Source organism: Pseudomonas lini, assembly GCF_030812475.1.
In the GTDB taxonomy this organism is placed as follows: Bacteria; Pseudomonadota; Gammaproteobacteria; order Pseudomonadales; family Pseudomonadaceae; genus Aquipseudomonas; species Aquipseudomonas lini_A.
In genome coordinates this window covers 1-55977 of sequence record NZ_JAUSSR010000023.1, presented here as the reverse complement: position 1 = coordinate 55977, position 55977 = coordinate 1, and the positions used below count along the sequence as shown (strand labels likewise).

Sequence of the window (55977 nt, the reverse complement as noted above, 5' to 3'; positions counted from 1 at the left end):
GAGCTGGCTTGCCAGCGAAAGCGGTCTGTCAGCCAACAACTCTGCTGCATGTGACGCCGCCTTCGCCGGCAAGCCGGCTCCTACAGGGGACCGGTATGTGGCCACGAAATCGGCGGACGCCACCGATCCCTGTAGGAGCCGCCACTTCGCTCAAGCTTGATGCAAGTCAAGGAGCATTGAGCGTCAAGCCCGGACACTGTGATTCGCAGCCCGTCACGGAGACCCGTCATGCTCGATTTCTTTCACGACCCAGGCGAGATCGCCCGGTGCGATCAGGGCGTACTCGACCCCAACTGCCATGCCGACACGCAAAAGTTTCATGCGGGCATCGGTTCGCTGGACCTGTTGCGGGCCTTGCGTGTCAGTCGCCAGAAGCGCCGTCCGCTGGCCCTGAACGTGCAGTTGCCGTCCAGGCTCAAGCCGTCGTTCCGTTCCCCCCGTGAGATCGCATGCGAGCAGGGCGGTATCGAGCAGTATCTTCAGCGCCTGGAAAAGGAAATCGACCTGGTCGGATGCCACGTGGGGGCCGGGCAGCGGGTCGAGCAGTTTCATCTGGGCGGCGCGACCCCTACCATTGTTCATCTACAGCGGCTGATGGCGCATCTGCGTGGCCGGTTCAATCTTCTCGAACATGGGTGCGGCGACTACAGCGTCGAGGTGGATCTGCACCATACCGACTGGTCGACCATGGGCGCGTTGCGCGACCAGGGCTTCAACCACGTCAGCATCGGCGTTCCGGATATCGACAGCGACAGTGACATGTCGGTGGCCTGCTACCAGAACCCGGCACCGATTCACTCACTGATCGATGCTGCGCGCACCTTCGACTTTCGCTCCATCAACGTCGACCTGGGGTTCGGTCATGCCTGGCAGACCCCGGACAGCTTTGCACAGAAACTGGCGACCGTTATCGAGCTGGAACCCGACAGGCTGATGGTGTTCGACTATGCCCGGCCCCCTCGACGTTATCGGCCGATGCCCGGCGTCAGGGGCAGGGCGTTCTGCAGTCAGGAGGATAAAGGCGCGATGCGCCAGAACTGTTTCGACCAATTGACTGGCGCGGGTTATCACTACATCGGCCTTGGGCAATTCGTGCGGCCCGACGATGACCTGGCAATCGCCCAGGAGCGAGGCCGGCTACGGCGCACCTGCGACGGTTTCAGCCGTCACGGCTATTGCGATCATCTCGGGTTAGGCTTGGGGGCCATCAGTCAGATCGACGATCTGTATACGCAAAACGCCGACGCTGTCGACCTGTATCGGCTGCATCTGGACAGCGGGCAGTTGCCGACCTCCCGGGGCTGGCGCGTGGAGGCGGGGGATCAGATCAGGCATCGGGTCATGGAGCGGCTGGCCTGTGACCTGGAGCTGGATATCCGCGCCATCGAGCGCCGTTACGGCCTGATCTTCTCCAGGTATTTTTCCGCTATTTGGCCTTTGCTCGAGCAATTGAGTCATGATGGGTTGATCGAGTTGTCGGACCGTTTCATCAGCATTCTCCCCGCCGGTCGGCAGGACGTGGATGCCATCTGCAACCTGTTTGAAAAGGGGTCAAGCGCAGCATGGCATTGACCCACCTGCGAGTAGATTGATCATGAAGCCTGCATTCGATTTCAATCGAGCCCTGGTCGAGAAGTATGACCGCCCTGGGCCGCGCTACACCTCGTACCCCACCGCGCCACAGTTTCACCAGGCGTTTGCCGTGGACGACTATCAAACTGCTGCGCGGGCCAGCAATCAGCTGGCGGTGCCCAAACCGTTGTCGGTGTACATCCACATCCCGTTCTGCAAAAGCCTGTGTTATTACTGCGCCTGCAACAAGATCATCACCCAGAAAACCCATCGTGCCGTCGAGTACCTGACGTACCTCAAGCGTGAAATCGCGATGCAGGCCGCCTTGTTCGATGGCAGCCGCAAACTCACGCAGCTGCACCTGGGCGGCGGTACGCCGACCTACCTGACCAGCGAACAGCTGGCGGACCTGATGGACTGCCTGCACCAGGCGTTCAACCTGGACGATAGCGACGACCATGAGTTTTCCATCGAGGTCGATCCGCGCACCATCAGTACCGAACAGATCCAGTCGCTGCGCCAGCTGGGCTTCAATCGCCTGAGTTTTGGCGTGCAGGACTTCGACCCCGACGTGCAGGCGGCGGTCAATCGTACCCAGAGCGAAGAGCAGATTTATGCACTGGTCGCCGCCGCTCGCGCGGCGCGATTCAAATCGGTCAGCGTCGATCTGATCTATGGGCTGCCGTTGCAGACCGTGGCCAGTTTCGATGTGACCCTGGGCAAGATCATTGCCCTGCGTCCGGACCGGATCGCCGCCTACAGCTATGCCCACCTGCCGCAGATGGTGCGTGCGCAACGCTTGATCCGGCAGGAAGACATGCCGCCGCCGGAGCGCAAGCTGGAGCTGCTCGAGCTGACCATTCGCCGGCTGACCGCGGCCGGTTACGTCTATATCGGCATGGATCACTTCGCCTTGCCCGACGACGAACTGGCCTTGGCCCGCGTCAATGGCACCCTGCAACGCAACTTCCAAGGGTACTCGACCCATGCCGACTGCGACCTGATCGGCCTCGGGGTGTCGTCGATCGGCAAGGTCGGCGACAGTTACAGCCAGAGCGTCAAGGAGCTTTCACAGTACTACGCCCGAATCGATCAGGGTCTGTTGCCGGTGCATCGGGGATACCGCTTGAACGCCGACGACTTGCTGCGTCGCGAGGTAATCAGCGACCTGATGTGTCACGGCCGGATCGATTTCGGCAAGTTCGAGTCGCGCCATGGCATCCGTTTTACCGAGTATTTTGCCGAAGCGCTGGCGCAGCTGGACGAGCATGTGCGCGATGGACTGCTGGAGATTCAAAACGATGCCCTGGTGTTGTTGCCACAGGGGCACTTGATGATGCGCAGTGCCGCGATGGCGTTTGACGCCTATCTGGGCGGCGAGCAGAAAGGCCAGTTTTCCCGTACGGTCTGAGGTGTCTGGAGCAGGCCCCGGGACGGATTTTTCTCAAGTTGATCTCAATCAAGGGCAGGGGGCGCCACGCTCCCTAACATGACCGAAAGCCCTCTTGATTTCGGCCAGACCATGACCCTCCATCAGCCATCGATCCATCGCCACCTGCGCAGCCTGCGCGAGTGGCGCGTCGGGCTGATGCTCGCCCTGATGCTTGTACTGTCGGCAGCCACCCTCGGCGCGGTGCAGGCCAGGGAATACGGCGACATCGAGCAGCAGCGTATAGAAAAGACCTTGCCCCAGACCGACTCGGTGTCCGCCCCTGAAGGCCAGTTCAAGGTGCGTACACTGTCAACGGCCGGCAAAATCACCGGTTACGTGTTCCAAAGCCTGGACGTGGTCGATATTCCGGCCTACTCGGGCAAGCCGATCAATACCCAGGTGATCCTCGATCCGTCGGGGGTGATCAAGGATGCGTATGTCCTCGAGCACCACGAACCGATCCTGCTGATCGGGATTCCCGAAGCGAAACTCCACGCCTTCAGCGCCAAGTACAAGGACATCAAGGTCAGCCAGCGGGTGGTCGTCGGTCACTCCAGCGACCCGAACGCCGTCACCGTGGATGCCATAGCCGGCGCGACCGTCACGGCGATGGTGGTCAACGAGGTGATCATGCGCGCTGCCCACGAGGTGGCCGTATCGCTCAAACTGGTCGAGGACCAGACCGGCCAGGCGCAGAAACCCGCCACCGTACGCCAGGACTTCTACGAGCCCGCCAGCTGGGACCAACTGACCGGCAACGGCGCGATCCGCCGCCTGAACCTGACCCGCGGCCAGGTCGACGCGGCCTTCAAGGGCACCGAAGCCGAAGGCATCAACAATGCCAGTGCCGAAGACGTCGATGACACCTTCATCGAACTCTACGTCGCCGACCTGAACCCGCCGACCATTGGCCGCAATCTGTTGGGCGACAACCAGTACCGTTTCCTCATGCAGGAACTCAAGCCAGGCGAGCAGGCCATCGCCGTGCTGGGCCGTGGGTTGTTCTCCTACAAGGGGTCGGGTTATGTGCGCGGCGGGATCTTCGACCGGGTGCAATTGCGCCAGTTCGGCAATGTCATCAGCTTCCGCGACATGGACCATCAGCGGCTCTCCGACGTCTTCGCCAAGGGCATCCCCGAGTTCGATGAGATGTCGATTTTCATTGTGCGTGAACCAGCCCGGTTCGATCCGGGAGCCGCCTGGACCCTGGAACTGCTGGTGCGCCGCCAGACCGGTCCGGTCAGTGGCACCTTCAGCAGCTTCGAACTGCCTTACCAGATGCCCGAGCCTTACCTGGAACGGCCATTGCCCAGCGCCGAAGAATTGGCGGCCATCGAGGAAGCCGGGCGGCCGATGTGGGTGACCATCTGGTATCAGAAGCAGTTCCAGATCATGGTTCTCGGCGCGGCGTTGCTGTTGCTCACGACGATTCTGTTCCTGCAGGACACCTTCACCCGCCGGCCGCATTTTCTGCATTGGCTGCGCCGCGGTTACCTGGTGTTTACCGTAGTGTTCATCGGCTGGTACGCCCTGGGGCAGCTGTCGGTGGTCAACGTGCTGACCTTCGTCCATGCCCTGTTCGAGAATTTCCGCTGGGAGCTGTTTCTCACCGATCCGCTGATCTTCATGCTCTGGGTGTTCACCGCCGCGAGCATTCTGTTGTGGGGCCGTGGCGTGTTCTGCGGCTGGCTGTGTCCGTTCGGCGCCTTGCAGGAATTGATCAACGAAGCCGCGCGCAAGCTGAAGATTCCCCAATATGAACTGCCGTTCGCGGTCCATGAGCGGCTGTGGGCGATCAAGTACATCATCCTGCTGGCGCTGTTCGGCGTCTCCCTGGAGTCGATGACCACGGCCGAGCTGTTCGCTGAAGTGGAACCCTTCAAGACCGCCATCACCCTCAGGTTCGACCGTCAGTGGTGGTTCGTGCTCTACGCGGTGGCGCTGCTGGTCATCAACATCTTCACCCGCAAGGTCTATTGCCGCTACATCTGCCCCTTGGGCGCGGCGCTGGCGATCCCCACCAAACTGCGGCTGTTCGACTGGCTCAAGCGCCGCAAGGAGTGCGGCGACCCTTGCCAACTGTGCGCCAAGGAATGCGAGATCCAGGCAATCCATCCCGATGGCCGGATCAATGCCAACGAGTGCCACTACTGCCTCGATTGCCAGATGACCTACCACAACGAAAACAAATGCCCCCCGCTGATCAATAAGCGCAAGAAACAGCGCGGCAAGGCCGCACCGGTGAGCGCGCAACTCATACCTGTCGTGGAAGTGACGGCTGAACCCGGCGAGCACACGTCCCCAGTGACTGTTTTTATTCCTTCAAGGAGCACCTCATGAACGACACAGAAACCAAAGAACCCGCGCAACCGACCGGCCTGAGCCGGCGTGGTTTCCTCGGCACCAGCGCGGTGACCGGTGCGGTGCTGGCCGGTGCCTCGGCCATTGGCGGCGCGGTATTCACCCGTGAATCCTTTGCCGCGGCGGCCAAGGAGTCGAAATCAAAGATCCACGTAGGGCCGGGGGATCTGGACGATTACTACGGTTTCTGGAGTGGCGGTCATCAGGGTGAAGTGCGGATCATGGGCATTCCGTCGATGCGCGAGCTGTTGCGCATCCCGGTGTTCAACGTCGATTCCGCCACGGGCTGGGGTCTGACCAACGAAAGCAAGCGGATCATGGGCGACAGCGCCCACTTCCAGAATGGCGACTGCCACCACCCGCACTTGTCGATGACCGACGGCAAGTACGATGGCAAGTACCTGTTCATCAATGACAAGGCCAACAGCCGGGTCGCGCGCATCCGCCTGGATATCATGAAGTGCGACAAGATGCTCACCGTGCCGAATGTGCAGGCCGTGCACGGTCTGCGCCTGCAGAAAATGCCCCATACACAGTACGTGTTCGCCAATGCCGAGTTCGTGATTCCGCATCCCAATGACGGCAGTACTTTCGACCTGCAGGACAAGAACAGCTACACGATGTTCAACGCCATCGATGCAGAGAAAATGGAGATGGCGTTCCAGGTCATCGTCGACGGCAACCTGGATAACACCGATGCCGACTATACCGGCAAGTACGCGGCGTCGACCTGCTACAACTCGGAGAAGGCCTACGACCTGGGCGGCATGATGCGCAACGAGCGCGACTGGGTGGTGGTGTTCAACATCCAGCGCATCGAAGCGGCGATCAAGGCCGGCAAGTTCATCACCCTGGGCGATGCGAAAGTGCCGGTGGTCGATGGTCGCAAAACCGAAGGCAAGGACAGCGAATTTACCCGCTATATCCCGGTGCCGAAGAACCCGCATGGCATCAATATGACGCCCGATGGCAAGTACTTCATTGCCGCCGGCAAGCTTTCGCCGACCTGCACCATCATCGCCACCGCCAAGCTCGACGATCTGTTCAACGACAAGTTCAAGGACCCGCGCGAGGTGGTGGTCGGCGAACCTGAACTGGGTCTGGGCCCGCTGCACACTACCTACGATGGCCGCGGCAACGCCTACACCACCCTGTTCATCGACAGCCAGGTGGTGAAGTGGAACGTGGAAGAAGCCGTTCGCGCCTACACCGGCGAGAAGGTCAACTACATCAAGCAGAAGCTCGATGTGCAGTACCAGCCGGGTCACAACCATGCCTCGCTGACCGAGACCAGCGAGGCCGACGGCAAATGGCTGATGGTCCTGAGCAAATTCTCCAAGGACCGCTTCCTGCCGACCGGCCCGCTGCACCCGGAAAACGATCAGTTGATCGATATCTCCGGCGACGAGATGAAACTGGTGCACGACGGCCCGGCGTTCGCCGAACCTCACGATTGCATCATGGCCCGGCGCGACCAGATCAAGACCAAGAAGATCTGGGACCGCAACGATCCGTTTTTCGCCGAAACCGTGGCCATCGCCGCCAAGGACGGGATCAAGCTGGAGACCGACAACAAGGTCATCCGCGACGGCAAGAAAGTCCGGGTCTACATGACCTCGATGGCCCCGGCCTACGGTCTGCCGGAGTTCACCGTCAAGCAGGGTGACGAGGTCACGGTGACCATCACCAACATCGACCAGATCGAAGACGTGACCCACGGTTTCGTCATGACCAACCACGGCGTAAGCATGGAGATTAGCCCGCAGCAGACGTCGTCCATCACTTTCACCGCCGACAAGGCCGGCCTGCATTGGTACTACTGCAGCTGGTTCTGCCACGCGCTGCACATGGAAATGGTCGGTCGCATGCTGGTCGAGAAGGCCTGACAGTTGCCCAACGATAGGAGCGGGCCAATGACCGGTTTCAAGCAAATCCCGATGAAGGTCATTGCCCTGGCGCTGCTGTCGCTGGGCACCAGCGCGCTGGCGGCGGTGCAACCCATCACCAGATTGCCGTTGAAGGTCGACGCCGAGCAACGCTGGCACCTGCCGGCGGGGGAGTACCGCGGTTCGTTCAGCGTCGATCAATCGATGCAGATTGTCTGTGAGCCGGGCGCGGTGTTCCAGGGCGAGGGGCAGGGCAACGGCTTGATCATCAGCGCCCCGGATGTCTCGATCGAGGGCTGTACTTTTCTCGACTGGGGGCACGACCTCACGGCCATGAACGCGGGGCTGTTCATCCAGCCCAAGGCCCGTGGCGCCGTGATCAAGGGCAATCGCCTGCAAGGCCGGGGCTTCGGTATCTGGGTCGATGGCACGGCGGATGTGAGCCTGGTCGACAACCGCATCCAGGGTGATCCGGCGATGCGCTCCCAGGATCGCGGCAACGGCATCCATCTGTATGCGGTGCACGGGGCCAGCGTCATCGGCAACCAGGTCCGCGACACCCGCGATGGCATCTATATCGATACCTCCAACGGCAATCTGCTGCAGGGCAATACCCTGGAAGACCTGCGCTATGGCGTGCACTACATGTTCGCCAACGATAACCGACTGATCGGCAACACCACCCGGCGCACCCGCACCGGCTACGCGCTGATGCAAAGCCGCAAGCTGACGGTGATCGGCAATCGCTCCGAGCAGGATCAGAACTACGGCATCCTGATGAACTACATCACCTATTCAACCCTGCGCGACAACATCGTCACCGACGTGCGCGACGGGTCGACCGGCGACAGCATGATCAGCGGCGCCGAGGGCAAGGCGTTGTTCATCTACAACTCGCTGTTCAACAGCATCGAACACAATCGCTTCGAACACAGCGCCGTGGGCATTCACCTCACCGCCGGTTCCGAAGACAACCGCATCGCCGACAACGCCTTTGTCGGCAACCAGCGCCAGGTCAAGTACGTGGCCACCCGCCTGCAGGAATGGTCGGCGCAGGGTCGAGGCAATTTCTGGAGCGATTACCTGGGCTGGGACCGCAACAACGACGGCCTGGGCGATATCGCCTACGAACCCAATGACAACGTCGACCGCCTGCTGTGGCTGTACCCGCAAGTGCGGTTGCTGATGAACAGCCCGGGTATCGAGTTGCTGCGCTGGGTGCAACGGGCCTTTCCGGTGATGAAGTCGCCGGGTGTGCAGGACAGCCATCCGTTGATGAAGTCACCGATTCAAACCCTGACCCAGGAGCCTGCCGCATGAACGTCATCGACATCGAAGGAGTCAGCCAGCGCTATGGGCACAGCACCGTGCTGCATCAGTTGAGCCTGAGCCTGGCCGAAGGGGAAGTGCTGGGCTTGTTCGGCCACAACGGCGCGGGCAAGACCACCTGCATGAAGCTGGTGCTGGGATTGCTCCAGGCCAGCGATGGGCAGGTGAGGGTGTTCGGCCGGTTGCCCAGTGATCCCCATGTTCGACGCCTGCTGGGCTATTTGCCGGAGAACGTGACCTTTTATCCGCAGCTCAGCGGCCTGGAGACCTTGCGGCATTTCGCCCGACTCAAAGGCGCAGCGTTCACCCAGGTGGACGGGCTGCTCGAGGAAGTCGGTCTGGCGGGCGTGGCGCATCGGCGGGTCAAGACTTACTCCAAGGGTATGCGTCAACGCCTGGGGCTGGCGCAAGCCTTGCTCGGCGAGCCGCGCTTGTTATTGCTCGACGAGCCCACCGTCGGCCTCGATCCGATCGCCACCCGGGACCTGTACCGATTGCTCGATCGCCTGCGCAGCCAGGGCACCAGCGTCATTCTGTGTTCCCACGTGTTGCCCGGGGTCGAGGCGCATATCAACCGCGCGGCGATCCTGACCCAGGGTCGTCTGCTGGCCCTGGGCAGTCTGCACAGCCTGCGGGAGGAAGCCGGGCTGCCGACGCTGATTCGCGCCCGCGGGCTCAAGCACGCCGGACCTTTGCAGCAACGTTGGAACAATGCCGGGCATGTCACCCAGCGCTGGGGCACGGAAGGTCTCGAAGTGGCCGCGCTCAATGGCAGCAAGCTCGGCCTGTTGCGCCAATTGCTCAATGACGATGAACCGGCTGACGTGGAGATCGACCCGCCGTCGCTGGAAGATATCTACCGCTTCTACATGGGCCGGGCCGCTGCATCAGCAATTGGGGAGGCGGTATGAACCCGATCTGGAACATGGCTCGCAAGGAGTTCAACGACGGTCTGCGCAACCGCTGGCTGTTGGCGATCAGCCTGTTGTTCGCGGTGCTGGCGACCGGCATTGCCTGGTTGGGCGCCGCGGCGTCCGGGCAAGTGGGCTTTACCTCGGTGCCCGCCACCATCGCCAGCCTGGCCAGCCTGGCAACCTTTCTGATGCCGCTGATTGCCTTGCTGCTGGCCTATGACGCCATCGTCGGCGAGGACGAGAGCGGCACCTTGCTGCTGTTACTGACGTATCCGCTGGGGCGCGGGCATATCCTGCTCGGCAAGTTCGTCGGACACGGGTTGATCCTGGCGCTGGCGACGCTGATCGGCTTCGGCTGCGCGATGCTGGCGATTGCGCTACTGGTGGAAGAGGTCGAACTGAGCCTGCTGCTCTGGGCATTTGGCCGTTTCATGCTGTCGTCGACCTTGCTGGGCTGGGGTTTTCTCGGTCTGGCCTATGGGCTGAGCAGTGTGTCTGCAGAGAAATCCACTGCTGCCGGGCTCGCGCTGGGGGTGTGGTTTTTCTTCGTGCTGGTGTTCGACCTGGCATTGCTGGCGCTGCTGGTGCTCAGCGAAGGGCAGTTCAATCCGAAGATCCTGCCCTGGTTGCTGCTGCTCAATCCCGCTGACATCTATCGCCTGATCAACCTCTCCGGTTTCGACCCCGGCGCCAATACCGCCGGGGTGCTGACCCTTGGCAGCGATTTGCCGATGCCGGGCGCGATGCTCTGGCTGTGTCTGTTGCTGTGGGTAGCTGCGCCGCTGGCCGCGGCCTGGCTGCTGTTCCGCCGGCGGGCGAGTTGATTTTCACTTTGAAATTCTGGAGTAGTTGACGATGAGAGCGTTTTATCTGACGACGGTACGTGCCATGGCGGGCCTGATGGTCTGTCTGCTGCTGGCGGCCTGTGACATGCCCGCGCAAGCGTCCTTGAATGATGCCGCTGTAGCCTTTCATCCCAGTGATGAATGCCATGTCTGCGGGATGATCATCAATGGCTTCCCCGGGCCCAAGGGTGAAGTGGTCGAACCCGGTGGGGTCAGGAAATTCTGCTCCACAGCGGAAATGATCGGCTGGTGGTTGCAACCGGAAAACCAGCATCGCGCTGCCCGGTTGTATGTCCATGACATGGGCCGCAGTCCGTGGAACGCGCCGGATGACGCCCATCTGATTGATGCCAGAGACGCTTTTTACGTGGCTGGCACCTCGCTCAAAGGCGCGATGGGCGTGGTGCTGGCGTCTTTCTCCAGCCGCCAGGCTGCCGACAAGTTGGTGGCGGAACAGGGCGGGCGTGTGCTGCGCTTCAGCGAGATCGATCAGGCGCTGCTGCAGCAACAGTCCGCACAGGCGCACTCGAGCCATTGACCCCCGCTGCATCGCCTGGTTTCCCTCGCAAAAATCTGATCGCCGTCAAGTCGAAATTGCTGCGCTTGTTCAAATATAGAAGCTGGCTACGTCCCCAGTGCTTGGCATCAGCGATGCCCAGGAGAACATGATGCAAACCGAGTTTCAGGATCGTCTGGCGGTGATCACCGGCGCCAGTTCCGGGATTGGCCTGGCGTTATGCGCCACGCTGTTGTCCCGTGGCGCCAAGGTGCTGGCGATGTCGCGTACCGCCGGTGAATTGCCAGCCTTGAAAGAGGTATACGGTGAGCGACTGCAATGGTGCGCCGGGGACGTCACCTGCCAGGACGACCTGCAGCAGTTGGCCCGCCGCGCCGCGGTACTGGGTCCGGTGGCCTGGCTGGTGCCCTGCGCGGGTATTGCGCAAATGGCCGACAGCCTGGACATGCCGGCCTTCCAGCGTCAGTGGGCGGTCAACGGTGCCGGGGCGTTGAACACCCTGGCGGCGTTACGCGGTGAACTGACGAGCCCGGCTTCGGTGGTGTTTGTCGGCAGTTTCCTCACCGGCTCGAGCTTTCCCGGCCTGGCGGCCTACATTGCCGGTAAGGCCGCACTGGCGGCGCAGGCGCGCACCCTGGCGGTGGAGTTCGCGCGGTATGACGTGCGCATCAACCTGGTCTCCCCGGGACCGACGGCGACTTCGATGTGGGACCACCTGGGCTTGAGTGAAAGGGAGCTCGACGACGTCGCCGACACCCTCGCCAAACGCCTGCTGCCCGGGCATTTTCTCGATGCGTCGGCGGTGGCCAATGTGATTATTTTCCAGCTGTCGCAAGGCGCCCGGGGTGTCTATGGCCAGGACTGGAAGGTCGACAATGGCTACACCTTGAGCTGAGGATCACCAGGATCGCAGCCTGCGCCCACACCGGATCCTTGCCAAGCTCCGGATTTATATACGCCCCGATCCCCTGTAGGAGCTGGCTTGCCAGCGAAGGCGTCCTTTCAGCCAACAATGATGTCGACTGGAAGGGCCCCTTCGCCGGCAAGCCAGCTCCTACAGGTAATCGGGTGTACACGAACAGTATGCTCGACTCCAAACCCTGTAGGAGCTGGCTCAATGCGAAGTCCCTTCCGCAAACTCAATCTTGTTACCCACGTTGTACTTGCCCGACGGCTTGTTCATCGGGATGCGTTTGATCTCGGCGAGGGTGTTGCTGTCGTACACGATCAGCGCGCCGTCGGTGGCCCAGATGCTCAACAGCAGGTAGCGGCCATCGCGGGTGAACTCGACGTGGGCGGCGGTCTTGCCGGGCATCGGGCGCAGGGTGTGGGCGACTTCCAGGGTCTGTTTGTCGATCAGGTGGATCGCATCGTTATCGGGACCGAAGAACACATCGCTCCAGGCGTACCGTGAATTGACATGGCTGCGCATGAAGAACCCCGGCCCCAGGGTCGGAATTTCCTTGATCAGGCGCCAGGTCTTGAAATCGATGACCGAGATCAGGCCCTTGCTGATGTTCGGCGTGGCGAACACCCATTCGCCGTTGCGTTTCCAGTAGGTCCCCGACCCCAGGTGTGGCATCCCCGGCAGCGGTATGTCGGTGACCACCTTGCCGCTGTCGAGGTCGATCACCTGACCGCCCCTGGCCTTGCGCGAAGTGGCCAGCAGCTGCTTGTAGTCCGGCGAAAAGGAAAAGTCGTCCAGCACATCCCCGGCCTGGATCCGTCGCGGCACGAAGTCCGGGGTGCCGGCCCAGGACAGTTCCCAGACTTCCTTCACGTCCTTGAGCGCCACGATGAAGCTGTCGCGGGGCGGGGCTGAGTAGACCGCACTGACCCGCGACGCGGTTCCGTCCAGGCCGGTCGCCGGAATGGTTTTGACCAATGACAGATCACGGGCATCGAGCACCACCAGGTTGCCGGGCAGATAATTGCCGACCAGCACCCAGCGGCCATCCTTGCTCACCGCGAGGTTGCGGGTATTGAGCCCGGCGCGGACTTCGGCGATCAGCTTCAGGTTGTGCAGGTCGTACAGGCTGACCCAGCCATCGCGCGAGGCCACGTAGACGAAACGTCCGTCCGGCGAGAATTTCGGCCCGCCATGCACCGCAAAGTGCGAAGCAAAGCGCGCCAGCACCTCGAAACGATCGCCGTCGAGGATGCTGATGTGGTGATCCCCAGCCTCTACCACCACAAACAGGTTCAGGGGATCGGCACCATGCTGGGCCGTGCCCGGCAACTTGCCGGCATCGGCCAGCATCGAATGACTGCCGCGGATGTCATCGTTACTCCAGGTCGGTGGAGTGGCGGGCGGTTGCTGCAGGTAGTCCGCCAACCCGTCGATCTGCGCGGGCGTGAACACCTTGGCATACCCGGTCATCTGGCTCGCCGGGCGACCGTCGCGGATCACCCTGCGGATTTCGTCGGGCTTGATCCGGCTCAGGCTTTCCGGGAGCAACGCCGGGCCTGCTGCGCCGAACCGGTTGGCCCCATGGCAACTCCGGCAATGTTCCCGGTAGTCGTTCGCGGCCTGTTCAACTGGCGCAATCGTAGCGCCGGCATGGACCGCACCGAGCCATAACAACGGGGCCAGCGCCAGGCGTCTCATGCCACCACCTTGCTGCGGCGTGGCTGCGCTTGAGCGGGGTAGAAGCGCGCCGGGAAATCCATCTGTTGCGTGGCGAACAGATCAACCACTTCGCCAATCACCGTCAATGTCGGAATGCCCGGCGGACACTCCAGCGCCAGGCTCGGCAGCTGCCGCAGCACACCCCGGACGACATGCTGGTCGGGACGGGTGCCATTGCAGATCAGCGCCGCCGGTGTATCGGCCGCCAGCCCGGCTTCGATCAGTCGTTCGGCGATGACCCCCAGGTTCGACAGGCCCATGTAGAACACCAGGGTCTGGCTACCGTCGGCGAGGCTGCTCCACGGCAGCGACAAGTCGCCGTCACGTTGCAAATGGCCGGTAATGAACCGACAGGAGTTGACCAGATCGCGGTGGGTCAGCGGGATGCCCGCGTAAGCGCTGCAGCCGGACGCGGCGGTTATCCCAGGGACCACCTGGCAGTCGATGCCGCGTTGCAACAGGTACTCCAGCTCCTCGGCGCCGCGACCGAAGATGAACGGGTCGCCGCCCTTGAGCCGGACCACGCGCTGCCCTTGATCGGCGAGGTCTACCAGCAGTTGGTTGATCTGTTCCTGGGGCAGGCTGTGGCAGCCGCTGGCCTTGCCGACGTAATGCCGGGCGCAGGCGAGGGGGATCAGGGTCAGCAATTCGGGGCTGATCAGCCGGTCGTACACCACGGCGTCGGCCTGCATCAACAGGCTCCAGGCGCGCAGGGTCAGCAGGCGTGGATCACCGGGGCCGGCGCCGACCAGGGCAACTTCGCCTGGCCTGAACGAGGACTCGAGTGTGGGTGGCAGGGCAATTGATGGAGGCATGGGACGTCCTTGGTGCTTCATCAGGTTGGCCGGCCCCAGCCTGTATCAGCGGGTGTGCCGGACGGGCGAATCAGTGGGTGACGCAAGGGATGAGCGTTGGCGGCGGTACACCGATTTCTTCATCGCTGAGATGGCAACCGGGGTCCTGGCCCCAGAGATCGCCCTCGGCCCAGGCGCGGGTGCGGGTATTGCCGTTGCAGATGGGCAGCCAGCGGCAATGGGCGCAGCGGCCGCCCACCACCCGGGGATGTTTACGCAGTCTCAATAGCAAGGCATCCGGCCGCTCCAGCCACAAGGTGCGGAACGGCGTGCGCCGCACATTGCCCACCGAGTGCTGCCACCAATAGGTGTCCGGGTGCACTTCGCCGGTGTTGTCGATATTGGCGATGCCGCTGCCGGAGGCATTGCCGCCCCAGGCGCGAAGCATGTTTTCCAGGCGCGGGTAATGCTCGGGCAGACGCAGGGCTGCCCATTGCAACAGGAGGATGGCGTCGGCATCGTTGTTGCCGCTGACAAAGTCGCTGTCGCGGCCTTGCTGGATATCTTCCCAGGCAGTTTCGAAGATCAGCGTCATCGCCTCGCGGCTCATCTGTTGTTGCGCATCGAGCTGGCGACTGCGTTTGCCGCGGCCGCTGTAGTTGAGGTGCGACAGATAGAACTTCTGCACGTCGTACTCGCGCATCAACGCCAGCAGCGCGGGTAATTGCTGATGGTTCTCCTGGGTCAGGGTGGTGCGCAGCCCGACGCGAATCCCCTGTTCGCGACAGAGGCGGATCGCCTGCATGGAGCTGGCGAAGCTGCCCTTGAGTTGGCGGAAGGCATCATGGGTGGCTTCCAGGCCATCGATGCTGATCCCGACATAGTCGAAGCTCGCGGCGCTGATCTGTGCGATGTTCTGCTGATCGATCAGCGTGCCGTTGGTGGACAGGGCGACGAAGAAACCCTTGCCCCTGGCATAGGTGCTGAGCACGAACAGATCGTCACGCAACAACGGCTCGCCGCCGGATAGAATCAGCACCTTCACCCCGGCGTCCTGCAAGTCATCGATTACGGCCAGCGCGGCGGCAGTGTCCAGTTCGTCGCGAAAGACACTGTCAGCCGAGGTGGCGTAGCAGTGCTTGCAGGTCAGGTTGCAACGCCTGAGCAGGTTCCAGATCACCACCGGCGGGCGGTTGCTGCCCGGAGGGCTGGTCCGGGGCACGGGGGCCTGGCCGGCCAGCGCGCGCAGGTATTGGCTGATCCTCAACATGCTTCTCTCCTTGAGTCAGGGCGTGTTCAGCGTGGCGTTGGCGGCAGGCGCAAACCGGTTTTCTTCAGGATGCGGCTGCTCACCAGCATGTCGTCGGCGGCACAGGCGTCGCCCAGCAGGTAGCGCAGGTGTTCGCGGTAGCTGTCGATTTCTTCACTGCTGCGCCCGTGGACCATGGCGAACAGGTTGTAGCGCCACGTGCTGCGGCGTGGTCGGCGATAGCAGTGGCTGACAAAAGGTTGCTCGCCGATCAGCGCACCGAGACGCGGCATATCGGTGTCGCGTATATCCCAGACCGTCATGCCGTTGTGGCGATAGCCCAGTCGGTAGTGATTGGGCACGGCAGCAATCCGCCGAATCGCGCCCTCGGTTTGCAAGCGCTTGAGCAAATCCAGGGTGGCTTCTATGTTCAGTCCCAACTGTTCGGCGAGCCAGGCCCATGGATCTTCCAGCAAAGGCAGACCGGCCTGGGTCAACACGATCAGACGCTGGATGAGGGTGTCTTCAGGCCGGGAAATACAGACCGACATGGTAGGTCTCCTCTTTGGGCAAATTGAGCAGCGGCAGGCCGGTCAGGGTTTCGATGCGCTTCAGCGTCTGGGCGATGGCGTGTTCGGTCGCGCAGCCGAGCACGAACCACATGTTCCAGCGGTGTTCGCGCCGATAGTTGTGCGCCACTTCAGGCAGGGCATGCAGTTGCTCGGCGACCGCGTCGAAACGCTCTTCCGGCACCGCCAGCGCGGCGAGGGTGAAGGCGCCACCCATGCGCTCTATGTCGAACATCGGGCCGAATCGGGTGAGCACGCCGTCCTCGAGCAATTCATGCAGGCGATCGAGCAGTTCGTGGCTGCTGCTGTCCAGTTCGGCGGCCAGGACCTGCCAGGGATGGCGGACCAGCGGCAGGCCCAGTTGCAATCGGTTGATCAGCCGACGATCGAGATCATCCATGCAGGGATGCTCCTGTTGGCGAAAGGGCATAGCGTCCACCGCATTGTTTGAAGGCGTGGCTGCTGAACAGCAATTGGTGGGGCAGGTCGCTCAGCAGTTGTGCTTGCAGCAACGCTTGAACCTGCGCCTCGACCTGGTCCCGTTGCCGCCCGTGGATCATGCAGAACAGGTTGTAGCGCCACTGCGGCAAACGCCGAGGCCGTTGATAGCAAAGGTTGATCCCGGAAGCCCGGCCCAGGCGCTGGCCGACTTCATCGATCAGCGCGTCCGGAACATCCAGCACCAGCATGGCGTTGGCGGTAAAGCCCAGGGCGCGGTGGTTGAGCACCAGGCCCACCCGACGGAACAGCCCTTGCGCCTGCCACCGGTGCATTTGCACGAGCACCTGGTGCTCGTTGCCCTTGATCCGTTCGGCGAGGACCTGATAGGGCCGCGCTACCCGCGGCAACCCGGCTTCCAGGTGCCGACGCAGGGCCAGTGCCTGTTTGGCGCTCAACCCGGGCATCATGGGGTGTCTCCCAGGGCGAAGCCGAGGTCGATGCGAAACGCGGTCACCATCGGCAGGTCCAGCGGCATCAGGCCGGTGTCGCGCTCGAGTTCCTTGAGCACCCGGTCGAGGTGTGGGCGATCAGGGCCGGTCAGTACAAACCACAGGTTGTAGAAATGCTCCCGGGCGTAGTTGTGATTGACCTCCGGGTATTGGCTCACGCGTTCGGCGACCTGTTGCAGGCGTTCGGCGGGCACGGCGAGGGCGGCGAGGGTGCTGGCCCCGGCGCGGCTGTGTTCGAACACCGGGCCGATCCGTGACAGGCTGCCGGCCTGATCCATTTCTTGCAGGCAAGCCAGTATTTGCGACTCGCGGCATCCGAGGATCCGCGCCATTTCCTTGTAAGGTTCCGGGCACAGCGGCATGCCGTGCTGGAAGCGGTCGATCAGTTGGCGGCTGAGCAGGTCCAGGTTCATTTCAATACCCCATTTTTTGCGCGCGGCTGCTGAAGAAGATGCCGCTCGGCGCGGTGGCCGGCAGGCTGCCCAGCAGCGTCAGCCGGTACGGATCCCAGACCTGAACCTGACCGCCGTCGCGCAGCGACAGCCACAGTTGGTCGCCACGGGCGGTGAATTCCATATGCAACACGGCCGGTCCCGGTCGAAGGTCGGCGATCACGGAATGGGTTTCGCTGTCGATGACCTGGACCCGATCGTTGTCCGGGTAGGCGAAGTTGACCCATAGCTGGCGACCGTCCGGCCGCGACGTGACAAACACCGGTTGGCCGGCGACCGGGATGACCGCCGTCTGCTTCCAGGTGCGCGAGTCCATCACCAGCACCTGGTGATGGCCAACGGCGGGCACGAAAGCCTGGTTGTCGGCGACGGCCCAGCCTTCCAGGTGCGGCATCTTGTAGACGGGCAGTTTCACTTGTCCGCGTCCGTAATCGCCGAGCACCCGCTGCACCCCGCGCTCCGGATGCCAGAGGTCGAGTTGCGCCATGCCGTCCTCGCCGAACAGCCCGGCCATGTAGTAGCGCCCATCCGGGGTGATAAGGGCGTCGTAGGGCTGCTGGCCAATGTCGGTGAAGCGGCTGATCCGGGGCGTATTGCCCTGGCTGAAGTCGGCAGTCCAGATTTCGCCGGTATCGAACAGGCTGAACACAAAGCGTTGTCCCGGGGCGTCGACCAGGCCGACCACCCGTGAGCGTTTGCTGCCATCGGCCAGGAGCGTGGCCGGAATGTCGGCCACCAGCTGCAGCGTGGCGGCATCGAACACCTTGACCCCGCCGGGCACGTAGTTGGACACCGCGATCAACTTGCCGTCCTGACTGATGGCGCCGCCGATGCTGTTACCGCCCTGAATGATTCGATGCTCGATGCGCCGGGTCAGCAGATCGATTTTGCTCAAGCCACCGTCGCGGCCGAATACATAGGCGTAGCGCTGGTCGCGGGAGAACACCACCGAGGCATGGGACAGGTCACCGAAACCCTCGAGTCGGGCCAGGGCGGTGCGGGTGTCGCTTTCGATGATTTGCACGCTGCCCGTGGCGCGCTCCACCACCACGCCCAGATCGCCGGTGCCACGCAACGGTGGCTGGACGCAAGCGGACAACAGCAGCCCGGTCGCCGCTGACAACAGGAGTGATCGGATCATGGTGCGGGGTATCCCTGGAGAAGAAGATCGACCAGCCACCGGATGTCGTCCGGGCTGAGCAATGGGGTCCAACCGGGCATGGCGGTGCCCGGCCGGCCGTGGCTGACGGTGGCTACCAAGCTTTCCCTGGACTTGCCGGCCAGTGCCGCGCGGGTCAGTTCGGGGCCCAGCCCGCCGGTCATGTGCAGCCCATGGCAGGCGCCACAGTCCTGGCTCAACAGGTGTTCGAGTTGCGCCTGACGCTTGGGGTCCGGTATCGCAACCGCGGTGGTGCAAATGAGGAGGAGGGTCGTCACCATCACAGCGTGTCGATAGACCTTCATGACGCCCTCCAGGCGGTTATTTGAGCGTCAGTACCCAGGTCGCGAGAATTTTCGCTTCTTCATCCGTCACGGGGTTGGCGGGCATAGGCATCGGCCCCCAGTTGCCTGATGTGCCGTTCTTGATGTGGCCGGCCAGTGTGTCCGCGGCCCCGGCCACGCCCGCATTCTTGGCCGCGACATCCTTGAGCGCGGGGCCCACCAGCTTGGTGTCGATGGTATGGCAGGCGGCGCAGGGTTTGCTCTTGAACAACGCCGGGCCGTCATCGGCAGCCATGGCCGGCTGCACGCACAGCGCAGCGGTCAGGGCGAACAGTGAAAACAGTGTATTTTTCATGGTGGTTCCTTACATTGATGGAGCTCAATAGATGTCGTGTTGGGTGTTGTAGACGTTGAACTTCCCGGTGGGCGTGATCAGTCGTTTGTCCTTGATGACTGCTTTGAGCTTCAGTGTTTTGTCGTCGATCACCACCAGCGCCGATTCGTCGGCCTGGCCGCTCCACACGGAGAACCAGACTTCATCGCCGGCCTTGTTGTATTCCGGTTGCACCACCCGCATGGCGCCTTGCTTGATGCCTGCGTATTCGGCGATCGGCAGCACGGTGTAGCCAGCGTCGAGCCTGTCGAGGTTGAACACCGCCACCGACTGACTCAGCTTGGTGTCCGGGTTGAGAGTGGTGTCGACGTACAGGTGACGGGACTTGGGGTGGGTCTTGATGAACAGCGAACCGCCACCCTGGCCCTTGAGCGAGGCGACCTGTTTCCAGGCGTATTGCGGGTGTTTGGTCGGGTCGGTGCCGATCAGCGAGATGCCGTCGTCACCGAGGTGGCTGGTGGCCCAGACCGGTCCGTAGGTCGGGTGGTTGAAGTTGGCGCCGCGGCCCGGGTGCGGGGTTTTGCCGACGTCCACCAGCGCGGTCAGCTTGCGCTCTTTGGAGTCGATCACGGCGACCTTGTTCGAGTTGTTGGCGGCGGTCATGAAGTAACGGTGCGTGCTGTCCCAACCGCCGTCATGCAGGAAGGGCGCGGCATCGATGTAGGTGACGGTGAGGTTCTTGATGTCCTGGTAATTGACCAGCATGACCTTGCCGGTTTCCTTGACGTTGACGATGAACTCCGGCCATTCGTGGGAGGCGATGATCGCCGCGACCCGGGGTTCCGGGTGATAGTCCTGCTTGTCGACGGTCATGCCACGGGTCGAGACGATCTGTTTGGGCTCCAGGGTTTCGCCATCCATGATGGTGAACTGTGGCGGCCAGTAGGAGCCGGCGACCGTGTATTTGTCTTCGTAGCCCTTGAACTTGGAGGTCTCGACCGAGCGCGCCTCGATGCCCACCTTGACTTCGGCGACCTTGGTCGGCTCCAGCGGCCACAGGTCGATCATGTCGATCCGCGCGTCGCGGCCGATCACCAGCAGGTAGCGACCCGAGGCGGAGATGCGCGAGATGTGCACCGCATAACCGGTCTCGATCAACTTGACGATTTTCTTGTTGTCGCCATCAATCAGCGCGATCTTGCCGTCATCGCGCAAGGTCACCGAAAACAGGTTGGGCAGGTTGAGTTTGCTCAGTTGCTTCTTGGGACGGTCCTCGGGTTTGACCAGCACCTTCCAGGTCTTGAGCGTCTCGGCCATGCCCCATTCCGGCGGCGTCGGCGGCGTGTGCTGGATGAACTTGGCCATGACCGTGATCTGATCCTTGGTCAGCGCGTTGGACGTCCCCCAGTTCGGCATGCCCGCCGGTGACCCGTAGGTGATCAAGGCCTCCAGAAACGGTTGGCCGCGGTTCTGGGTGATGTCCGGTGTCAGTGGTTTGCCCGTGGCCCCTTTGCGCAGGACACCGTGGCAGCCGGCGCAACGCTGGAAATAGATTTCCTTGGACGCGTCGAATTCGGCCTGGCTCATGTCCGGCGCGCCGGCGGTCTTGACCATGGGCGGGTTGGCCGCGGCGGCGGGCTCTTCGGCGCTGGCGGCATGACTCACCGCCAGGGCCAGTGACGAACACAATGTGGCGAGGGTCAGGGCAAACGTTCTTCTGTTGCTGATCAGCATTCCATTTCTCCTCAGGCAAGACCTTTGCGATGTGCTGAAACGGCAGCGCAGAACGCAGGTTCTTAGTGCGCTGCAAGGCTATGCCCAAGGCGCCAATGCTCGCTTGACGGCGATCAAGTTTGCCGGCCAGGCCCCTTGCCAGGTTGTCGCAGGGGCCCGTAGCGTGTGGCTTGAATCCGCTTTTGGAGCAGGCAGCCCATGGACCGAGTCCCGTCTAGCGCACACCCGATCGAACCCTTTTATCAACCGCTGAATAATGAGGAGGCGCTGTTCGAGCAAGCCTGGCATCACGGCATGCCGGTGCTGATCAAGGGGCCGACGGGGTGCGGCAAGACCCGCTTCGTCCAGCACATGGCCCATCGGTTGAAGCTGCCGCTGTACACCGTGGCCTGCCACGACGACCTGAGCGCCGCCGACCTGATCGGCCGCCATTTGATCGGTGCCCAGGGCACCTGGTGGCAGGACGGCCCGTTGACCCGCGCGGTGCGTGAAGGCGGCATTTGCTACCTGGACGAAGTGGTCGAGGCGCGCCAGGACACTGTGGTCGTCCTGCATCCCCTGGCAGACGATCGGCGCGAACTGTTCCTGGAACGCACCGGCGAAGTGCTCAAGGCTCCGCCTTCTTTCATGCTGGTGGTGTCGTACAACCCCGGATACCAGAACCTGCTCAAAGGCATGAAACCCAGTACCCGACAACGCTTCGTGGCGATGCGCTTCGGCTACCCGCCGGTGGCCGATGAAGAGCGCATCGTCGCCAGGGAGGCCCAGGTGGACAACGCGCTGGCGGCGCAAGTGGTCAGGCTGGGGCAGGCCCTGCGTCGGCTCGACCAGCACGACCTGGAGGAAGTCGCCTCGACCCGCCTGCTGATTTTCACCGCGCGCATGATCGGCGCCGGCATGAGCCCGCGGGAAGCGTGCATGGCCTGCCTGGCCGAACCGCTGAGCGATGATCCCCTGACCGTCGCGGCGCTCATGGATGTGGTCGATGTCCACTTCGGCTGAGTTCACAGCGGTTAAGCGGGGCCACTTGCCGGGCGATCTGGCGATGTGGTTTTTCATCCTGGCCGAGCTGTCGGTATTCGCCATCCTGATCCTGGCGTTCGCCGTGACCCAGGCCCTCAAGCCGCAGATGTTCAGCGACAGCCGGCTGTTGCTCGACACCTCTACTGGCCTGGCGATGACCCTGAGCCTGCTGACCGGTGGGCTGTTCGCCGCGCTGGCCCAGGAACAGGTCAGGCGCTCACGGCCTCGCCGTGGCGCGGTCTACCTGCTGGCAGCGCTGCTCGCCGCCAGTGTCTATGTGCTGTTGAAGCTCGCCGAGTACCACCACTTGCTGGACTTGGGGCTGGGCATGGAGCACAACACCTTTTTCACCCTCTACTGGATCCTCACCGGGTTCCACTTTCTCCATGTCGTGCTCGGCATGGTCATTCTCGGCTGGCTGGCCGAGCGCTGCCGTCGCAGTTTGTACGACGCCGAGAACCGCAGCGGCTTTGAGTCCGGGGTGTTGTATTGGCACATGGTCGATCTGATCTGGGTCGTGCTGTTTCCGCTGGTCTACGTGCTGAGTTGACGAGGTGAACATGTCTGTTTCCAGGGATTTGCTCGTCTGCTGGGCGGCGTTGGCCGCGTTGAGCGTGTGCACCGTGCTGCTGGGGCGTGCCGAGGATACCCGGCTGTTGACGATCGCCATCCTGCTGGTGGCCGTCGGCAAGGCCTGGCTGATCGCCGACGGCTTCATGGAAATGCGTCACGCCCCGCGGCTGTGGCGCCGGTTGATGCTGAGCTGGGCGGTGGTCCTGGCGGCGGTGATCGGGCTGACACTGGTGTCGTTGCGCTGAAGAAATACATCTCCAATGTGGGAGCGAGACCGGCTTGCCGGCGAAGGGGCCGTCACATTAAACATCCATGTTGACTGACACACCGCTTTCGCGAGCAGGCTCGCTCCCACATTGGATCTCCATCAGGCATACGATCTATACCCGACCAAAACCATCTGCCTTTCTTGATCGTCATCAAGCAGCTTTCAACCCTTTGCTTCCTATCATGGACACGCCAAGCAAAGAGGAAGCGACCATGTCAGAGACCTTCACCAAAGGCATGGCCAGGAACATCTATTTCGGGGGAAGCGTGTTCTTCTTCCTGATATTCCTGGCCTTGACCTATCACACGGAACAGACCTTTCCAGAGCGCAGCAACGAGGCGCTATTAACCGAATCAGTGGAACGCGGCAAGTTGGTCTGGGAGCAAAACAATTGCATCGGCTGCCACACGCTGCTGGGCGAGGGCGCCTATTTCGCGCCGGAGCTGGGCAACGTGTTCAAGCGGCGTGGCGGCGAGGCGGGTTTCAAACCCTTCCTGCATGCCTGGATGAAAATGCAGCCACTGGGCGTACCCGGCCGACGCGCGATGCCGCAGTTCAAGTTGAGTGACCAGGAGGTGGATGACATCGCCGAGTTCCTCAAGTGGACCTCGAACATCAACACCAATGGCTGGCCGCCAAACAAGGAGGGCTAAGCGATGAGCATTGCTAATCCGCATCTGAAATTCGCCTCGCAAGCCGTGGCCAAACCTTACTTCGTGTTTGCCCTGATGCTGTTTCTCGGTCAGATACTGTTCGGCTTGATCATGGGCCTGCAATACGTGGTAGGGGACTTTCTGTTCCCGATCATCCCGTTCAACGTGGCGCGGATGGTTCACACCAACCTGCTGATCGTCTGGATATTGTTCGGCTTCATGGGGGCTGCCTACTACCTGATTCCGGAAGAGGCCGACCGCGAACTGCACAGTCCGAAACTGGCGATCATTCTGTTCTGGGTATTCGCCGCTGCTGGCGTGCTGACGATCCTCGGCTATCTGCTGGTGCCTTATGCCGGCCTGGCCAAACTGACCCACAATGAGCTGCTGCCGACCATGGGCCGGGAGTTCCTTGAGCAGCCGACCATCGCCAAGATGGGGATTGTGGTGGTGTGCCTGGGCTTCCTCTACAACATCGGCATGACCCTGCTCAAAGGTCGCAAGACCACCGTCAGCATGGTGATGATGACCGGGCTGATCGGGCTCGCGGTGTTCTTCCTGTTCTCCTTCTACAACCCCGGCAACCTGGCCCGCGACAAGTTCTACTGGTGGTGGGTGGTGCATCTTTGGGTTGAAGGCGTGTGGGAACTGATCATGGGGTCGATGCTGGCCTTCGTACTGATCAAGATCACCGGCGTGGACCGCGAGGTCGTGGAGAAATGGCTGTACGTGATCATCGCCATGGCGCTGATAACGGGGATCATCGGTACCGGTCACCACTTCTTCTGGATCGGTGCACCCGAGGTCTGGCTGTGGGTCGGCTCGATCTTCTCCGCGCTCGAACCGCTGCCGTTCCTGGCGATGGTGGTATTCGCCTTCACCATGGTCAAGAACCGGCGTCGGGACCACCCGAACCGCGCGGCCACGCTGTGGGCCAAGGGCACCACGGTCACCGCGTTCTTCGGCGCTGGCGTCTGGGGCTTCCTGCATACCCTGGCACCGGTCAACTTCTACACCCATGGTTCGCAGTTGACGGCCGCTCACGGTCACCTGGCCTTCTACGGTGCCTACGCGATGATCGTGATGACCTTGATCAGCTACGCCATGCCGAAACTGCGCGGACTGGGCGAGGCAGCGGACGAGCGTTCGCAGCAACTGGAGATCTGGGGCTTCTGGTTGATGACCCTGTCGATGGTGATGATCACGCTGTTGCTCACCGCCGCCGGTGCCGTGCAGATCTACCTGCAACGCTGGCCGGTCGATGGGGTGGCGTTGCCGTTCATGGCCACCGTCGATCATCTGCAAGTGCTGTTCTGGGCCCGTCTGGGCGCCGGTCTCGGGTTCTTCGCAGGGCTGGTCTGCTACCTGTTCAGCTTCAAGCGGCGTGTGCCTTTGACGATCGCCGATGCGAGCGCCTGCGCCGTGCGCTCGTGAGTCGGGAAACACGCTAGAGGAGGGCGGCCCGGCTGGTACAGCGGGCCGTTTTACATTGGAGTCCAGAGGAAAAAACCATGGCCTTTACCGTCGAACTGGAAGAGTGGGTCGGCAGTGTCTGGCATCGCTTCATCACCCGGCGCGCCAGCCCGGACTTCCCCGATGCACGGGTCGAACTGGCCAGCCAGCAACGTCCGCTGGCACTGTTGTTTCGTGCCATGGGCGGTGCCAATGGCATCGGCGTCGAAGCCGCCAGCGACCGCGAACTGTTGCTGCGGCGTAACGTGCTGCAGCAGATCGCTGGTACCTGCAAGCAGGTGCCGCTGGCGTGGTGCGACGCGGCTAACCTGCGGCTGCCTTCGAGCCTCGCGGTGTTTCCCGAAGCGGCACTGAACGAGGAGCTCTATCGCTGGCTCGCCTTGCTGGCGGCGCAGTCCGGCCCCATGCGCCACTGGGGACAAGACAATCAGCGCTGGACGCAACAGCTGTTGCGGCGTTATCCCGCATTGCGGGTGCGTTACAAGCGTCTGGTGGACGCCCATTTGTTACTGCGCCCGGATCCGGCGACGCTGAACCCTGGCGAGGCCGCGCTGGAACGGGCGTTATGCCAGGCGTTGCGCGAGCCCGGCAGTGTCGGACACTTTCCCCGCAGCGAACGGGCGGCCTGGCCGCTGCCGCTGTGGCTGTACCCGCCGCAAAACCTCGCCAGCCCCCAGGCTGCCGACCTCGGTGACGAGTCGGAAGAATCACTGACGACCCCTCCCGGTGAGCACAAAGGCGCAAGCAAACGCGCCAAACGCATCGATGAAGGCACCCGCGACGGCGGGTTGTTGATCGTGCGCCTGGAGAATTTGTTCAGCTGGACCGAACACGTGGACCTCGATCGCTGGTCGGACGACAGCGAAAACCCGGACGCCGCCAGGGTCGCCGAAGATCTGGATGAGTTGAGCCTGTCGCGCACCCGTCTGCGCAAGGGCGGCGGCCTCAAGTTGCACCTGGATTTGCCGCCGGCGGATGTCGACGACATTCCCTTGGGTGAGGGCATCAAGTTGCCGGAATGGGACTATCGCAAACAGCAGATGCAGGACGCCTTCGTCAACCTGCAAATGATGGTGCCCCGCGACTGTGAGGCGCAGCCACTGCCGCCACGGCTCAAGGCTTCGGCGCATCGTTTGCGGCGTCAGTTCGAGCATCTGCGCAATGACCGCCAGTGGTTACGCCAACAACCCCAGGGCTCGGAACTGGACATGCAAGCCTGGCTGGATTTCCACGTCGAGCGCGAGCATGGCCAGTGTGCCGAACGCGGACTGTTCATGGAGCAACGCCAGACTCGCCGCGACCTGGCGTGCCTGTTGCTGGCCGACGTCTCGATGTCGACCGACGCGCACCTGAACGATGAGCATCGGGTGATCGATGTGATCCGCGACAGCCTGCTGCTGTTCGGCGAAACCCTGTCGGTGCTGGGTGATGATTTTGCCCTGTACGGGTTTTCCTCGCTGCGCCGCCACCAGGTGCGGATGCAGGAACTCAAGTCCTTCACCCAGCGTTACGGCGACAACACCCGCGGCCGCATCCAGGGGCTCAAGCCGGGTTACTACACGCGCATGGGCGCGGCCATACGTCAGGCCACGCAACTGCTGGGCAAGAGCAAGCGCCGCAGCAAACTGTTGTTGCTGCTGACCGATGGCAAACCGAATGATCTGGATTTATACGAGGGTCGCTACGGTGTCGAGGATACCCGCGAGGCGGTGCTGGAAGCGCGGCGTCAGGGTTTGACGCCGTTCTGTATCACGATTGATCGCGAAGCCGGGGATTACCTGCCCTACATGTTCGGCGCCAATGGCTTTACCTTGATTCGCCAACCGGAACAGTTACCCCTGCGCTTGCCGCAGTTGTACCGCCAGCTCACCCAGCCTTGAGCCCCGGCTTGAGCAACGCGGCATCAGCCGGTGCTGCGTGGCAGCCAGAAAAACATCGTCACGCAGAAAATCGTCAGGCCCACGCAAAACCACATGAACCGGCGCTGCCGGCGTTCCGCGGCGCGTCCGGCCAGTGCCGGCAGGGGCATGCCGCATTGGCGGCATTCGGATTCTCCAGAGGGGTTGGCGTGTTGGCAATACAGGCAGACGGGCATGTCACTCACTCGAACTGTTCCAGGCGCAGGCGGTCGAGAATGGCGATCTGGCGGCCGTCCTGGGTGATGATGTTTTCATCGATCAGGCGGCGGATGATCCGCGAAAAGGTTTCCGGCTGGATCGACAAATGCCCGGCAATCAACTGCTTGGCCATCGGCAATTCGAACTGGCTGTTGACGGTTTGCTGGCGCACCAGCTGCGTCAGCAGGTAACGCACCACCCGGTGGGTGGCGTTTTTCAGCGACAGGGTTTCGATTTCGTTGACCCGTTGATGCAGACGCACACACAGCTTGCCCAGCAGCGCAAATGTCAGTCGGCTGTTGCTTTGCAGCAGGCGCATGTAGGTGTTGTTGGATAACCGGTACAGCTGGGTGGGGCAGATCGCTTCGGCCGAGGCGACATAATTCGGGGTGTCCATCAGCATCATTGCCTCGGCAAAGGTTTGCCGATCGCCGATGACCTCGAACACCTTCTCCTGACCATCGGGCGTCAGGCGGTAGATCTTCACCGCCCCGGCGATCACGAAGTAAAACGAGTCTGCCGGCTCACCCTGACGAAACAGCGGTTCGCCCTTGTCGATGCTCAGCAAGTGGCTGGTACTCATCAATTCATCCAGCTGTTCTTCGTTCAACGGCTCGAACAGATGATGACTGCGCAGAATCTGGTGATGGACGCGGTGAAGCACCATGGGAATTCATCCTGAGAAATGAAGAGGAGGGCAATCAAGTCAGACGAGGCCAAGGGATACGCCGCTGGCCAGCGCCAGGACCGAGGTCAACACCACAAACCAGGCCAAGGGCTGGATGACTTTTTTCATGACGACTCCTGGGGGAGGTTTCTTTGATTTGCAAAGGCTTGAGCAAGACGCGGGCCATACGCGCAAGCCCTTGTTTATTGAGGCGGCTGAGGAGCAGGGTCAAAAAGACCCTAAGCTATAGGGTAATTAACACCATTTGATGGTCATTTTTACCCTGGTTCTAATCACTGCTTTGGTCAATGGGCCCGGCTTGGCAAGGATCGGTGCGGGGGGCACGCCCCTTGCACACTTGATCTGCGACAACTGCAATGAATCGGCGATACCCGATGATTGCAGCCTGATTGACCTCGGCGCGCACAGGTCGGCGCCAGGTGGGCAACAAGGCAGAGGAGAGACTTTATGCAGGTGCTTGACCGCCGCAAAGCGATGGCCATCGCGCCGTTGTTACGACTGGCTTTTCGGCCATTTTTCCTCGCTGGCTGCCTGTTGGCCGTGCTCGCCATTCCGCTGTGGCTGGCCGCTTTCAGCGGCTCGATCGCCGACTGGCAGCCGGCTGGGGGGTGGCTGGGCTGGCATCGACATGAACTGCTGTTCGGTTTCGGCCTGGCGATTATCGCCGGCTTTCTGCTGACGGCCGTGCAGACCTGGACCGGTCGCCCCGGCATCAGCGGCGCACCGTTGGCGGCGCTGGCGCTGTTGTGGTTGTCGGGGCGCGTGGCGTGGCTGGGCAACGCACCGTGGCCGCTGCTGGCGGTGCTGGAGTTGGCATTTCCGCTGGCGGTGGCCGGGCTCATGGGGTTCACCCTGTGGAAGGTCCGGCAGAAACGTAACTACCCGATTGCGGTGGTGCTGCTGTTATTGGCGGCGGCCGATGGCTTGTCCCTGTACGGCCTGCTCGAAGGTCATGAAGGCTGGCAGCGCCAAGGCGTGCTGACCGGTCTTTGGCTGGTGGCAGCGATGATGGGCTTGATCGGCGGGCGTGTGATTCCGTTCTTCATTCAGCGCGGCCTCGGCAAGGTTGAAGGGGTTACCCCTTGGCCGTGGCTGGATTGGCTGCTGCTGATCGGTTCGCCCCTCGTGGCGTTGTTATATGCCGCTGGACCTGCGCTTGAGCCCACTCTGTGGGTGGGTCTGTTGTTTGCGGCGTTGGCCGCCGGGCATCTGGTGCGGCTGGTGCGCTGGCATGATCGCGCACTCTGGCGCGTGCCGTTGCTGTGGTCGTTGTACCTGGCTTATGCCTGGTTGGCGGTGGCCTGTCTGGGGATGGCGCTGTGGCATTTTGGCGTACCGATCAATGCGAGCCTGGCGGTGCATTGCCTGACCATCGGCGCCATGGGCGGCCTGGTGCTGGCGATGATCGCACGGGTCAGTCTCGGGCACACCGGCCGGCCGCTTGATCCGCCGTCGGGCATGACCCTGGCGTTTATCCTGCTCAACCTGGCGTGTCTGAGTCGGGTGGTATTGGTCCTGTTCCTGCCATTGCCCGCGTTGTGGCTGGCCGGCCTGTGCTGGGCACTGGCGTTCGGGCTGTACGCCTGGCGCTATGGGCCGATGCTGTTGCGGGGCCGGGTCGATGGGCATCCGGGATGAGCCCGCACACGAATGGAGGCGGCCGCTGATGTATCCCTTTTTACTTGTCACGCATTTGCTGGCAGCCATCGCCTTCATCGGCACGCTGTTTTTCGAGGTAGTGATCTGGCATCGAGCCCGGGAGCAGTTGACCGAGACCGCGCAATCGACGGCGGACCAGGCGATTGCGGTGCGCTCGCGCAAGGTGCTGCACGGCGTGGTGGTGCTGTTGTATGGCGCCGGTATTGCGCTGGCCTGGCAGCATCGCGGTGTGTTGAGCCAGCCACTGGCCAGCAGTTTTGGCACCTTGCTGAGCCTGAAGATCGTGTTGGCCCTGAGCATCATCGGGCATTACCTGTTGCTGGCGTACTGGCTGAAAAGCGGGCGGCTGACTGCTAGCCGCGCGAGCCGGATTCGCCGCAGCATTCTCGGGCACATGGTGATGATCGTGATCCTGGCCAAGGCGATGTTCTATTGGCACGGCTGATCACGTTGGAAGACGTGTGGGTCAGTTCATACTGTAGGAGCGAGCTTGCTCGCGATGGTCGTCAACGATAACGCGTGTTTACTGGTTAAACGCGGCGCTCTTTAGTCCATCGCGAGCAAGCTCGCTCCTACAGGGGACGGTATTCCAATGTGGGAGCGAGCTTGCTCGCGAAGGTGGCGTTACGGGTTGACGATCAATGACGGGGTTTGAGGGCGTTGATGAACAGCACGTTGTTTTCCAGATGGATGTGTTGCATCAGGTCGTCCTTGAACTCCAGCAGCCCGCGATAGAGTGCGCGCCAGGTGTTGCAGGCATCGGCCGGTGGAATGATGTGGTTGGTCAAAAGCAGCACCTGATCTAGCGCCTGGCCATGTTGATCATGTTCGAAGCGCAGCACCTGGATCGGCGGCGCAGCCTGAAGGCCGATGCCTTGTTGCAGCATCGGGAACAGCACTTGCTCTTCCTTGAGCATGTGGCCTTCGAGTTCCTGTTGCATGTCGGTGAGCAAATCGGCCAGGCCATTGGGGCAGCTGCTGCGGGCGCCATGCACTTGCTCGACGCGGCGAGCCAGGCGGATCAGTTCCGGCAGTTGCTCGCGGTGACGGGCGTGGTAGCGCGCCAGGAGATGGGCGATCAATGCCTGCGACGGTTCGTTGCGCCAGTCGTGCTGGGTCTCGCCGGCGTCTTGCAGGTCGTGCAGGGCATCGGCGATCAGCAGCGGATCGAGATCCTTGCCGAGTGCGGCTTCGCGCAGGCTTTTATGCCCGCCGCAACAGAAGTCCAGTTTGAAGCTGTGAAAGATCCGGGTGGCGCCGGGAATGTCGCAGGCCAGTTGGCCGAGGCTTTGTTCGAGCAGGGTCTGGCTCATCAGGGGTTCCTTGTGTGGATTTCAACGGTTCCCCAGGCTCATTGCACCCGGCATGCCACAGTCAACTGATTGAAAAGCATCGATGTTTTTTTAATTGTGGTGATCGTCACCCTGACGCTTTAGGGTGATTCCAACCAAAGAGGGTACTTACTACCATGTTGCGTGAAAGCCTGGCGGCCGACCTGATTGTCGAGTTGCCCAATGCCGTGCGGTTGCAACGACTGGTCCAGACCCTGCGCGAATACTTCAACAGTGGCGCGGTGGGATTGCTGCGCCTGGATGACGACAGCCTCCGGCCGGTGGCGACCGTGGGGCTGGTGCATGAAGCCCTGGGGCGGCGCTTCGTCATTGCCCAGCACCCGCGGCTGGCGGCGATCATGGCGTCCCGCGAGCCGGTCTGGTTCGAGCCCGACAGTCGCCTGCCGGATCCTTACGACGGCTTGCTCGACGGCCACGTCGGCGAACCCTTGCCGGTGCATGACTGCATGGGCGTGAGCCTGTACGTGGAAGGGCGGATCTGGGGCGCGATCACCCTCGATGCACTGCACGCCGGAACCTTCGACAGCCAGGCCCGGGAGGAGCTCAAGCGCTGCACCCTGCAGATCGAGGCCGCCGTGCGGGTGACCCGGCTCGAGCAGGAAAACCGCAGCTTGCGTTTGTCCCGCAGCGATTCCCTGGACCTGCGCATGCCCGTCGAGGAGGGCGAGATCCTTGGCCAGAGCGAGGTCTTGCATCAGCTGCTCAATGAGTTGGATGTGCTGGCCGACTCCGAACTGCCGGTGTTGCTGTTGGGCGAGACCGGCGTCGGCAAAGAGCTGTTCGCCCGTCGCTTGCACCGGCTTTCACGGCGCAGCCACAAGCCGCTGATCCAGGTCAACTGCGCTGCCTTGCCGGAATCGCTGGCGGAGAGTGAATTGTTCGGTCATGTCAAAGGCGCCTTTTCCGGCGCCACCAGTGACCGCGCCGGACGCTTCGATGCGGCCAACGGCGGCACGCTGTTTCTCGATGAAGTCGGTGAGTTGCCTTTGGCGGTGCAGGCGAAGCTTTTGCGTACTTTACAAAATGGCGAGATCCAGCGCCTGGGCGCCGACAAGCCATTGCACGTCGATGTGCGCATCATTGCCGCCACCAACCGGCACCTGCCGGACAGCATTCGCGACGGCCTGTTCCGGGCCGACCTGTATCACCGGCTCTCGGTGTACCCGGTACCGATTCCGCCCCTGCGCGAGCGGGGCAACGATGTGTTGATGCTGGCCGGGCATTTCCTTGAGCTCAACCGGGCGCGGCTCGGCCTGCGCGGCTTGCGGCTGTCGCCGCCTGCCGAGCGCGCGCTGCTGGCGTACACCTGGCCAGGCAACGTACGGGAACTGGAGCATGTGATCAGTCGCGCCGCATTGAAGCAGCTGAGTCGAGGCAGCAGTCGCACCTTGATCATGACGCTGGAACCGGAAATTCTCGATCTCGACAGTGCGATGGGGGCGCCGGGGGTGGTGGTCGAGCCGCTTGAGGAATTGATAGCCGATGCGCCGTTCCAGCCCCTGGGAGAAGCCGTCGACGATTACCAACGCAAGAAAATCCTCCAGGCCCTGGCCCTGTCCGGGGAAAACTGGGCCAGTGCCGCGCGGATCCTGGAAGTCGATCCGAGCAATCTGCATAAACTGGCGCGGCGCCTGCGGCTCAAGTAATCAACAGTGTTGATGGCGGTCAAGGAGGTTTTGCGCGGTGCCTCGCACACTGCGCAGAACCCTTCGGAGATCGATGTCATGCCCCTGTCCCTGGCTCAACTGCGTCGTAACTACACCCTTAATGGCCTGCAAGACGAAGCGGCGCCGCAGGATCCGCTGGCGATGTTCCGGCAATGGCTGCAACAGGCCCGCGACACCGAGTGCGCGCCGGTCGAGGCCAATAGCATGGTGCTGGCGACGGTAGACAGCGACGGGCGACCGCACTGCCGGGTGCTGCTGCTCAAGGGGCTTTGCGATGACGGCTTCACTTTTTTCGGCAATTACCAGAGCGACAAAGGGCAGCAGCTCGCCGCAAACCCCCATGCCGCGATGACGTTTTTCTGGCCGGGACTGGAACGGCAGGTGCGCATCGAAGGCCAGGTGTCCAGGCTCGACCCGCAGCTCTCTGACGCCTACTTCGATTCCCGCCCGGTGGCCAGCCGCCTCGGCGCCTGGGCTTCACCGCAAAGTCGACCGCTTGCCAGTCGTGCAGCGCTTGAATCCCTGCTGGCGCACACCATCAAACGCTTCGTCGGCCACAGCGTCCGGCGTCCTGAACATTGGGGCGGCTACTGCCTGCATCCGGACCGGCTGGAGTTCTGGCAGGGCCATGCCGATCGGTTGCATGACCGGCTCGATTACCGGTTGCGCGACGGCGTGTGGCAGCGGACTCGCCTGGCGCCCTGATCAGATCGTCCAGCAATGGAGAACTCTGTGGGAGCGAGCTTGCTCGCGATAGCGGTGGATCAGTCAACATCAATGTTGCCTGACATACCGCTATCGCGAGCAAGCTCGCTCCCACAGGTTTTGTGTGCCCGACACAATCTTCTTATCTCCCTGTCGAGGTACCTCCAACGAGGAATAGGCCCGCTCGCCATTCCGGTTCAGGCTTCGGGCCATACCCTCAGCTTACGGGAAGACCTGGACATGGCCCATCTGGCGCAACGCACATTCGAACCCCTGAACATCGCCGTGCTGACCATCAGCGATACGCGCACCTTCGAGACCGACACCTCGGGACAGACCCTGACCGATTTGCTGCAGACCGCCGGCCACGTGTTGATCGATCGCGACTTGGTCAAGGACGACATTTATCAGATCCGCGCCAAGGTCTCCCACTGGATCGCCGACCCCCGGGTGCAAGTGATTCTGATGACCGGCGGTACCGGTTTCACCGCCCGCGACAACACGCCGCAAGCGGTGCTGCCGTTGCTGGACAAACACGTGGAAGGCTTCGGTGAACTGTTCCGTCAGGTGTCTCTGGCGGAGATCGGCATGTCCAGCCTGCAGTCCCGGGCGCTGGCCGGGATGAGCAACGGTGTGCTGGTGTGCTGTGTGCCGGGTTCTCCGGGGGCTTGTCGCACCGCCTGGAACCAGATCCTGCTCGAACAGCTGGACAGCCGCACCGGCCCGTGCAATTTCGCCCCGCATTTGAAACCGCAGGCGCAGCGACTCATTGACGCCTGCGAGACACGCCCATGAGCGCCCGGGTGTGCGACCTGGGCAGCCTGATGCCGGTGGACGAGGCCATCCGCCGTCTGCTGGATCAGGTAGCGCCGCCGCCCCCGGCGCAGATGATCGATCTGGACCAGGCCCTGGGCCGGGTGCTGGCGCGGGATATTCATTCCCCGGTGAACCTGCCGGCCTGGGACAACAGCGCCATGGACGGGTACGCCATCAGGGCCGCCGATCTGCCGACGGAGGGTGGCTGGCTGTCGCTTGGCGGGCGAATTGCCGCGGGCGATCACGCCGCTTCACCTTTGCTCGCGCAACAGACGATGCAGATCTTCACGGGTGCGCCGTTGCCCTCGGGTGCCGATACGGTGGTGCCGCAAGAGCGCTGCCAGGTAGAAGGCGCGCGCGTGCGTTTTCCGGCGGTGGGCCTTGGCGATCACGTGCGCAAGCTGGGCGAGGAAGTCCGCCGCGGCGATCTGTTGCTCCAGGCCGGCAAACGCCTGCGCGCCCAGGAAGTGGGCTTGCTGGCCGGTGCCGGTATCGCGCGGGTCGAGGTCTATCGGCCCCTTCAGGTGTGCCTGCTCAGCAGCGGCAATGAGCTGCGCGAGCCGGGCGAGGCCTTGGCGCCGGGGCAGATCTACAACAGCAATCGCCATTGCCTGGCCGCGTTATTGCGTGGCTGGGGCGTCGATGTGCACGACTATGGCGTCATGGCCGATGAGTTGGCGGCCAGTCGACATGCCTTGAGCCTGGCCTCTTCGGAATGTGACCTGCTGCTCAGCTCCGGGGGCGTCTCGGTCGGTGAGGAGGATCATCTCAAACAGGCGATCGAGGAACTGGGCCGCATCGATTTCTGGCGCCTGGCCATCCAGCCGGGCAAACCGCTGGCCTTCGGCGAAGTGGCCGGCAAACCCTGGATCGGCATGCCGGGCAATCCTTCGGCGGCGCTGATTACCGCGTTGGTGGTGGTGCGGCCGTTGCTGCTTCGGGCCCAGGGGCTGACTGACGTATTGCCGCTGCCATTGAGCGTGCCGGCCGGATTCGACTGGCTGCTACGCAACAAGCGTCGGCAGTATTTGCGGGCACGACTGATCCACGGTGCTGACGGCCAGTTGCACGTGGAGCTGCACCCGCAGCAAAGCTCGGCGATGTTGACGGCCGCCTGTTGGGCCGATGGGCTGGCGGTGATCGAGTGCGAACAGCAGGTGCTCAAGCACGACAACGTGATGTTCCTGTCCTTCGCCGACCTGATGCATTGAGGGCAATTGATTGCCGTCAAGGCCATGCCTGCCGGTCTCGCTAGACTGGCAGCGCCTTTTTCGCCCGGAGTGCCACAGGCATCGATGGACGGGCGAGACGCGATTTTCCATGAGGATTACCCATGCAACTGGTCTGCCCGGCAGGGAACCTGCCTGCGCTAAAAGCGGCGGTGCGCCAAGGCGCAGATGCCGTCTATGTCGGCTTTCGCGATGACACCAATGCCCGGCATTTCGCCGGGCTGAACATGGACGACAAACAGTTCGACGCCGCGGTCGCCCACATCCGCCAGCATCAGCGCAAACTCTACGTCGCGGTCAACACCTACCCGCAGCCCAAGGGCTGGGACCGCTGGCAGCGGGCGGTGGATCGCGCCGCCGATTTTGGTGTGGACGCGTTGATCGCCGCCGACCCCGGGGTGCTCAATTATGCCAGCCAGCGCCATCCGCAACTGGGGTTGCACCTGTCGGTCCAGGGCTCGGCGACCCATGCCGCGGCGCTGCAATTCTATGCGCAACGCTACGGTATCCGGCGCGCGGTGCTGCCACGGGTGTTGTCCCTGGCGCAGGTGCGCCAGGTCGCCGCCAGCAGTCCGGTGCCCATCGAAGTCTTTGGTTTCGGCAGCCTGTGCATCATGGCCGAAGGCCGTTGCCATCTGTCTTCCTACATTACCGGCGAGTCGCCGAATCTGTGCGGTGTCTGTTCGCCGGCCAAGGCGGTGCGCTGGAGCGAAGACGCCGAAGGCTTGAGCGCGCGACTCAGTGAAGTGTTGATCGACCGCTACACCCCCGACGAACCGGCCGGTTACCCGACCCTGTGCAAAGGCCGCTTCCTGGTCGGCGGCAAACGTTTCCATGCACTGGAGGAACCCACCAGCCTCGACACCCTGGACTTGCTGCCGGAATTGACGGCCATCGGCGTCGAGGCGGTCAAAATCGAAGGCCGCCAGCGCAGCCCGGCTTATGTCGAACAAGTCACCCGCGTCTGGCGTGCGGCACTCGATGCTCACCGTGGCGCGCCGGCCAGTTTTCGGGTCAAAGACGAATGGCGCCGGGTGCTGGCCGGTCTTTCCGAAGGCAGCCAGACCACCCTGGGTGCTTATCATCGATCATGGCAATGAGGGACGGCACATGAAGCTCAGCCTTGGACCTGTCCTGTTTTACTGGGACAAACAGCAACTCGGTCAGTTTTACGCCGAAATGTCGGTCTTGCCCCTGGACGTGATTTACCTGGGGGAAACCGTATGCTCGAAACGCCGGTCCTTTTCCCTGGATCAATGGCTGGGACTGGGTCGAGAATTACAGGAGTGCAGCCAGGCACAGCTGGTGATCTCCAGCCTGACCCTGATCGAGGCCGCGTCCGAACTCTCCAGCCTGCGCCGGCTCTGCGACAACGGTCAGTTGCTGGTGGAGGCCAACGACATGGGCGCGGTGCAGTTGCTGGCCGAGCGCAAGTTGCCGTTCGTGGGCGGTCCGGCGCTCAATCTGTATAACGGTCATGCGTTGGCGCAACTGTTGGACAGCGGCATGACCCGTTGGGTACCGCCGGTGGAATGCTCGGCGGCGCTGATTGGCGATGTGCTCGAGCAAGTGCGGGAACTGGGTCGTGCGGTGCCGGAAGTCGAGATTTTCGCCTATGGACATTTGCCCTTGGCCTATTCCGCACGCTGCTTCACGGCTCGGGCGGAAAACAAGCCCAAGGACGACTGCCAGTTTTGCTGCATCAACTACCCCGATGGCCTGGCGTTGACCAGTCAGGAAGGACAGGCGCTGTTCACCATCAACGGCATTCAAACGATGTCGGCCGAGGTGACCAATCTGCTGGCGGATTACGCCGGGCTGGTGGCCTGCGGTGCCGATCTGTTGCGCCTGAGCCCGCGGGCTGAAGGCATGGCCGGGGTGGTTGCCGCCTATCAGCGGGTTCGCCTGGGTGAGACTCCACCGCTGTACGTCGACGGCTGCAATGGCTACTGGCATGGCCAGGCCGGCATGTTGCGCGTCGAGGAGGTTGGCCTGTGTTGAATCGTAAAAAATGGCTGTTGAAGGGTGCCGAACGCTTGTTGCCGCTAGTGCGCAAAGTGCCCTTTGCGGTGCAGCGCCTGGCCTTGCAACAGGCGCTCAATCGCTGCCTGGCCGAGCCGTTGCGCGACGGCGAGTTTGAAGTGTTGCGTGGGCGCTGGTTGCGCCTGCGAATTCCGGATCTGGGGTTGTCCTGGTACCTGACGCGCAGCCGGGAGGGCTTGCGGATTGCCGCGGACGCCCCGGCGGATGTGACCATCAGTGGCAACTGGCGAGAGTTTTTATTAATGGCCAGCCGTCAGGAAGACCCGGACACGCTGTTCTTCCGCCGGCGCCTGGTGATCGAGGGCGATACCGAGCTGGGGCTGGCGTTGAAGAACCTGATCGACAGCCTGGATCCTGATGTGTTGCCTGTGTGGTTGTGGCGCAATCTGGAACGGGCGGGGAAGGGCCTGGCGGCAGGATGACCAACACATAACCCCTGTAGGAGCTGGCTTGCCAGCGAATGCGGTACAACAGTCGACATCAATGTTGAATGTGCCACCGCTATCGCGGGCAAGCCCGCTCCCACAGTTTGATGTGCATGTTCCCAATATCCGTGCCCAACGCATAACCCCTGTAAACGCGTAACCCCTGTAGGAGCTGGCTTGCCAGCGAAGGCGGTACAACAGTCGACATCAATGTTGGATGTGCCACCGCCTTCGCCGGCAAGCCGGCTCCTACAGGGGTTATGCGTTGCCTGTCAGGCCATTGTTTCCTGCCTGCTTTCATGCTGCAAGGCATCAGTGGCAATCAACTGGCTGATCACTTCAAACAACTCATCCCCCTGCGCCTCGGTGCAGTCCTCGCCGTTGCGTTTGCGCCGTGCTGGTTGAGGATCAGGTGCACATCCGCATGAAGCTATTGGAATGCCGCCAGATCCTCTTCGGCGAGGATGCTGATATTGCGCCGTTCCATGGTGATCAGGCCGCTGTCGACCAGACGATGCAGGATCCGCGAAAAGGTTTCCGGCTGAATCCCGAGTTTCGACGCCACAAGGCGTTTGGAGACCTGCAAGACGATCCGGTTGGTGAGCGGATTGCGCTCCTGGAACAGGAAATGGATCACTCGCCGGCTCGCGCTGGCCATGGTCAAGGTATCGATGTCGCGCAGTCGCAGGTGCAGGTGCACACTCATGCTAGCCAGGATGGCCAGGCAGACCTTGGGCTGGTCCTCCAGGGCGCTGCGGTAATGGCTGCCCTCGATACTCACCAGCACACTGTCCTTCAGCGCCGTGGCGCTCACCGGGTACAGCCGGGCCTGGCTGAAGAGCAAGGCTTCGGCAAAGGTCTGGCCCGGCTGGATGATTTCCACCAGGTTTTCCTGGCCTTCGCCGGTGAGCCGGTACAGCTTGACCTGGCCGCTGACCAGCAGGAAAAAACGCTTGGCCGGATCCCCCTGGTGCATGAGCGTGCTGTGACAACCCAGGCGCTTGAGCATGGCCAGGGCGCAGACTTCTTCGAAGACTTTTTCCGGCAGCTGGCTGAACAAATGGTGTCGACGCAACGTTAAAACGATGGAAGGGTGGGTCAGCATGGCGTACCTCCGCTGACGGTCATAGTAAAGAGCACGAGGCTATTGCCCTATGCCTCTGCAGGTCTACCTCGAAAGAGGCATGTCCCTTAGCCCGCACTGCGCAGGTGCTCCATGGCCCACACCGCCGCCTCGACCCGCGAGCGCAAGCCGAGTTTGTGCAGCAGGTTCTTGACGTGAACCTTGACCGTGCCTTCGGTGATGCCCAGCTTGTGCCCGATGACCTTGTTGCTGAAGCCGCTGGCGATGGTTTTCAGTACCTGGCGTTCACGCTCGGTCAGCTCCACCACGGCCTGGCGCGGGGGGGAGCGCAGCGCCTGGGCCATGACCTGGGTCAGGCCCGGGCTGATCACCAGCGCTCCGTGCAAGGCATCGCGGATGTACTGCACCAACAGTTCCGGCTCCATGTCCTTGAGCAGGTAGCCGTCGGCGTCCAGGCGCAGTGCGTCGCGAATATCGTCCTCGGCGTCCGAGACCGTGAACAGCAGCACCTTGCCGCTGTAGTGCATCGCCCGCAATTGACGCAGGGTTTCGATGCCGTTCATTTGCGGCATGTTGTTGTCGAGCAGCACCAGGTCCGGTCGCAGCGGCTCGATCAAGGTGAGGGCTTCTTCGCCGTGGCTGGCTTCGCCGACGATCTCGAAATCATCTTCAAGCTCGAGCATCTGGCGGATGCCGTGACGCATCATCGGATGGTCGTCGACCAGCAGGATTCGGTGTCGCGGGGTCGGGTTCATGGGACGCTACCTTCTGTTTGCTGCCCAAGAAACTCCGGGCGGAATTCCAGTTGGACGCGGGTGCCCTGGGGCGCCCTGGAAATAATCTGCAATTGGCCGCGCAAGCTGCGCGCCCGCTCATCCATGATGTTCAGGCCGTGGTGTTCGCGCTGATCGACCTTGCCGCTGAAACCGCGCCCGTCGTCTTCGACGCTGAGCCTGACGGTTTCACCGTCCTGACGCAGTTCGAGCCAGGCGCTTTGCGCATGGGCGTGGCGCAGGCAGTTGGAGAGCGCCTCGCGGGTGATCTGCAAAATGTGGATCTGCTCGCTGGCCGATAGCTGGAAGGCCAGGGCATCGACGTGCAGGTGCACCTGGAACTCCCCGCGCCGGGAAAACTCCTCGGCGGTGTCCTTGAGTTCCTGCACCAGCCCCGCGTCGTGGATCTGCAAGCGAAAGGTGGTCAGCAGCTCGCGTAACTGGCGGTAGGCATTGTTCAGCCCTTCACGCAGCTCCGCCGTGACGTTTTCCAGGGTCTCCACCGGTTCGCCACGGCGCATCAGGGTCTGCAGGCGGCTGACCTGCAGCTTCATGTAGGACAGGGCCTGGGCCAGTGAGTCATGCAGCTCGCGGGCGATGATCGTGCGTTCGTCCAGCAGCAGCAGGCGGTGATCCTGCTCCCGCTGGCGCTTGAGCGAGAGCGACGTGCCGATCAGGTTGGCCAGGGCCTGGATCAGTTGGGTTTCCCAGGCTTGCGGGGGATGGCCGTCGACAAAATGCGCCTTGAGTTCACCCAGCTCGTTGCCCTGATTGCTGATGCTGAAGGTTTGCGGGCTGGTTTCATGGTGCTTCTGGCAGGTGGCGCAATCGCTGCTGGCGCAGACCTCGCGGATGTTCGCACCATGCAGGGCGAGCAACTGCTGGGCCGGCGCCTGGGATTGCCCTTGCAGGCACAGCGACAGGCGCAAGCCCGGCAGGCGTTGCTGGAAGCGCCGGATCAACTCATCCAGGCCTTCGGCATTGGCCAGGCGTGTGGCCAGGCTACGGCTGCTCTGATACAGCAGCTCGAGGGCGGCGTTGGCTTGCTGCAGGTTCAGGGTTTTTTGCCTGACCTGACTCTCCAGGGTGCGGTGCGATTCTTCGATGGTCTCGGCCATGGCGTTGAAACTCATGGCCAACTGGCCCAGTTCATCCCGGGACTGATGATTGACCCGCACCTTGAAATCACCGCGACGAAAGCGCTGGGTGGCGTCCACCAACTCTTTCAGGGGCATGACGACCCCATACTGCAATTCGTATAACCCGATCAGCAGGACGAACAGGGTGGTGAACAAGGCCATGCCCTGGATCACCTGTTGCCAGCCTTGCTTTTGTTCGCTTTGGCGCTGTAGCAGATGGACGAACTGATTCAGTTGCTCAACGAAGGGCAGGGCTTTGGCTTGAAAAGCGGCACCATCGTCGCGTTCCAGTGCCGGGCGCAACTCCTCGTTCCAGTAGTGCTGGATTTGCCCGTAGCTGATTTGCAACGCGGTGTTCGGACCATCTTCCAGCACCGCCTTGAGTGAATGGCTGTTGAGGCGATTTTGCAGGCTGTCGGCAATGCTAGTGATGTCTTCCCTGGAGGCACCTGCCGCCAGTTTCCAGCTCAGGTGGTAGGTCTCCATGCGCACCGAGCCCGCGGTGTTGATCGCCGCCGCATCACCCTGGCTGAACCAGGCGATCAGGCCGGCGCTCAATGAGCTGGCGAGGGCGAGCACGGCGATCAGGATCACCGCCAGGCCGGCGCGGGCGGGCAGGGAGCTGCGCAACCAGCGAATCATCAACGCAGGTCCCGGGAACAATCAGGAAAACAGAACATGTGGCGCACCAGAGCGAGGTTTGCCGCCAATCCCGGGCGCGCTACCTCTAAAGAGTTGTCGACTGATCCCTGTCAGCAAAAACCTCGGAAGAAAAGCTCAAGCCCCTGATAAAACGAGGGTTTCAAGCCTTTGCACGACTACCTCCTTGGAGGTAGACCGCACAAGCATAGGCCTGTGCCCCCATGGACTACGTTGACATGGATCAAGTTTTTGCGGGGTCGGCCTCTCTAGTCTGCAGCCGTGGCTAACTGACTGGAGAGCATCGTGACCCAACCCCGTGTACGACAAGGCCTGGTGCTGGGCATGAGCACGCTGGCCTTCACTGTCTGTTTCATGGTCTGGATGATGTTTGCCGTGCTCGGGGTGCCGATCAAGGACCTTCTCCAGCTCAACGAAACCCAGTTCGGCCTGTTGGCCGCGACCCCGGTGTTGACCGGCTCGCTGGTGCGGTTGCCGCTGGGCCTGCTGACCGACCGCTTTGGCGGGCGCAGCGTGTTCTTCCTGCTGATGCTGTCCTGCGTCGCTCCGCTGTACCTGATCAGCCACGCCACGGCCTACTGGCAGTTCCTGGTGCTGGGCTTGTTCGTCGGCCTGGCCGGCGGCTCGTTCTCGGTCGGAATTGCCTACGTCGCCAAATGGTTCGACAAGGAGAACCAGGGCTTCGCCATGGGTATCTTCGGCGCCGGGAATGCCGGGGCCGCAGTGACCAAGTTTCTCGCCCCGGCGCTGATCGCTGCCGGCAGCTGGCAGCTGGTGCCAAAGGTCTTCAGCGCGATCCTCTTTATTACTGCGTTGTTGTTCTGGTTCCTCAGCGCCGAAAACAAGGACCACCGTAGTGCCACTGGCGCAACTTTGCGGGAGCAATTGTGCTCACTGAAGGACCCTGCGGTGTGGCGCTACTGCCAGTACTACTCGATCGTCTTCGGTGGCTACGTCGCCCTGGCCCTGTGGATGACCAAGTACTACGTGCAGGAATACGGTTTCAGCCTGCAAAGCGCGGCGCTGCTGGCGGCCTGTTTCTCCCTGCCCGGTGGCGTGCTGCGTGCCGTCGGCGGCTGGATGTCGGATCGCTGGGGTGCGCAAAGCGTGACCTGGTGGGTGTTGTGGGTCAGCTGGGTCTGCCTGTTCCTGCTCTCATACCCGCAAACCCAACTGCAAGTGCAGACCATTAGCGGCCCGGTGGATTTCCACATCGGCCTCAACCCCGCGCTGTTCACCGTGCTGCTGTTCGTCATGGGCATCGCCTTCGCGTTCGGCAAGGCCTCGGTTTTCAAGTACATCGCCAACGACTATCCGAACAACATGGGCGCGGTGTCCGGCATCGTCGGCCTCGCCGGTGGCCTGGGCGGTTTCGTCCTGCCGATCCTGTTCGGCGCCCTGGTGGACCTCACCGGCGTGCGCTCTTCCTGCTTCATGTTGATGTACGGCGTGGTCTGGGTCTCCCTCACCTGGATGTACTTCAGCGAAATCCGCAAAAGCCCGGTGCTGGGTAAAGCGCCGGCGCTGACCCCGTCCCCGATTTCCAGCATTGCCCTAGGAGAAGAACATGTCCGTTCTGCAAAAGCCTGACAAAGGCCCGGTCATTCATGACTGGCGCCCCGAGGACCCAGCATTCTGGGGGCGTAGCGGTAAACAGACCGCCACGCGCAACTTGTGGATTTCCATTCCTGCACTGTTGTTGGCCTTTGCGGTGTGGATGGTCTGGAGCACGGTGATCGTGCGCTTGAACGCCATCGGCTTCAGCTTCACCACCGACCAGCTGTTCTGGCTGGCGGCGTTGCCGGGGCTGTCCGGGGCGACCTTGCGCGTCTTCTATTCCTTTATGGTACCGATCTTCGGCGGCCGTCGCTGGACCGCCCTGAGCACCGCATCGCTGTTGTTGCCTTCGATCTGGATGGGCTTCGCCGTGCAGGACCCGAGCACCTCCTACAGCGTGTTCGTGTTGATTGCCTTGCTCTGCGGTTTTGGTGGCGGCAACTTTGCCTCGAGCATGTCCAACATCAGCTTCTTCTACCCCAAGTCGCAGCAAGGCACGGCCCTTGGCCTCAATGCCGGGCTGGGTAACCTGGGCGTCTCGGTGATGCAGTTCTGTGTGCCGCTGGTGATTACCTTCGGCGTGTTCGGCTTCATGGGTGGCTCGCCGCAAGCACTGCCGGATGGCGGCCAGTTGTGGTTGCAGAACGCCGGCTTCATCTGGGTGCCGTTCATTGTCCTGGTGACGGTGCTGGCCTGGTTCGGCATGAATGACCTGTCCAGTGCCCGCGCTTCTTTTAGCGAGCAGGCGGTGATCTTCAAACGCAAACACAACTGGCTGATGTGCTGGTTGTACCTGGCGACCTTCGGTTCGTTCATCGGTTTCTCCGCCGCGTTTCCGCTGCTGATCAAAACCTCGTTCCCTGATGTCATCGCCTTGAAATTCGCCTTCCTCGGCCCGTTGGTGGGTGCGCTGGTACGCCCATTGGGCGGCTGGCTGGCGGACAAGCTCGGCGGCGCGAAAGTGACCTTGTGGAATTTCGTGGCGATGATCGTGATGGTCTTCGGCGTCATGCACTTCCTGCCGCAGAACGGTGAGCCCGGCAACTTCTACGGCTACCTCGGCATGTTCATGCTGCTGTTCATCACCACTGGCATCGGCAATGGCTCCACCTTCCGCATGATCCCGGTGATCTTCCGCACCCAGCACGAAAAAGCCTCGGCCGGAAAACCACCCGCCGTGCGCGAACAAGCGCTGAAGAATGCCGGCAAAGAGTCTGCCGCGGTCCTGGGCTTCAGCTCGGCCATGGGCGCCTTCGGTGCGTTCTTCATTCCCAAATCCTTCGGCTCTTCGATGGCCCTGACCGGCGGCCCGGAGATGGCCTTCTACATGTTCGTCGGCTTTTACCTGAGCTGCATCGTCGTGACGTGGTGGTGGTACGCGCGCAAAGGCGCCGCGACACCCTGCTGAATCGAGCCGAATCCAACCATTGCGTGGGCGGGGCACAGACTCCGCGACAAAGCCTGAGAGGACTACACCGTGAGTCATTTACTGGATCAATTGCGGTTTTTCAATCGCAAGCAAAACGAGTTTTCCGATGGTCATGGCGAGACTCGCAAAGAGTCCCGCGACTGGGAGAACGTCTACCGTTCGCGCTGGCAGTACGACAAGATCGTGCGTTCCACCCACGGGGTGAACTGCACCGGCTCCTGCTCGTGGAAAATCTACGTCAAGAACGGCTTGATCACCTGGGAAACCCAGCAGACCGACTACCCGCGTACCCGTAACGATCTGCCGAACCATGAGCCCCGTGGCTGCCCCCGTGGTGCCAGCTACAGCTGGTACATCTACAGCGCCAACCGCCTCAAGTACCCGAAAATCCGCAAGCCGTTGCTCAAGCTCTGGCGCGATGCGCGGCAAACCATGGCGCCGGTCGAAGCCTGGGCCAGCATCGTCGAGGACAAGGTCAAGGCCGACTCCTATAAAAGCAAGCGCGGCATGGGTGGCTTCATTCGTTCCAACTGGGAAGAAGTCAACGAGATCATTGCGGCGGCTAACGTCTACACCATCAAGCAATACGGCCCGGACCGGATCGTCGGCTTCTCGCCGATTCCGGCCATGTCGATGGTCAGCTATGCGGCTGGTTCGCGTTACCTGTCGCTGATCGGCGGTGCCTGCCTGAGTTTCTACGACTGGTACTGCGACCTGCCACCGGCCTCGCCCATGGTGTGGGGCGAGCAGACCGACGTGCCGGAATCGGCCGACTGGTACAACTCCAACTACATCATTGCCTGGGGCTCCAACGTCCCGCAGACCCGGACTCCGGACGCGCACTTCTTTACCGAAGTCCGCTACAAGGGCACCAAGACGGTAGCGATCACCCCGGACTACTCGGAAGTCGCCAAGCTCACCGACCTGTGGCTGAACCCTAAACAAGGCACCGATGCGGCGCTGGCCCAGGCGTTCAACCATGTGATCTTCAAAGAATTCCACCTGGACAAACCGAGCGCCTATTTCACCGACTACGCCAAGCGCTTCACCGATTTGCCAGTGCTGGTGCTGCTCAAGCAAATGGTCGACAAGGCACCCGGTGCCGGTTACCAGCCGGACCGCTTCCTGCGGGCCAGTGACCTGACCGACAACCTCGGCCAGGAAAACAACCCGGAATGGAAAACCATCGCCCTCGATGTCAGCGGCGAACTGGTGTCCCCTCAGGGTTCCATCGGTTATCGCTGGGGCGAGAAGGGCAAGTGGAACATCCTGCCCCGTGAAGGCGGCGAAGGCCGCGAGATCGATCTGAAGCTGAGCCTGATCGGCGGCGACGTCGCCGAAGTGGCGTTCCCGTATTTTGCCGGCGAGTCCCACGAACACTTCCAGCATGTGGCCGGCGATGCCGTGCAATACCGCCGTGTGCCAGTGCATAACGTGGTGCTGGCGGATGGCAGCGTGGCCAAAGTCGCCACCGTGTTCGACCTGTCGGCCGCCAACCTGGCCATCGATCGCGGCCTCGGCGGCGACAACGTGGCCAAGGATTACGACGACGCCTCGGTGCCCGGCACCCCGGCATGGCAGGAGCAGATCACCGGCGTCAGCCGCGAGAAAGCCATCCAGATTGCCCGTGAGTTCGCCGACAACGCCGACAAGACCAAGGGCCGCTCGATGATCATCGTCGGCGCGGCGATGAACCACTGGTACCACATGGACATGAACTACCGCGGGCTGATCAACATGCTCATGCTCTGCGGCTGTGTCGGCCAGACCGGTGGCGGTTGGGCGCACTATGTCGGTCAGGAAAAACTCCGTCCGCAATGCGGCTGGCTGCCCCTGGCGTTCGGCCTGGACTGGAACCGCCCGCCACGTCAAATGAACGGCACCAGCTTCTTCTACGCCCACAGTTCGCAGTGGCGCCACGAGAAAATGAGCATGCACGACGTGCTCTCGCCATTGGCAGATAAATCACAATTCCCTGAGCATGCGCTGGACTACAACATCCGCGCCGAACGCGCCGGCTGGTTGCCCAGCGCACCGCAACTGAACACTAACCCTTTGCACATTTGCCGTGACGCGGCTGCGGCCGGCATGGACCCGAAAGACTATGTGGTCAAGTCGCTGCAGGACGGTTCGCTGCGCTTCTCCTGCGAACAGCCGGACAGTCCGGTGAACTTCCCGCGCAACATGTTCATCTGGCGTTCCAACCTGCTGGGCTCCTCGGGCAAAGGCCACGAGTACATGCTCAAGTACCTGCTCGGCACCAAGAACGGGGTGATGAACGAAGACATCGGCCAGGTCGGCGACTGCAAACCCGAAGAAGCCGAATGGGTGGACGAGGGCGCCATTGGCAAGCTCGATCTGGTCACCACGCTGGACTTCCGCATGTCCTCGACCTGCGTCTATTCCGACATCGTGTTGCCGACCGCGACCTGGTACGAAAAAGACGACATGAACACCTCGGACATGCACCCGTTCATTCACCCGTTGTCGGCAGCGATCGACCCGGCGTGGGAATCGCGTTCCGACTGGGAAATCTACAAAGGCATCGCCAAGGCGTTTTCCAGCATGTCCGAAGGGCACCTGGGCGTTGAAAAGGACCTGGTGACCATCCCGTTGATGCACGACAGCGTCGGCGAACTGGCCCAACCCTTTGGCGGCACCGACTGGAAAAGCGCTGGCGTGGCACCGGAGCCGGGCAAGAACGCACCGAACCTGCACGTGGTGGAGCGTGACTACCCGAACATCTACAAGCAGTTTTCGTCCCTCGGGCCATTGCTGGAGAAAAACGGCAACGGCGGCAAAGGCATCAACTGGAACACCGAAGACGAAGTGAAATTCCTCGGTGAACTCAATCACAAAGAAGGCGATGCCGGTATCAGCCACGGCCGTCCGAAAATCGACACGGCCATCGACGCCGCTGAAGTGATTCTGTCGCTGGCGCCGGAAACCAACGGCCAGGTAGCGGTCAAGGCCTGGGCCGCGCTGTCGGAGTTCACCGGCATCGACCACAGCCACCTGGCGCTGTCCAAGGCCCACGAGGCGATACGGTTCCGCGACATTCAGGCCCAGCCGCGCAAGATCATTTCCAGCCCGACCTGGTCGGGTCTCGAAGACGATCACGTCAGCTACAACGCCGGCTACACCAACGTCCATGAAGGGATCCCATGGCGCACCATCACCGGTCGCCAGCAGTTCTACCAGGATCATCCGTGGATGCAGGCGTTCGGCGAGCAACTGATGAGTTACCGGCCGCCGGTCAACACCCGCACCATCGAAGGGGTGAAGGGCAAGCGCAGCAACGGCGAGATCGAAATCGTCCTGAACTGGATCACCCCGCACCAGAAATGGGGCATTCACAGCACCTACAGCGACAACCTGCTGATGCTGACCCTCAGCCGTGGCGGGCCGATCGTCTGGCTGTCGGAGAACGACGCGAAGCGCGCCGGGATCGAGGACAACGACTGGATCGAGTGCTTCAACATCAACGGTGCACTGACCGCCCGTGCGGTGGTCAGCCAACGGGTCAAGGACGGCATGGTGATGATGTACCACGCCCAGGAACGGATCGTGAACGTGCCCGGTTCGGAAACCACCAAGACCCGTGGCGGGCACCACAACTCGGTCACCCGCGTTGTGCTCAAACCGACCCACATGATCGGCGGCTATGCCCAGCAGGCCTACGGTTTCAACTATTACGGCACGGTCGGTTGCAACCGCGATGAATTCGTCGTGGTGCGCAAAATGGCCAAAGTCGACTGGCTCGATGGTTCAAGCGGCGATGATTTGCCGCGTCCCCTGCCGACCGATATCGAGGAGAACTGAGATGAAGATTCGCTCACAAATCGGCATGGTGCTGAACCTGGACAAATGCATCGGTTGCCACACCTGTTCGATCACCTGCAAAAACGTCTGGACCAGCCGCGAAGGCATGGAATACGCCTGGTTCAACAACGTCGAATCGAAACCCGGGATCGGCTACCCGAAAGAATGGGAAAACCAGGACAAATGGAAGGGCGGCTGGATCCGCAACGCCAACGGTACGATCAACCCGCGCATCGGCGGTAAATTCCGCGTGTTGGCGAACATCTTCGCCAACCCGGACCTGCCGAGCCTCGACGACTATTACGAGCCGTTCGACTTCGATTACCAACACCTGCACACCGCGCCGCTGGGCGAGCATCAACCCACCGCGCGTCCGCGTTCGCTGATCTCCGGCAAACGCATGGAGAAAATCGAGTGGGGCCCGAACTGGGAAGAAATCCTCGGCACCGAGTTCGCCAAACGGCGCAAGGACAAGAACTTCGACAAGATCCAGGCGGACATTTACGGCGAGTACGAAAACACCTTCATGATGTATTTGCCGCGCCTGTGCGAGCACTGCCTCAACCCGACGTGCGCGGCGGCTTGCCCGAGCGGGGCGATCTACAAGCGTGAAGAAGACGGCATTGTCCTGATCGACCAGGAGAAATGCCGTGGCTGGCGGATGTGCATCAGCGGCTGCCCGTACAAGAAAATCTATTTCAACTGGAAGAGCGGCAAGTCCGAGAAATGCATCTTCTGCTACCCGCGGATCGAAGCGGGGATGCCGACCGTTTGCGCGGAAACCTGCGTCGGGCGCATCCGCTACCTCGGTGTGCTGCTGTATGACGCCGACCGCATCAGCGAAGTGGCGAGCACCGCCAATGAACAGGACCTGTACGAGAAGCAACTGGAGATCTTCCTCGACCCGAATGACCCGGCGGTGATTCGTCAGGCCCTGGAGGACGGTGTACCGCAATCGGTGATCGACTCGGCCCAGCGTTCGCCGGTGTACAAAATGGCCGTGGACTGGAAACTGGCGCTGCCGCTGCACCCGGAATACCGCACCTTGCCGATGGTTTGGTACGTACCGCCACTGTCGCCGATCCAGAACGCTGCCACTGCCGGCACCGTCGGTATGAACGGGGTGATCCCGGACGTCGACAGCCTGCGTATTCCACTGAAGTACCTGGCCAACCTGCTGACCGCTGGCGATGAAAAACCGGTCAAGCGTGCGCTTAAACGCTTGCTGGCGATGCGCGCCTACAAACGTTCCGAGCAAGTCGATGGTGTTCAGGACCTGCAAGTACTTGAGGATGTCGGCCTGAGCGTGGCCCAGGTCGAGGAGATGTATCGCTACCTGGCGATCGCCAACTACGAAGACCGCTTCGTGGTGCCGAGCGCGCACCGTGAAGACGCCATGAGCGACGCCTTCGCCGAGCGCTCAGGGTGTGGCTTCAGTTTCGGCAGCGGCTGCAGCGGCAGCTCCGACAACAACATGTTTGGCGCCAAGAAGGCGAACCGCCGCGACATCCTCAAAACCGTACAGTTGTGGGAGGAATGAGCATGCAAATTCTCAAAGTGATTTCGCTGCTGCTCGATTACCCGACCGAGACACTGGTTGGCGGTCGCGACGAACTCGAGCAAGCGATCATCCAGTCCAGGGAAATCAGCCCGAAGCAGCGCGCTGCGTTGTTCGAATTGCTCGAGCTGATCTGCGCCAGTGACCTGATGGACGGGCAGGAGCACTACGGTGCGCTGTTCGGTCGGGGGCGTTCGCTGTCGCTGCTGTTGTTCGAGCATGTGCACGGCGAGTCCCGCGACCGTGGCCAGGCCATGGTCGACATGATGGCGCAGTACGAAGCCGCCGGTTTTGCCATCGGCGTCAAGGAGCTGCCGGACTATATCCCGCTGTACCTGGAGTTCCTGTCCACCCGCGAAGACATCGAGGCCCGCGAAGGCCTGGCGGATGTATCGCACCTGCTGGCCTTGCTCGCGGCGCGTCTGGAGGAGCGCGAAAGCGCCTACGCGAGCTGCTTCCGGGCATTGCTGCAGATTGCCGGGGCCGAGCCCCATCAAGCGGTGGCCGACCTGCGTGCGCAGGTCGCTGCGGAACCTCGCGATGACTCCCTCGAAGCCCTCGACAAGATCTGGGAAGAAGAGGCCGTGGACTTCCTCCAGGCCGAACAGCAGGACCGTTGCAGTTCGCTGCCAAGCGCACCGGGCAAGGCCCGTGAGGAAAGCGCAGTGCCGTTGCACTGGGTGGATTTTCAGCATGAAGGGTTGGCCGCCGTGCCAGCCAAGGAGGTAGGCAATGTCTAAATGGAACCTGTTGGTGTTCGGGGTCTATCCCTACGTCGCCCTGGCGATTTGCCTGATTGGCAGCTGGGCGCGCTTCGATCTGTCGCAGTACACCTGGAAGGCGGGCTCCAGCCAGATGCTCAATCAGCGCGGCATGCGCGTGGCGAGCAACTTCTTCCACATCGGTGTGTTGTTCGTGCTGGCCGGACACTTCGTCGGCCTGCTAACCCCAGCGTCGATTTACCACCACGTGATCAGCACTGAGAACAAGCAGTTGCTGGCGATGGTCTCGGGCGGGTTCTTCGGCCTGCTGTGCCTGATCGGCCTGCTGATGCTGGTTAACCGGCGGCTCAGCGACCCTCGGGTCCGTGCCACTTCCAGTCCTTCGGACATCCTGATTCTGCTGGTGCTGCTGGCGCAATTGCTGCTCGGACTGCTGACCATCGTCGCGTCCACCGGTCACATGGACGGCTCGGTGATGGTAAGGCTTGCCGACTGGGCGCAGAACACGGTGATGTTGCGGCCGGTGGACGCTGCGGCGGCTATCGCGCCGGTCGGCTTGATCTACAAGCTGCACGTGTTTCTCGGCTTGACCCTGTTTGTGCTGTTCCCCTTCACCCGTCTCGTACACATGATCAGTGCACCGATCTGGTACCTGGGACGTCGTTATCAAATCGTTCGTCAGAAGTACTGAGGAGACAATCATGTCAGGTGGATGCGGATGTGGTGGCGGTAAAGGGGGCAGCGGTGGCTGCGGTTCTTCCAAAAAAGCCGAGGCCGTTCTCGACATCGCGCCGGTCGCAGCGGCGCAGTTCGAAGCACTGCCGGTAGAACCTGCAGCGGCCGATGACGCCCCGGCGCAATTGATCGCCAGCAGTGAACAGGAATGGCCGATCGTCAGCGTCAACGAGGTGTTGATCACCCCGGAGGCGATGGCCCAGGAACTGCAATATCACCCGGCTGAAAGCCGCGAGGAGGCGGTCTTCCTGGCCGCCCGGGCGCTGGTGATCCGCGAGTTGTTGCAGCAGCGCATCACCGAACTCGGGGTGTCTCTGGAGATCGGCGCCGGTGAGAACGAAGAAGAAGCGGCCACGCGTTTGTTGCTCGAACGTGAGGTGAAAGTACCGCAGTGCGACGAGGAATCGAGTCTGCGTTACTACGAAAACAATCGCGGACGCTTCCACAGCGCGCCGTTGCTGGCGGTGCGGCACATCTTGCTCGAATGTGCACCGGACGATGCCGAGGCGCGCTCCCTGGCGCAAGCCCAGGCGCAAATCCTGCTGGAGCGCCTGGCAGAATTCCCTGGCAGTTTTGCCGAGTTGTCCGTGAAATATTCAGCCTGCCCGTCGAAGGCCCAGGGCGGTTCCCTGGGGCAGATCAGCAAGGGCCAGACGGTGCCCGAACTGGAGCGCCAGCTGTTCACCCTGGCCCCGGGTCTGGCCGGAAAACCGCTGGAAAGTCGGTATGGCTGGCATGTGATCAGTGTCGACCAGCGCATCGAAGGCATGCCGCTGCCTTATGAGGTGGTGTCGACCGCGATCCGCACGCAGTTGCAGCAGGGCGTCTGGCAAAAAGCCCTGGTGCAGTACCTGCAAACCCTGATCGGTGCGGCGGATATTCGTGGCATCCACTTGCAGGGCGCCGACTCACCGCTGGTGCAGTGAAATCGGGCCAACCGGGAGAAGTGATGAACGCTGTGATGCAGGATGGCTTTGGACGCCAGATCGATTATCTGAGGATGTCGGTGACGGACCGGTGTGATTTTCGCTGTGTGTATTGCATGGCGAAAAACATGACCTTCCTGCCGCGTCAGCAGGTGCTCACCCTGGAGGAATTGCAGCGCCTGGCGACGTTGTTCGTCGGTCTGGGCGTGCGCAAGATCCGCCTCACCGGCGGCGAGCCGCTGATTCGCCCGGGCATTGTCGGATTGTGCCGCAACATTGCCGCCTTGCCCGGCTTGCGCGAACTGGTGATGACCAGCAACGGCTCGCAATTGGGCCGTCTGGCCGCGCCGTTGGTGGAGGCCGGGGTCAAACGGATGAACATCAGCCTCGATAGCCTGGACGGGCAGAAGTTTCGGACGATCACCCGCAACGGCGATCTCGATCAGGTGCTCGGCGGCATTGAAGCGGCGCGCAGCGCGGGGTTCGAGCGAGTCAAACTCAACTGCGTGGTAATGAAAGGGCGCAACTTCGATGAAGTTCCGGCACTGGTGCAGTACGCCATCGACCAGCGCATCGATATCAGCTTTATCGAGGAGATGCCCCTGGGCGACGTCGGGCGTTCCCGGGGCGAGTCGTTTTGCTCCAGCGACGAAGTGCGCACCCTGATCGCCGGGCGGCATCGCTTGCTCGACAGTACGGAAAACAGCGGCGGACCGGCGCGCTACGTGCGCCTGGAACGCCACCCCGAAACCCGCATCGGCTTCATTTCACCCAACAGCCACAACTTCTGTGGCAGCTGCAATCGGGTGCGGATGACGGTGGAGGGGAAGCTGTTGCTGTGTCTTGGGCAGGACGATGCCTTGGATTTACGTGGATTGCTGCGGCGGTACCCGCTGGATGACCAGCCGGTGATCGATGCAATCCACAAAGCTCTGCGCGGCAAGCCGCTGCGTCATGATTTCAGCCCGGAGGGGGAGGTGCAGATCGTACGGTTCATGAACATGAGTGGCGGTTGAACTGATCAGCACGGTTCATCACACATAGACCCCCTGTAGGAGCGAGCTTGCTCGCGATGGACTTTAAGTTGACGCGTTTCGTCAGAAGCCTCGCGTAATCGTTAACGACCATCGCGAGCAAGCTCGCTCCTACAGGGGCGTTATCCCCGGCATGTCACACATTTGCTTCTTCCGCTTTGTCTCGGAACTCTTGATGTTAATCAATTTCAGATCGTCTCTTTATCCGTACTCTCCACTGCATGTTGTGTCTATGTGATTTTAAACATCTATATGTAGTGTCTGGAGCCCCGAATGCAGAGCACGCTGATCGCAACAGGATTCAACCGCTTGCACAAACGCGATGGCAGTCTGGTCGCCTTCGATGCGGACAAGATCCGTCAGGCGATGATCGCCGCCGGCAAGGCGACCGGGGAATACACCGCGGACGAAGTCGACGGCTTGCTGCAGGCAGTACTGGCCCGTCTGGAAGGATTGCCAAGGCTGCATGTCGAGCAAATCCAGGATCGCGTCGAGCGCGTATTGATGGACGCCGGATTTTTCTTCGCCATGCGCGCCTACATCGTCTACCGCGAACAGCACGGAAGACTGCGCCGCGACCGCCGCACCCTGGTCGAAGTGGCGACCTCGATGAACGAGTACCTGAACCGCGATGACTGGCGAGTCCAGGCAAACGCCAACCAAGGCTATTCCCTGGGCGGGCTGGTGCTGAACGTATCGGGCAAGGTCACCGCCAATTACTGGCTGGACGAAGTGTACAGCGAGGCCATTGGCCAGGCCCACCGCGAGGCGGACCTGCATGTGCACGACCTCGACATGCTCGCCGGCTACTGCGCCGGATGGTCGCTGCGCGTCCTGCTGCACGAGGGCCTCAACGGCGTGCCGGGGCGGGTGGAAGCCGGTCCGCCCAAGCACTTGAGCAGTGCCCTGGGGCAGATGGTGAACTTCCTCGGCACCCTCCAGAACGAATGGGCCGGCGCCCAGGCCTTCAGCTCGTTCGACACCTACCTGGCCCCCTACGTGCGCAAGGACCGGCTGAGTTTCCAGGAGGTGCGCCAGGCGATCCAGGAGTTCATCTACAACCTCAACGTGCCTTCGCGCTGGGGTACCCAGACGCCGTTCACCAACCTGACCTTCGACTGGGTCTGCCCGCAGGACTTGCGTGAGCAGATCCCCGTCATCGGCGGAGAGGAAATGCCGTTTGCCTATGGCGACCTGCAAGTGGAAATGGACCTGCTCAACCGCGCCTACATCGAGGTGATGCAGGCCGGCGATGCGAAAGGGCGGGTGTTCACCTTCCCGATCCCGACCTACAACATCACCCATGACTTTCCATGGGAGAATGAAAACGCCGACCGGCTGTTCGAAATGACCGCCCGTTACGGCCTGCCGTATTTCCAGAACTTCCTCAATTCGGACCTGCAGCCCAATCAGGTGCGCTCGATGTGCTGCCGCTTGCAGCTGGATGTCCGTGAGTTGCTCAAGCGCGGTGGCGGCCTGTTCGGTTCCGCGGAACAAACCGGATCGCTCGGTGTGGTGACGATCAACTGTGCCCGCCTGGGTCATGTATTCAAGGGCAATGTCAGTGGTTTGTTGCAGCGCCTGGACACCCTGATGGAGCTGGCGATGGAGAGCCTGGAGGTCAAGCGCAAGGTCATCCAGCACCACATGGATGCCGGGTTGTACCCCTACACCAAGCGTTACCTCGGGACCCTGCGCAACCATTTCTCCACCATCGGTCTCAACGGGATGCATGAAATGCTGCGCAATTTCACCGGCGACGAGGAGGGCATGCACACCGAATACGGCCGCCAGTTCGCCCTGAACATGCTGGACCATGTGCGCGCCACCTTGCTGCGGTTCCAGGAGGACACCGGGCATATGTACAACCTCGAAGCGACCCCGGCGGAAGGCACCACCTATCGTTTTGCCAAGGAGGACATCAAGCGCTACCCCGACATCCTCCAGGCCGGCAGCACCCAGGCGCCGTACTACACCAACTCTTCGCAACTGCCGGTGGGCTACACCGACGACCCCTTCGAAGCCCTGGAGCTGCAGGATGAAGTGCAATGCAAATACACCGGCGGCACGGTCCTGCACCTGTACATGGCCGAGCGGATTTCCTCTACCGAAGCCTGCAAGCAGCTGGTGCGCAAGGCTCTTGGCCGCTTCCGCCTGCCATACCTGACCGTGACCCCGACCTTCTCCATCTGCCCGGTGCACGGCTACCTCGATGGCGAACACGAGTTCTGCCCCAGATGCGACGAGGTCCTGCTGTTGCAAGAGCAAAAAACCGGCACCGTTCATTGATACCTGTCACGCCCCCTGTAGGAGCCGGCTTGCTGGCGAAGGCGTCTTCATGGGCGCTGCAAGGCTCTCGGCCGCTTTCGCTGGCAAGCCAGCTCCTACAGGGTTTGGTATCGGCACCGTTCATTGAAGCCGATCACGCTCCTCTGCAGGAGCCGGCTTGCTGGCGAAGGCGTCTTCATGGGCGCTGCAAGGCTCTCGGCCGCTTTCGCTGGCAAGCCAGGTCCTACAGGGTTTGGTATCGGCACCGTTCATTGAAGCCGATCACGCTCCTCTGTAGGAGCCGGCTTGCTGGCGAAGGCGTCTTCATGGGCACTGCAAGGCTCTTGGCCGGTTTCGCTGGCAAGCCAGCTCCTACAGGGTTTGGTATCGGCACCGTTCATTGAAGCCGATCACGCTCCTCTGCAGGAGCCGGCGTGCTGGCGAAGGCGTCTTCATGGGCGCTGCAAGGCTCTTGGCCGCTTTCGCTGGCAAGCCAGGTCCTACAGGGTTTGGTATCGGCACCGTTCATTGAAGCCGATCACGCTCCTCTGTAGGAGCCGGCTTGCTGG

50 protein-coding genes and 1 pseudogene are annotated in these 55977 nt (G+C 62.0%); 33 read left to right on the top strand and 18 right to left on the bottom strand.

Translation table 11 applies throughout. The features are described 5' to 3' along the window. The first annotated feature begins 228 nt into the window (after positions 1 to 228). From J2W17_RS30010 to J2W17_RS29970, 9 genes are all read left to right on the top strand, one after another. On the top strand, positions 229 to 1572 hold the full coding sequence (locus tag J2W17_RS30010) for a coproporphyrinogen III oxidase (RefSeq protein WP_307343610.1): 1344 nt from the start codon (positions 229 to 231) through the stop codon (positions 1570 to 1572). Between the two features lie 22 nt (positions 1573 to 1594). After that, the gene (hemN, locus tag J2W17_RS30005) at positions 1595 to 2983 is read left to right on the top strand and encodes an oxygen-independent coproporphyrinogen III oxidase (protein ID WP_307343608.1); all 1389 of its coding nucleotides are present in this window, start codon (positions 1595 to 1597) and stop codon (positions 2981 to 2983) included. A gap of 78 nt (positions 2984 to 3061) precedes the next feature. Continuing rightward, the gene (gene nosR, locus J2W17_RS30000; protein ID WP_307343605.1) at positions 3062 to 5344 is read left to right on the top strand and encodes a transcriptional regulator NosR; all 2283 of its coding nucleotides are present in this window, start codon (positions 3062 to 3064) and stop codon (positions 5342 to 5344) included. Further along, entirely contained in the window at positions 5341 to 7251 is a 1911-nt protein-coding gene (gene nosZ, locus J2W17_RS29995; RefSeq protein WP_307343602.1) for a TAT-dependent nitrous-oxide reductase, read from the top strand. Before nosR ends, nosZ begins: the two co-directional genes overlap by 4 nt. A gap of 27 nt (positions 7252 to 7278) precedes the next feature. Then, positions 7279 to 8571, top strand: coding sequence for a nitrous oxide reductase family maturation protein NosD (locus tag J2W17_RS29990; RefSeq protein ID WP_373460061.1), 1293 nt, complete (start codon positions 7279 to 7281; stop codon positions 8569 to 8571). Further along, the gene (locus J2W17_RS29985) at positions 8568 to 9491 is read left to right on the top strand and encodes an ABC transporter ATP-binding protein (protein ID WP_307343599.1); all 924 of its coding nucleotides are present in this window, start codon (positions 8568 to 8570) and stop codon (positions 9489 to 9491) included. Before J2W17_RS29990 ends, J2W17_RS29985 begins: the two co-directional genes overlap by 4 nt. Next, a complete protein-coding gene (locus J2W17_RS29980; RefSeq protein WP_307343596.1) occupies positions 9488 to 10318 on the top strand; it encodes an ABC transporter permease in 831 nt (276 codons plus the stop codon). Before J2W17_RS29985 ends, J2W17_RS29980 begins: the two co-directional genes overlap by 4 nt. 31 nt (positions 10319 to 10349) lie before the next feature. Beyond that, the gene (locus tag J2W17_RS29975; protein WP_307343593.1) at positions 10350 to 10877 is read left to right on the top strand and encodes a nitrous oxide reductase accessory protein NosL; all 528 of its coding nucleotides are present in this window, start codon (positions 10350 to 10352) and stop codon (positions 10875 to 10877) included. A gap of 130 nt (positions 10878 to 11007) precedes the next feature. Continuing rightward, positions 11008 to 11751 carry an SDR family NAD(P)-dependent oxidoreductase gene (locus J2W17_RS29970; protein ID WP_307343590.1) on the top strand — a complete coding sequence of 248 codons (744 nt, stop codon included), beginning with the start codon at positions 11008 to 11010 and terminating at the stop codon, positions 11749 to 11751. Positions 11752 to 11970: 219 nt separating this feature from the next. Here J2W17_RS29970 and J2W17_RS29965 read toward each other — a convergent pair whose 3' ends face one another. The 11 genes from J2W17_RS29965 to J2W17_RS29915 all read right to left on the bottom strand — a co-directional run bounded on the left by J2W17_RS29965 (position 11971) and on the right by J2W17_RS29915 (position 21010). Beyond that, positions 11971 to 13464: a nitrite reductase gene (locus tag J2W17_RS29965; RefSeq protein WP_307343587.1), complete on the bottom strand. Its 1494-nt coding sequence runs from the start codon at positions 13462 to 13464 to the stop codon at positions 11971 to 11973. Continuing rightward, on the bottom strand, positions 13461 to 14300 hold the full coding sequence (cobA, locus tag J2W17_RS29960) for a uroporphyrinogen-III C-methyltransferase (protein ID WP_307343583.1): 840 nt from the start codon (positions 14298 to 14300) through the stop codon (positions 13461 to 13463). The genes J2W17_RS29965 and cobA overlap by 4 nt, the downstream gene beginning before the upstream one ends. A gap of 70 nt (positions 14301 to 14370) precedes the next feature. Next, positions 14371 to 15549 carry a heme d1 biosynthesis radical SAM protein NirJ gene (gene nirJ, locus J2W17_RS29955; RefSeq protein WP_307343580.1) on the bottom strand — a complete coding sequence of 393 codons (1179 nt, stop codon included), beginning with the start codon at positions 15547 to 15549 and terminating at the stop codon, positions 14371 to 14373. A gap of 26 nt (positions 15550 to 15575) precedes the next feature. Further along, complete coding sequence (gene ahbB / locus J2W17_RS29950) at positions 15576 to 16079, bottom strand: siroheme decarboxylase subunit beta (protein ID WP_307343577.1); 504 nt, start codon at positions 16077 to 16079, stop codon at positions 15576 to 15578. Further along, positions 16054 to 16497, bottom strand: coding sequence for an Lrp/AsnC family transcriptional regulator (locus J2W17_RS29945; protein ID WP_307343572.1), 444 nt, complete (start codon positions 16495 to 16497; stop codon positions 16054 to 16056). Before J2W17_RS29945 ends, ahbB (J2W17_RS29950) begins: the two co-directional genes overlap by 26 nt. Continuing rightward, a complete protein-coding gene (ahbB, locus tag J2W17_RS29940) occupies positions 16490 to 17005 on the bottom strand; it encodes a siroheme decarboxylase subunit beta (protein WP_307343568.1) in 516 nt (171 codons plus the stop codon). Before ahbB (J2W17_RS29940) ends, J2W17_RS29945 begins: the two co-directional genes overlap by 8 nt. After that, on the bottom strand, positions 17002 to 17460 hold the full coding sequence (locus tag J2W17_RS29935; RefSeq protein ID WP_307343565.1) for an Lrp/AsnC family transcriptional regulator: 459 nt from the start codon (positions 17458 to 17460) through the stop codon (positions 17002 to 17004). The genes ahbB (J2W17_RS29940) and J2W17_RS29935 overlap by 4 nt, the downstream gene beginning before the upstream one ends. A 1-nt stretch (position 17461) precedes the next feature. Beyond that, the gene (locus J2W17_RS29930; protein WP_307343562.1) at positions 17462 to 18640 is read right to left on the bottom strand and encodes a cytochrome D1 domain-containing protein; all 1179 of its coding nucleotides are present in this window, start codon (positions 18638 to 18640) and stop codon (positions 17462 to 17464) included. Continuing rightward, entirely contained in the window at positions 18637 to 18963 is a 327-nt protein-coding gene (locus tag J2W17_RS29925) for a c-type cytochrome (protein ID WP_307343559.1), read from the bottom strand. The genes J2W17_RS29930 and J2W17_RS29925 overlap by 4 nt, the downstream gene beginning before the upstream one ends. Positions 18964 to 18979: 16 nt before the next feature. Further along, positions 18980 to 19297: a c-type cytochrome gene (locus J2W17_RS29920; RefSeq protein WP_307343556.1), complete on the bottom strand. Its 318-nt coding sequence runs from the start codon at positions 19295 to 19297 to the stop codon at positions 18980 to 18982. Between the two features lie 24 nt (positions 19298 to 19321). Beyond that, positions 19322 to 21010 carry a cytochrome D1 domain-containing protein gene (locus J2W17_RS29915; protein WP_373460057.1) on the bottom strand — a complete coding sequence of 563 codons (1689 nt, stop codon included), beginning with the start codon at positions 21008 to 21010 and terminating at the stop codon, positions 19322 to 19324. 198 nt (positions 21011 to 21208) lie between these two features. Here J2W17_RS29915 and J2W17_RS29910 point away from each other — a divergent pair, with 198 nt between their 5' ends. From J2W17_RS29910 to J2W17_RS29885, 6 genes are all read left to right on the top strand, one after another. Further along, positions 21209 to 22012, top strand: a complete 804-nt coding sequence (locus J2W17_RS29910) for a CbbQ/NirQ/NorQ/GpvN family protein (RefSeq protein ID WP_307343554.1) — start codon at positions 21209 to 21211, stop codon at positions 22010 to 22012. Next, the gene (locus J2W17_RS29905) at positions 21996 to 22583 is read left to right on the top strand and encodes a cytochrome c oxidase subunit 3 (RefSeq protein ID WP_307343551.1); all 588 of its coding nucleotides are present in this window, start codon (positions 21996 to 21998) and stop codon (positions 22581 to 22583) included. The genes J2W17_RS29910 and J2W17_RS29905 overlap by 17 nt, the downstream gene beginning before the upstream one ends. 10 nt (positions 22584 to 22593) lie before the next feature. Continuing rightward, positions 22594 to 22851 carry a cytochrome C oxidase subunit IV family protein gene (locus J2W17_RS29900; protein ID WP_307343547.1) on the top strand — a complete coding sequence of 86 codons (258 nt, stop codon included), beginning with the start codon at positions 22594 to 22596 and terminating at the stop codon, positions 22849 to 22851. A 235-nt stretch (positions 22852 to 23086) separates the two neighbouring features. After that, positions 23087 to 23527 carry a c-type cytochrome gene (locus tag J2W17_RS29895; protein ID WP_307343544.1) on the top strand — a complete coding sequence of 147 codons (441 nt, stop codon included), beginning with the start codon at positions 23087 to 23089 and terminating at the stop codon, positions 23525 to 23527. Between the two features lie 3 nt (positions 23528 to 23530). Continuing rightward, positions 23531 to 24961 carry a cbb3-type cytochrome c oxidase subunit I gene (locus J2W17_RS29890; protein WP_307343542.1) on the top strand — a complete coding sequence of 477 codons (1431 nt, stop codon included), beginning with the start codon at positions 23531 to 23533 and terminating at the stop codon, positions 24959 to 24961. Between the two features lie 77 nt (positions 24962 to 25038). Beyond that, complete coding sequence (locus J2W17_RS29885) at positions 25039 to 26880, top strand: nitric oxide reductase activation protein NorD (protein WP_307343539.1); 1842 nt, start codon at positions 25039 to 25041, stop codon at positions 26878 to 26880. A gap of 23 nt (positions 26881 to 26903) precedes the next feature. Here the strand turns inward: J2W17_RS29885 and J2W17_RS29880 are convergent, their stop codons facing one another. Together J2W17_RS29880 and J2W17_RS29875 are read right to left on the bottom strand one after the other, a co-directional pair. Further along, positions 26904 to 27095: a protein DnrP gene (locus J2W17_RS29880; RefSeq protein WP_373460062.1), complete on the bottom strand. Its 192-nt coding sequence runs from the start codon at positions 27093 to 27095 to the stop codon at positions 26904 to 26906. Positions 27096 to 27100: 5 nt separating this feature from the next. Continuing rightward, positions 27101 to 27784: a Crp/Fnr family transcriptional regulator gene (locus J2W17_RS29875; RefSeq protein ID WP_138967106.1), complete on the bottom strand. Its 684-nt coding sequence runs from the start codon at positions 27782 to 27784 to the stop codon at positions 27101 to 27103. A 468-nt stretch (positions 27785 to 28252) separates the two neighbouring features. On the opposite strand from J2W17_RS29875, the gene J2W17_RS29870 reads away from it, so the two are divergent. After that, entirely contained in the window at positions 28253 to 29443 is a 1191-nt protein-coding gene (locus J2W17_RS29870) for an NnrS family protein (protein WP_307343527.1), read from the top strand. A gap of 28 nt (positions 29444 to 29471) precedes the next feature. Beyond that, complete coding sequence (locus J2W17_RS29865) at positions 29472 to 29909, top strand: CopD family copper resistance protein (RefSeq protein WP_307343524.1); 438 nt, start codon at positions 29472 to 29474, stop codon at positions 29907 to 29909. A gap of 193 nt (positions 29910 to 30102) precedes the next feature. On the opposite strand, the gene ytfE is transcribed toward J2W17_RS29865, so the two are convergent. Further along, the gene (ytfE, locus tag J2W17_RS29860; RefSeq protein WP_307343522.1) at positions 30103 to 30777 is read right to left on the bottom strand and encodes an iron-sulfur cluster repair protein YtfE; all 675 of its coding nucleotides are present in this window, start codon (positions 30775 to 30777) and stop codon (positions 30103 to 30105) included. A 155-nt stretch (positions 30778 to 30932) separates the two neighbouring features. Between ytfE and norR the strand changes: the two genes are divergently transcribed. From norR to ubiT, 7 genes are all read left to right on the top strand, one after another. Then, entirely contained in the window at positions 30933 to 32462 is a 1530-nt protein-coding gene (gene norR, locus J2W17_RS29855; protein WP_307343519.1) for a nitric oxide reductase transcriptional regulator NorR, read from the top strand. Positions 32463 to 32540: 78 nt separating this feature from the next. Then, the gene (pdxH, locus tag J2W17_RS29850; protein ID WP_307343516.1) at positions 32541 to 33188 is read left to right on the top strand and encodes a pyridoxamine 5'-phosphate oxidase; all 648 of its coding nucleotides are present in this window, start codon (positions 32541 to 32543) and stop codon (positions 33186 to 33188) included. 240 nt (positions 33189 to 33428) lie between these two features. Beyond that, the gene (gene moaB, locus J2W17_RS29845; protein ID WP_307343513.1) at positions 33429 to 33983 is read left to right on the top strand and encodes a molybdenum cofactor biosynthesis protein B; all 555 of its coding nucleotides are present in this window, start codon (positions 33429 to 33431) and stop codon (positions 33981 to 33983) included. Then, positions 33980 to 35215 (top strand): molybdopterin molybdotransferase MoeA, encoded by a 1236-nt coding sequence (locus J2W17_RS29840; RefSeq protein ID WP_307343510.1) that lies wholly within the window; start codon positions 33980 to 33982, stop codon positions 35213 to 35215. The genes moaB and J2W17_RS29840 overlap by 4 nt, the downstream gene beginning before the upstream one ends. Before the next feature lie 122 nt (positions 35216 to 35337). Then, positions 35338 to 36333 carry a ubiquinone anaerobic biosynthesis protein UbiU gene (gene ubiU, locus J2W17_RS29835; protein ID WP_307343507.1) on the top strand — a complete coding sequence of 332 codons (996 nt, stop codon included), beginning with the start codon at positions 35338 to 35340 and terminating at the stop codon, positions 36331 to 36333. A 10-nt stretch (positions 36334 to 36343) separates the two neighbouring features. Further along, positions 36344 to 37234: a U32 family peptidase gene (locus J2W17_RS29830; RefSeq protein ID WP_307343504.1), complete on the top strand. Its 891-nt coding sequence runs from the start codon at positions 36344 to 36346 to the stop codon at positions 37232 to 37234. Continuing rightward, on the top strand, positions 37228 to 37698 hold the full coding sequence (gene ubiT / locus J2W17_RS29825; protein WP_307343500.1) for a ubiquinone anaerobic biosynthesis accessory factor UbiT: 471 nt from the start codon (positions 37228 to 37230) through the stop codon (positions 37696 to 37698). Before J2W17_RS29830 ends, ubiT begins: the two co-directional genes overlap by 7 nt. A 275-nt stretch (positions 37699 to 37973) precedes the next feature. Here ubiT and J2W17_RS29820 read toward each other — a convergent pair. The 4 genes and pseudogenes from J2W17_RS29820 to J2W17_RS29805 form a co-directional block, all read right to left on the bottom strand. Beyond that, positions 37974 to 38131, bottom strand: a pseudogene (locus J2W17_RS29820) (putative zinc-binding protein); the annotation flags it as partial. Next, entirely contained in the window at positions 38132 to 38806 is a 675-nt protein-coding gene (locus J2W17_RS29815) for a Crp/Fnr family transcriptional regulator (protein ID WP_307343497.1), read from the bottom strand. Positions 38807 to 38892: 86 nt separating this feature from the next. Next, complete coding sequence (gene narL / locus J2W17_RS29810) at positions 38893 to 39540, bottom strand: two-component system response regulator NarL (protein ID WP_307343494.1); 648 nt, start codon at positions 39538 to 39540, stop codon at positions 38893 to 38895. Beyond that, positions 39537 to 41339, bottom strand: coding sequence for a HAMP domain-containing protein (locus J2W17_RS29805; protein ID WP_307343491.1), 1803 nt, complete (start codon positions 41337 to 41339; stop codon positions 39537 to 39539). The genes narL and J2W17_RS29805 overlap by 4 nt, the downstream gene beginning before the upstream one ends. A 303-nt stretch (positions 41340 to 41642) precedes the next feature. Here J2W17_RS29805 and J2W17_RS29800 point away from each other — a divergent pair, with 303 nt between their 5' ends. From J2W17_RS29800 to J2W17_RS29760, 9 genes are all read left to right on the top strand, one after another. After that, positions 41643 to 42947, top strand: coding sequence for an MFS transporter (locus J2W17_RS29800; RefSeq protein WP_307343486.1), 1305 nt, complete (start codon positions 41643 to 41645; stop codon positions 42945 to 42947). Beyond that, positions 42925 to 44322, top strand: a complete 1398-nt coding sequence (locus tag J2W17_RS29795) for a NarK family nitrate/nitrite MFS transporter (RefSeq protein ID WP_307343484.1) — start codon at positions 42925 to 42927, stop codon at positions 44320 to 44322. Before J2W17_RS29800 ends, J2W17_RS29795 begins: the two co-directional genes overlap by 23 nt. A 69-nt stretch (positions 44323 to 44391) precedes the next feature. Next, positions 44392 to 48165 carry a nitrate reductase subunit alpha gene (locus tag J2W17_RS29790; RefSeq protein ID WP_307343481.1) on the top strand — a complete coding sequence of 1258 codons (3774 nt, stop codon included), beginning with the start codon at positions 44392 to 44394 and terminating at the stop codon, positions 48163 to 48165. A 1-nt stretch (position 48166) separates the two neighbouring features. Then, a complete protein-coding gene (gene narH, locus J2W17_RS29785) occupies positions 48167 to 49705 on the top strand; it encodes a nitrate reductase subunit beta (protein WP_307343478.1) in 1539 nt (512 codons plus the stop codon). A gap of 2 nt (positions 49706 to 49707) precedes the next feature. Beyond that, positions 49708 to 50463, top strand: a complete 756-nt coding sequence (narJ, locus tag J2W17_RS29780) for a nitrate reductase molybdenum cofactor assembly chaperone (RefSeq protein ID WP_307343475.1) — start codon at positions 49708 to 49710, stop codon at positions 50461 to 50463. Beyond that, positions 50456 to 51136 (top strand): respiratory nitrate reductase subunit gamma, encoded by a 681-nt coding sequence (narI, locus tag J2W17_RS29775; protein WP_307343472.1) that lies wholly within the window; start codon positions 50456 to 50458, stop codon positions 51134 to 51136. Before narJ ends, narI begins: the two co-directional genes overlap by 8 nt. A 10-nt stretch (positions 51137 to 51146) precedes the next feature. Further along, positions 51147 to 52106, top strand: coding sequence for a peptidylprolyl isomerase (locus J2W17_RS29770; protein WP_307343469.1), 960 nt, complete (start codon positions 51147 to 51149; stop codon positions 52104 to 52106). A gap of 23 nt (positions 52107 to 52129) precedes the next feature. Next, positions 52130 to 53122 (top strand): GTP 3',8-cyclase MoaA, encoded by a 993-nt coding sequence (gene moaA / locus J2W17_RS29765; protein WP_307343465.1) that lies wholly within the window; start codon positions 52130 to 52132, stop codon positions 53120 to 53122. A gap of 291 nt (positions 53123 to 53413) precedes the next feature. After that, on the top strand, positions 53414 to 55429 hold the full coding sequence (locus J2W17_RS29760; RefSeq protein ID WP_307343462.1) for a ribonucleoside triphosphate reductase: 2016 nt from the start codon (positions 53414 to 53416) through the stop codon (positions 55427 to 55429). Positions 55430 to 55977: the final 548 nt, after the last annotated feature.

Coding starts and splice junctions, on each gene's coding strand:
- J2W17_RS30010 (WP_307343610.1), top strand. CDS start 229: ATGCTCGATTTCTTTCACGACCCAGGCGAGATCGCCCGGTGCGATCAG.
- hemN (WP_307343608.1), top strand. CDS start 1,595: ATGAAGCCTGCATTCGATTTCAATCGAGCCCTGGTCGAGAAGTATGAC.
- nosR (WP_307343605.1), top strand. CDS start 3,062: ATGACCGAAAGCCCTCTTGATTTCGGCCAGACCATGACCCTCCATCAG.
- nosZ (WP_307343602.1), top strand. CDS start 5,341: ATGAACGACACAGAAACCAAAGAACCCGCGCAACCGACCGGCCTGAGC.
- J2W17_RS29990 (WP_373460061.1), top strand. CDS start 7,279: ATGACCGGTTTCAAGCAAATCCCGATGAAGGTCATTGCCCTGGCGCTG.
- J2W17_RS29985 (WP_307343599.1), top strand. CDS start 8,568: ATGAACGTCATCGACATCGAAGGAGTCAGCCAGCGCTATGGGCACAGC.
- J2W17_RS29980 (WP_307343596.1), top strand. CDS start 9,488: ATGAACCCGATCTGGAACATGGCTCGCAAGGAGTTCAACGACGGTCTG.
- J2W17_RS29975 (WP_307343593.1), top strand. CDS start 10,350: ATGAGAGCGTTTTATCTGACGACGGTACGTGCCATGGCGGGCCTGATG.
- J2W17_RS29970 (WP_307343590.1), top strand. CDS start 11,008: ATGCAAACCGAGTTTCAGGATCGTCTGGCGGTGATCACCGGCGCCAGT.
- J2W17_RS29965 (WP_307343587.1), bottom strand. CDS start 13,464: ATGAGACGCCTGGCGCTGGCCCCGTTGTTATGGCTCGGTGCGGTCCAT.
- cobA (WP_307343583.1), bottom strand. CDS start 14,300: ATGCCTCCATCAATTGCCCTGCCACCCACACTCGAGTCCTCGTTCAGG.
- nirJ (WP_307343580.1), bottom strand. CDS start 15,549: ATGTTGAGGATCAGCCAATACCTGCGCGCGCTGGCCGGCCAGGCCCCC.
- ahbB (WP_307343577.1), bottom strand. CDS start 16,079: ATGTCGGTCTGTATTTCCCGGCCTGAAGACACCCTCATCCAGCGTCTG.
- J2W17_RS29945 (WP_307343572.1), bottom strand. CDS start 16,497: ATGGATGATCTCGATCGTCGGCTGATCAACCGATTGCAACTGGGCCTG.
- ahbB (WP_307343568.1), bottom strand. CDS start 17,005: ATGATGCCCGGGTTGAGCGCCAAACAGGCACTGGCCCTGCGTCGGCAC.
- J2W17_RS29935 (WP_307343565.1), bottom strand. CDS start 17,460: ATGAACCTGGACCTGCTCAGCCGCCAACTGATCGACCGCTTCCAGCAC.
- J2W17_RS29930 (WP_307343562.1), bottom strand. CDS start 18,640: ATGATCCGATCACTCCTGTTGTCAGCGGCGACCGGGCTGCTGTTGTCC.
- J2W17_RS29925 (WP_307343559.1), bottom strand. CDS start 18,963: ATGAAGGTCTATCGACACGCTGTGATGGTGACGACCCTCCTCCTCATT.
- J2W17_RS29920 (WP_307343556.1), bottom strand. CDS start 19,297: ATGAAAAATACACTGTTTTCACTGTTCGCCCTGACCGCTGCGCTGTGC.
- J2W17_RS29915 (WP_373460057.1), bottom strand. CDS start 21,010: ATGCTGATCAGCAACAGAAGAACGTTTGCCCTGACCCTCGCCACATTG.
- J2W17_RS29910 (WP_307343554.1), top strand. CDS start 21,209: ATGGACCGAGTCCCGTCTAGCGCACACCCGATCGAACCCTTTTATCAA.
- J2W17_RS29905 (WP_307343551.1), top strand. CDS start 21,996: ATGTCCACTTCGGCTGAGTTCACAGCGGTTAAGCGGGGCCACTTGCCG.
- J2W17_RS29900 (WP_307343547.1), top strand. CDS start 22,594: ATGTCTGTTTCCAGGGATTTGCTCGTCTGCTGGGCGGCGTTGGCCGCG.
- J2W17_RS29895 (WP_307343544.1), top strand. CDS start 23,087: ATGTCAGAGACCTTCACCAAAGGCATGGCCAGGAACATCTATTTCGGG.
- J2W17_RS29890 (WP_307343542.1), top strand. CDS start 23,531: ATGAGCATTGCTAATCCGCATCTGAAATTCGCCTCGCAAGCCGTGGCC.
- J2W17_RS29885 (WP_307343539.1), top strand. CDS start 25,039: ATGGCCTTTACCGTCGAACTGGAAGAGTGGGTCGGCAGTGTCTGGCAT.
- J2W17_RS29880 (WP_373460062.1), bottom strand. CDS start 27,095: ATGCCCGTCTGCCTGTATTGCCAACACGCCAACCCCTCTGGAGAATCC.
- J2W17_RS29875 (WP_138967106.1), bottom strand. CDS start 27,784: ATGGTGCTTCACCGCGTCCATCACCAGATTCTGCGCAGTCATCATCTG.
- J2W17_RS29870 (WP_307343527.1), top strand. CDS start 28,253: ATGCAGGTGCTTGACCGCCGCAAAGCGATGGCCATCGCGCCGTTGTTA.
- J2W17_RS29865 (WP_307343524.1), top strand. CDS start 29,472: ATGTATCCCTTTTTACTTGTCACGCATTTGCTGGCAGCCATCGCCTTC.
- ytfE (WP_307343522.1), bottom strand. CDS start 30,777: ATGAGCCAGACCCTGCTCGAACAAAGCCTCGGCCAACTGGCCTGCGAC.
- norR (WP_307343519.1), top strand. CDS start 30,933: ATGTTGCGTGAAAGCCTGGCGGCCGACCTGATTGTCGAGTTGCCCAAT.
- pdxH (WP_307343516.1), top strand. CDS start 32,541: ATGCCCCTGTCCCTGGCTCAACTGCGTCGTAACTACACCCTTAATGGC.
- moaB (WP_307343513.1), top strand. CDS start 33,429: ATGGCCCATCTGGCGCAACGCACATTCGAACCCCTGAACATCGCCGTG.
- J2W17_RS29840 (WP_307343510.1), top strand. CDS start 33,980: ATGAGCGCCCGGGTGTGCGACCTGGGCAGCCTGATGCCGGTGGACGAG.
- ubiU (WP_307343507.1), top strand. CDS start 35,338: ATGCAACTGGTCTGCCCGGCAGGGAACCTGCCTGCGCTAAAAGCGGCG.
- J2W17_RS29830 (WP_307343504.1), top strand. CDS start 36,344: ATGAAGCTCAGCCTTGGACCTGTCCTGTTTTACTGGGACAAACAGCAA.
- J2W17_RS29815 (WP_307343497.1), bottom strand. CDS start 38,806: ATGCTGACCCACCCTTCCATCGTTTTAACGTTGCGTCGACACCATTTG.
- narL (WP_307343494.1), bottom strand. CDS start 39,540: ATGAACCCGACCCCGCGACACCGAATCCTGCTGGTCGACGACCATCCG.
- J2W17_RS29805 (WP_307343491.1), bottom strand. CDS start 41,339: ATGATTCGCTGGTTGCGCAGCTCCCTGCCCGCCCGCGCCGGCCTGGCG.
- J2W17_RS29795 (WP_307343484.1), top strand. CDS start 42,925: ATGTCCGTTCTGCAAAAGCCTGACAAAGGCCCGGTCATTCATGACTGG.
- narH (WP_307343478.1), top strand. CDS start 48,167: ATGAAGATTCGCTCACAAATCGGCATGGTGCTGAACCTGGACAAATGC.
- narJ (WP_307343475.1), top strand. CDS start 49,708: ATGCAAATTCTCAAAGTGATTTCGCTGCTGCTCGATTACCCGACCGAG.
- narI (WP_307343472.1), top strand. CDS start 50,456: ATGTCTAAATGGAACCTGTTGGTGTTCGGGGTCTATCCCTACGTCGCC.
- J2W17_RS29770 (WP_307343469.1), top strand. CDS start 51,147: ATGTCAGGTGGATGCGGATGTGGTGGCGGTAAAGGGGGCAGCGGTGGC.
- moaA (WP_307343465.1), top strand. CDS start 52,130: ATGAACGCTGTGATGCAGGATGGCTTTGGACGCCAGATCGATTATCTG.
- J2W17_RS29760 (WP_307343462.1), top strand. CDS start 53,414: ATGCAGAGCACGCTGATCGCAACAGGATTCAACCGCTTGCACAAACGC.